This is a genomic window from Gardnerella sp. Marseille-Q9185, from assembly GCF_046508745.1.
In the GTDB taxonomy this organism is placed as follows: Bacteria; Actinomycetota; Actinomycetes; order Actinomycetales; family Bifidobacteriaceae; genus Bifidobacterium; species Bifidobacterium greenwoodii.
In genome coordinates, this window is sequence record NZ_JBKFWK010000002.1 from 228,892 (window position 1) to 270,299 (window position 41,408).

The following is a 41,408-nucleotide window of genomic DNA, read 5'->3' on the forward strand; positions in this document are numbered from 1 at the left end:
CGTAATCTGCCGAGAATTTGGTCCGGACGGCCTTTACGTGGCAGAAATGATTACGGCTAGAGCGTTAGTTGCACGAAATCCAAAAGCTCTTAGACTTTGCCGTTTTGCGCCTAGCGAAAAAGTGCGCTCGCTGCAACTTTATGGTGTTAATCCTTCTATTGTAGAACAAGCTGCTCGAATTGTTGTTGACGAAAACATGGCTGACCATGTTGACTTAAACTTCGGCTGCCCAGTTCCTAAAGTTACAAGACGCGGCGGCGGTTCTGCTCTTCCTTGGAAAACTGATTTGTTGCAAGAAATTTTGCATCGCGTCGTTTCTGTTTGCGAACCTGCAGGAATCCCTGTTACGGCAAAATTCCGCGTTGGTATTGACGAGAGTCATGAAACTTTTATTCAAGCGGGTCATATTGCGCAAGAAGAAGGATGCGCTGCTGTAACTTTGCATGCTCGCACAACTTCAGAATATTATGGCGGTCATTCAGACTGGCAGCGTATTGGGGAGCTTGTTGAGGCGCTTGATATTCCCGTTTTTGGCAACGGTGATATTTGGGGTGCGCAAGATGCGATTGCAATGTTTAAAGAAACTGGTTGCGCTGGCGTTGCTATCGGTCGCGGATGCCAGGGTAGGCCTTGGATTTTTGCAGATATTCGTAACGCTTGTGCGGGCAGTAGTGAACGCGTTAACCCAACTTTGGCGGAAGTTGGCTCAGTGATTTTGCGCCACTTAAATCTTTTGGTTGAGTTTTATGATGGCGACGAGCGTATGGCTGTTCACGACTTGCGTAAGCATATTGCTTGGTATTTAAAGGGTTTTCCGGTTGGGGGAGGAACTCGCAAAAACTTTATGGAATGCGAGTCTATTGAGGATGTTAAGCGCAATCTCAACATGCTCGATGGCTCTCTTCGTCTGCCGGAACAAGTGTTAGACACGCCGCGTGGGCGTGTGCGTTTTGCTAAAAAAGTTCATTTGCCATACGGCTGGTTGGATTCTCGTACTACAAGTCACGAGGAGCGCGAAGCCTTGTTTGGCGACGATCCAATGGATGCTAGTTACTAGAGTTTTCTAGGCTTTTGGCCATTTTTATATGCTGATTATTTTGCGATTATCTTGTGATTATTCAAAGAAAATTACCGGCTATGTATATTTGCATATAGCCCGGTGTATTATCAAATCAGTGACATTTTTTCAGTTTATTGTTAAAACGTCGTCAGTATCGAGCGTTTTGCGCTAAAATATTGTGTAAACGTGCGTGAGTGACAGGAGAAAACGGTGAGCGAGATTGCCCAGACTGACAATTTCAACGACAAAACCATCATCAAGGTAGTCGGCGTCGGTGGTGCCGGCGGTAACGCCGTCAATCGGATGATCAGCGAGGGTCTACAGAATGTAGAATTTGTAGCCATTAATACTGACGCTAAAGATTTACTGCGTTCTGATGCTGATGTAAAGATTTCATTATCGGACGCTTCAAGCCGAGGTCTTGGTGCTGGTGCTGATCCTGAGAAGGGTGCAAAAGCTGCACAGGATCATCAATCAGATATTGAAGAAGCACTTAAGGGCGCTGATATGGTGTTCGTTACCTGCGGCGAAGGCGGCGGTACAGGCACTGGTGCTAGCCCAATAGTTGCTCGTGCTGCGCATCAGCAGGGTGCTTTAACTATTGCAGTTGTTACGCGTCCATTCGGTTTTGAAGGCCCTCAGCGTGCTGCATCTGCAAAACTTGGTATCGAAAATCTTCGCAAAGAAGTTGATGCGTTAATCGTAATTCCAAACGATCGTCTTTTGGAAATTTCGGATCGCACAATCGGTATTATTGAAGCATTTAAGACGGCAGATACCGCATTGCTTGCTGGCGTTCAGGGTATTACGGATTTGATTACCACAAATTCGTACATTCATGTGGACTTTTCCGATGTTACCGCTATTTTGCGCGGCGCAGGTACAGCACTCTTTGGCATCGGTTCTGCAAAGGGCGAAGATCGCGCAACTCAGGCTGCCGAAATCGCTATCAGCTCGCCTCTTCTTGAGGAAAGCATTGAAGGTGCTCACGGTGCTTTGATTAACATCGCAGGCCCAAGCGATTTGAAGCTTCAAGAAGCGTCTGCTGCAACTGAGCTTGTTCGTAAGGCTATTCATCCAGAAGCACAAATTATTTGGGGTCTTTCCTTGGATGATTCCTACGGTGACGAAGTACGTGTGACTGTTATTGCTGCAGGTTTCGACGCTCACTCTAAGTCGGAAGAATCTTCAGCAACAGCCGGCCAGTTTGTTGATATGCAGGCAGATGTAAAGTCTGTTGCTCCAGCAAAGTCTACTTCTGCTATGAGGGAAGAATCTGCTGCTACACAAGCAGAGCAGCCTGCTTCTATGCCTTCTATGTTTGATACTGCAGCAAATCAGCAGTATGCATCTAATCCAGAACCTGCTCAGCCGCAGTCTTCTGAACCGGATGAACTAGATATTCCTGATTTTTTGCGTTAGGTGTAACGAGAGGAGGGTGGCTTCATGGCTAGCTTTATGAAGAACGTAATGTCGTACGTTGGTATGGCAGATGTTCAAGAAGATGATGATTATGTTGAAGCTGATGTTCCAGAAACTTCCTTTGACAACGATCGATCGGTAACACCTGTTGCGTCGCAGCACGGAGACGATTCTCGCTCTAGTGGCACTTCTGCTCGCGCAAGTCTTAATCGCATGAGCCGTATTACTACCATTCATCCAAAGTCTTATGACGATGCGCAAATGGTTGGTCGCGCTTTAAGAGATGGCGTTCCAGTAGTGCTTAATTTAACTGGCGTAACTGAGTCTGTGGCGTATCGAATTGTTGATTTCTCTGCTGGCGTAGTATTCGGTGTGCGTGGTTCTATTGAGCGTGTAACTCCTCGCGTGTTCTTGCTCAGTCCTGCACAAGTGAATATTAAAGTAGAGGATGCTCCAAACGGCAATACTGCTCGAGACTTGTTCTCTTAAAGCGTATTACGAAATAAAAATCTTAATTAAGCAGCGTTTGTTTAACACTTTCGCTGCTTTTTTATACTTTTTGATAGCATAAAACAAGAGTTCGAGCATGACTAAAGTCATGTGAATTTAACTAAAAGCGTATAGCCGAATAACGAAAGTAATCTAATGAGCAGTGAAAATGAAAGCGAAAACACTATGCAAGCCAAGCAACGCACTGTATTGTCGTTTGTGCGTCGTTCTGGACGCTTAGATGCGCGTTTACAGCACGCTCAGGAGCGTTATGCAAGTCAGTACTTATTAGATGTTACTGAAGCTCCTGGCTCTTTTAGATTGCGCGAAAATTTGCACATTACGCATGATTGGATTAAAGATAAGTGGGGCAATAATAATCCGCTTATTGTTGAAATCGGTTCCGGTCAGGGCGAAAACGTTGTTGCTGCAGCAGAACGTTTGCCGGAAACTAACTTTTTGGCGCTTGAAGTTTATGATCCAGGCGTTGCTCACACAATGCTTTTAGCTGGAAAACAAGGTTTAACTAATCTTCGTATTGCGCAAATTAACGCTCCTGATTTCTTCGCAGCTTGTGACCGCGGAGTTTTAGAAGAAGTTTGGACTTTCTTCCCGGATCCATGGCCTAAAATGCGCCACCATAAGCGTCGTATTGTGCAACCAGAGCTTGCCTCTACAATCCACCAGGCGTTGCGTAAAGAGGGCGTTTGGCGCATTGCTACAGATATTGAGGACTATGCTTTGCATGTGCATGAGATTATGGATTCTCGCGAAGATTTTGCAAATATTGGTGAATTAAGCGTAAGTCTTCCAATTGAGCATGTTGGAAAAGGTACTGCCGATACTGCAGCAGCTCTTCCACACGCAGATTTTAACGAATCTGAGCGCTTTGCTGGTCGAGTTCTTACTAATTTTGAGCGCAAAGGCTTGGATGCTGGTCGCACGATTCACGACTTCACCTACCGCGCATTAGTGCTTTGTGAACGATGCTTGTGAGGCTTTGCGCCAGTGCTCTGCTGACGCTGATCTCTGTTGATTAGCGAACACTAGTATTATCGCTGCTGCACACGCCACACCAAGCACTCCTATCTACGCACCCACCCGCAGCTTAATTGCGTTACTTTAGTTGCAGGAATATTCGTGTGGTGAGATTTGAGATTTTTCGCACTGAGCGAGGCGAACGTCAGAGCCGAAGGCTGCTGATTCGTCGAGCGAAGAAGAAAAATCGAAAAATCTCTGCGATGAGCACGGTTATTAACGAATTAGCACGCAGAGTTTGGGGGATTTCTTTACGAGCACTAAAAGAGGACTGAGAAGCTACATTCTTTAAGAAAGGCGAACACACTAAGCGCCTTTAACAGCCAGAGCGCCCGAAGGACGGGACGTGCGAGGAGAGAAATCCCCACAAACTCGCGCAACAGCAAACACGAGCGTAGCGCTGCGAGACAAGCAACACCCACCACTCACACCCACTACTCACAGCCACATCTCATAACCACCGTAAACACACACGCAATTAAGACGTACTTAATCTCAACACGCCGTAAGTTGCGTGACTCTTTTCTGAGTGTTAGTATCATATGGTTTGGTTCGAAGCCCCCTTCGTCTAACGGTTAGGACACCAGACTTTCAATCTGACAACAAGAGTTCGACTCTCTTAGGGGGTACAAATTAGAGCACCGCTGAAATCTCAGCGGTGTTTTTTGTTTTTGATTGCATCTTGCTAAAGTTTGGCCTATAACCCCTATAATCCTAGATTTCTGCGGTTTTATATTGCGTTATAACTTACTTTGATAACGCAAATTTGTTATAGCATGTGTTTCTTTTGTTTAAGGTGATAGACTTACTCGTTGGTGCTTCTGCCCGGGTTGCGTAGGTCAGGAAGTGCTCAGTTAAGTATTTACAATGCGCAGCATTTTAAGATAAAGGATTTCTTATGAGCAATATTTTTAACACGAATATTGATAATAGTATTGATAGTGATGAAGCGAAATCATCTACTTCTGTAGATTCTGCAACTTCTGCAACTACTGTAACGGATAGTGCGAATGCTAAAGCTAATCCGGAGCCTTCAATTGTTGCTAATTTGCGTTGGCGTGTGGCAGATATTGCTTTGGGAGCTGCTTTATCTGCTGTTTTTGGCGTTATTTTGTGCGGATACGGCTTGGTGTTTATTCCAATAATTCGTACTCTTAATGCAGCGGTTCTTCCTGGTTTCGCAAGTATTACGCACGGCGTGTGGTATTTGTCTGGCACTCTTGCGCTTCTTTTAATTCGTAAGCCTGGTTCTGCAGTGTATGTGAATGTTGTTGCAGCTTTTGTGCAGGTTTTGCTTGGTTCTCCTTTTAATATTAGGGATACTGTTATTTCTGCTTTGCTGCAGGGTGTTTTTGCGGAAATTCCATTCTTGATTGCTAAGTATCGAAAGTTTAATTTGACTTTGAGTGCTCTTTCTGGTTTGCTTGTGGCTTTTGAGTATGGTGTGTTCTTAAGCTTCACTAAGTATCAGGCTAAATCTCCTACTTATATTACGATTCATATGATTACAGAGCTTATAAGCGGATTGCTGCTTTCCGGCGTGCTTGTGTGGTTTGTTTACTTGGCTTTGCGCGCAACTGGTGCTCTTGATAACTTTGCTTCCGGACGAACTGAGCGCGTGTGATGCTTTTTATTTGAGTTCGACTCACTTAGGTTGGCGACGTTTATGGGTATGTGCTAATCTAGTCGTTGCTAACTTTGTTAGCGTGGGGCTTTAGCTCAGTCGGTTAGAGCAACGGACTCATAATCCGTCGGTCCAGGGTTCAAGCCCCTGAGGCCCCACGAACTAAATAACGCCACTTCATAGGTTATGAAGTGGCGTTATTGATTTTATGAGTTAAATTTTATTTTTTATTTTTATTTTCCGGCTTTTGCTAAATAATCCGGTATTTGTTTAGGATACTTTGGCCATGCGCCTTCCTGAGTGCATACGAATGCAGCGGTATTAACGGCTGCTCGATGCGCTTCTTCGAGACTTTCGCCTTTAAGAATATGTGCTGCGAATGTTCCTGAGAACGAGTCCCCAGCACCAACTGTGTCAAGAACATCAACGTGTGGCGTTGGAATAGTAGAGCTTTCTCCGGTGCTAGTAGTAATCGTACTAAAAGTAGAGCCGCCTGTAAGAATCACATAATCTAGTGCGTAACGAGCTTGGAACCACTTGCAAGCTTCCTCGTCTGAAGTGTCGCGAATATTGAACATGTCTCTAAGTAGGAACAGTTCAGAATCGTTAAGCTTAAAAACGGTGGCTTGCTGAAGAAGAGTATCAATAAGTTCCTTAGAATAGTGGTCGCTTCGAATATTTATGTCGAAGAACTTCATTGCTCCAGGCTTAGTATGCTTTAACAATTGTAAAATTGTGTCGTGAGTTTCTTGAGAACGTAAGCTTAGAGTGCCAAAGCATACCGCATCTGCTCGTTCTACTAAATCAATGAGCTCTCGAGTGTAAAGAATATGATCCCATGCTATATTTCGCAGAATAGTGTACTCTGGTATTCCCTTTTTTAGCGTTACTTCCACAGTGCTTGTTGGCCACGCGTTGCGTTGAATAATTGATGTGATTCCGGCTTTGTTCACTTTGTCAATCAGCTCGTCGCCGAGTTGGTCTTGACCAACAGCACTAATCATGCAACTTTGCGCTCCGTGGCACTGTGCATGATATGCAAAATTTGCTGGCGCTCCGCCAACACGTTTTCCGTGTGGAAGTAAATCCCATAAAAGTTCGCCGAGTGAAAGAACAATTGGCTTAGTCATAATATTCCTTTCGCGCGCGTCAGTGCAGCAAGTTTGTAGAGCTATACTTTTATAAATATCTTCTCGCTTCTTCAAAAGCATTTTGGTGCAAATTTTGCTTGTAAAAATGCTACATAAACAATTATGGTGTGCCCTTGCGATAAGTAACATGCGCAATGCATGTTACGTTTCTATAGAGCGCACCATAAGTGCCATATTGTGTACGTTTAACTTAACTTATGCTGGCGTACTATATTTATTATTATTTCGTTTTATTATATTTTTTATTATTTTAATTTATTGATTAATGCTGAAAAATATCACTTTTGTGAGCTTGCTCGGCCATCCATGCTTCTACGTCATCGATTTGCTTTGGAATGTCAATAGAAAGCCATTCTGGACCGTTTTCAGTCATCAGAACATCGTCTTCAATACGAATTCCAATTCCGCGCATTTCTTCCGGTAGCATCAAATCGTTAGACGCAAAGTATAATCCTGGCTCAATTGTAAAGATCATGCCTGGAGTAATTTTTGCGCCTTGATAAGACTCGTAGCGTGCTTGAGCACAGTCGTGCACGTCCAAACCAAGATGATGAGCAACGCCGCACGCATGCCAGCGTCGATGCTGTTGGCCTTCTGGAGACAGTGATTCTTCAACGCTTACCTTCAAAATTCCCCATTCGTGCAAGTGTTCTGCAAGCACGCGCATGCAGGCGTGGTGAATATCTGAGTAGGTTGCGCCCGGCTTAGCAGCCTCAAAACCAGCTTGCTGAGCGTCAAGAACGCACTGGTAAAGCTTCTTTTGCAAGTCGGTAAACTTGCCGTTTGTTGGGAAAGTGCGTGTAATGTCAGCAGTGTAGAGGCTGTTAACTTCAACGCCGGCATCAATAAGTAGCAATTCTCCGCTGGAAACAACGCCAGTATTGCGCATCCAGTGCAAAATTGGCGCGTGCTTGCCGGAAGCAACAATAGTGTCGTAGCCTACTTCGTTTCCTTCCTCGCGAGCAACGGAATTAAAAGCACCCTCAATCATGCGCTCGGAATGCTCATGACCTAAAGCATTAGGCAAACGCGTAAGCATGCGGTCAAAACCAAGTTTTGTGGCTGCAATAGCTTTGCGCATTTCTCGAATTTCGTAATCGTCTTTAAGCATGCGTGCCTCTGCAGCAAATTCGTGCAGTTTGTCGTCAGCGGAACTATTAGCGTCTTCGTCTGTAAATCCGCTTGCTTCGCGCATTGTTTCAACTTTTGCGGTAAGCTCCGGGTCGGTTTCTCGAATAATTCGAACGCGAACGCCTTCGCCATTTGCGTCGTCGCTTACGTTCTTGGAAATAGCGTCGTCAAGTTCAGCAATATCGCGCGTTTCAATACCGGTCATGGCTTTAAGTTCTTTTAAGCCTGCGCGTGGGCCAACCCAGTATTCTCCGTAGTGTGGATCCCTATAAAATGCTGAGGTGCTGTTATCTGCGCGTGGGGCTACAAAAAGCTCTGGAATATGATTTTTGCAGGCTTTAGCTTCCTTGCTGTCTTCGTCTACCGGTTCCATAACAAGTACGGCTCCAGCCTCGTAATCTTGACCCAAGCCAGTATAGTAGGCAAAAGTCGTGTCTGGGCGGAAAGCGTAATCGCAATCGTTATTGCGTACCTTTGGCTGTCCTGCAGGAATAATTAAGCGTTCTCCTGGGAAGCGCTTTGAAAGTGCGTCTAAACGTGCTGGAATATACTTGCTGGATTCAAGATGCTTAACTTCTGGCTCCTGATTATCCCAGCTGCTTGTCATAAAATCTTTAAAAGAATCGCTATTTGGTCGAAGAGAACGATTGTTAACGCGGTCTTCCGCCTTTTGTGTACCGTCAGATTTTAATTCTTCACCGTGCTCTGTTGGCGTATTTTCTGCCATTATGCGACTCCTTAACACTTCTTTTTGTGTGTAAATAAAAATAAACTAGGAATTAAACTAGACAATAACTAACATAGTCTTATTTACTGTTTTGCGCGAGTTTTTTGGATTAAAAAGATCAGATTTTATATGTAATTTACAAAGTGTGTTGATGAAAGTTTTGTTATGTGAATATTGTCACAATATTTCATTGGGTTTCTGTTGTTGGCATAAACTAATCTATATATTTGGAAAATGAGTAAGTGAGCACAAAATTAGGGGAGTGCAGTTATGTCTATGGAACATCCAAATTGCAATAATGAGCGAATTGTTGATATTGAGCGCAATATTATGAGCCGCGCTCCTGAGCATAATAAAACTAATCTTGATTTAGACAGAATGCGCTTAATTCTCGATATTCTTGGGCATCCAGAAAAGTCTATGCACGTTATTCATATTACTGGCACGAATGGCAAGGGTTCTACTGCTCGCATGGCTGAGTCGTTGTGCCGAGCATACGGTTTGCGCACTGGTCTTTACACTTCTCCACATCTAGAGCGCATAAACGAGCGCATTATGATTGATGGTCAAGAAATCAGCGACGACGATTTTATTGATGTTTGGGATCAAATGAAAGATATTATCGACATGGTTGATGCTCGTATGGAGGCTGACGGTAAGCCAAAAATGAGCTTTTTTGAAGTGCTTACAGCCATGGCAATTTGGGCTTTTGCGGATGCTCCTGTTGATGTTGCTGTAATGGAAGTTGGCATGGGTGGCGAATGGGATGCTACGAATGTTATGGACGCGGATGCTGCAATTATTGGCCCTGTGGATATGGATCACATGCAGTGGCTTGGAAACACTGTTGAAGAGATTGCGCGCACAAAAGCTGGCATTATTAAGCCAAATTGCACTGTAATTTTAGGTCCTCAGCCGCATGAGGATAAGGTTTTGCCAATTATTAAGGAAGTTGCTGAGAGTAATAATGCTAAATTATTGCGCGATTCTTCTTATGGTGACGGCGAGCTTGAAGTTGTTTCTCGTACTCCTGCAGTTGGCGGCCAGCTTGTTACCTTGCGCACGCCTCTTGGCACTTATGAGGATGTTCCAATAGATAAGTTTGGTAAGCATCAGGCGCATAATGCTTTGGCGGCGCTCGCTGCGGCTGAAGTTGTGCTACCGGTAAATGGAGCTTTAGATGGCGATTTGGTTGCTGAAGCTTTAAGCCAGGTTAAGGTTCCGGGTCGTATTGAGCAGGTTCGTACTTCGCCGACGATTATTGTTGACGGTGGTCATAATGTGAATGCTGCTGAGTCTCTTCGTGAAACTATTGAAGAAAACTATCATTTTGAGCAGCTTATTGGTGTTGTTGCAATGATGGCAGATAAGCAGGTTGAAGAATACTTGGGTGTTCTTGAGCCTATTTTGACGAAGATTATTGTGACTCGTAATTCTTGGCGCGACCGCGTAATGGATCCGGAAGAGCTCGAAAAGATTGCTGTAGGCGTGTTTGGCAGGGATCGCGTGATTCGTGTTGACGAGCTTCCGGATGCTATTCAAACGGCTGTGAATCTTGTTGATGAAGACGATGAGCTTGGCGTTGGCTACGGTCACGGCGTGCTTATTTGCGGAAGCTTTGTTACGGCAGGGGATGCTCGCACAATGCTTGTTGAGCATGTGAATCCGGACTTAAAAAAGCCAAAAGATCAGCGCGTTGCAATTCACCCGAATATTGACGAGTCTTGAGAATCAAGCTTCTTATTTAGCTGCTTAATTTGCTAATTTCGCAAAGCTTTAGCTTTTTCTACAGTATCTTTTACGAGTACTGCTTGAGCGTCAACTAAAGGAATTTGCGGAAGAGGGAAAGCTTCATTTAGCACGCTAAGCTCTGTGCATCCTAAAATAAGTGCGTCGCAACGGCATGCTCCAGAAGGGTCTAGCATATCGCTTAAAACGGATTCGTAACGGTGAAAATCAAGGTCTCCTGTGCCTTTTACGTCATCGTAAATAAGCGAAGTAATACGTTTCTGCAAGTCGTCGTCTGGAGCTACAAACGTGTATCCCGCTTCTTCAATAGCGCGCTGATACACTCCTGCTTTACGAGATCCTGCAGTGCCTAAAAATCCAATGCGCTTGCAACGAGCAGTAGGGTAGCGTCGAGCAATTTCGGCCACGGCGCCTCGAGGCATATGCATAATAGGCACTTTTGTAAGAGCTTGGAACTTATCGTAAAAATAATGTGCCGTATTGCATGTTAATACAATAAAAGAAGCTCCCATTTGCGTTGCTTTGTTAATGTCGTCCGCAAGAACAGGGAATGGGTTTTCTTCGGAATTGCCAACAATATAAGCCGTTCTATCTGGCACAGAAGCGTCGTTAAACACCACATAATCCAAAAACTCTTGATCATTATGAGCATGTGTTTCTTTATTCAGTAAACGAATATAGCTTTCTGTTGCAAGAGTACCCATTCCGCCAAGTACAGCAAAAAACGGCCGTTTCATCGTGTAATTTTCCTTTCGGAACCCATATTGTGCCGGAGTATTTCACGCCTTATTGCGGAAAAATTCAGCATAGCGCTTCTTGTAAATTGAAAACATATGACGAATCATAAGCCAGCGTAGTAGGTTCATATCCTTCTTATATTCTAGCGTAGTGCCCCAATCGCCGCGACTAATCATACTAGTACCACGCTTCTTTTCTTCGCCTTCTGCTACATAATTTAAGAAAATAGAGCGTGGAATTTCCATCCACAATTTTTCTCCACGGCCAAATACAGTATTTCCGTCAAAAGGCTTATGGTCAATTAAATCTTCAACAAAATATTTCGCAATATTAAAGCCGTTTAAAGTCACAAAGTAGCTTGAGCGGCCTTGACGTAAGTTTATTTCAAAAAGTTTATACTCTCCGTCGCGCTCATCGTATTTCATATCAAAATTAGCTACGCCAACGTATTTAATATCTTCTAGGAACGCTTTAATGTTGCGGAAAACTTCCTCATTGTAGTCAGGAATAATAGCAGCGTAATTGCCGACCGCTTCTGGAGTTGGGTCTTCAAGAAGCGGGTGTCCAAGGAACATCATTCGCACATTGTGCTCGCTGTCTACGTATGCGTTTAGAACGCGCATACGGCTATCGTCGCCCGGAATAAAGTCTTGCAAAATCATTTCGCCATCGTAACCGGCTTTATAAGAACGTTGAATAAGAGTATCAAGATCCTCAGGCGTGTTGATAATAAAAGCCTTCTTACGCCCATCAAAATCGACTTTAAGCCATTTGGCGCTATCTGCAGGCTTCATAGCAATCGGGAAATCGAATGGAAGATCTTTGTACGCGCAAGAAGCTACTTCCTCAGCGTTTACTACCTTAGTTTTTGGATGTGCAAGATTGTACTTTTCGCAAGTTTTATAGAACGAGCTTTTAAGGCTAAGCTGTCGGTTTAATTCATTTGGCAAAGTGTGGAAAGCAAAATAGTCGCGCAATTTTTCTCCACACTGGCTTAACAAATTTGCGTAAACATCTCCGCAAGGAATAAGTAGAAGCTTAGTATTTGGATTCTCTTTCTTCCATGATTCTCCAAACGAAAGCATTGTGCTTAAAAATGTTTTAAGCTCGCCAAAATTTGGGACGATTCTCACATCAATAATCTTGCTAAATTTTGTAGGAGAAAGTTGGAAATATGCAAAAGCTATAGAAGTAATACCGTATGCTTCATGGAATGCTCTAGCCATTCCGTAAGCGTTAATATCGCTGCCGAGCAGCACTGGTTGGAATTTTTGATTAGTCATTAATATCTTCTTTATGGTTTATTCGTTCGTTTATTTGTAGCATGTATTCGTAGCGTTTACTTCTACGTTTTTGCAATACTTAATGTTAAAGCGTAAAAAGACGTTTTATGATTTCTGAATCACCCTCGTAAGGCACATGCTTGTTTTCGTGTTTAATCCAACGCTCATCGCCTTTGCCAATCAAAAGAATAACGTTGAATTTTTCTTCGCGATTAAAGCTTTTTCGAGCGTCGTCAACACTGTATTCCACTGCATCTGGACGGTCTATAATAATATGCGACTTAACGTTTTCGTTAGTTATGTAGCCTCGCATATCTTTGCAAATATCCATTTCGTCTTCTGTATTTGTGTCTTCAGTTGTAAAAATAAACTGGTAAATACGATTTTGAGCAGCTTGAACGATTTCCTTACGACGATCGTAAGCTTTATTACCTGCAGATCCTGTTACTAGTGTAATTCTAGGGTTTTCCTTACCGTAACGTTCATCAACAAAATCAAGAAGTGCTTTAGTGGAAATATAATTATGCGCGTAATCAACAACAGCAATTGTGTTAGACTGTGCGTCTTTGAATACTTCCATGCGTCCAGGAATCTTAATATTTTCAATAGATTTCAGTGCTGCTAAATCAGTATCCTGATTAATTGAAAGTTCTCCAGCAATAGCAATTGCTGCTAAAGCGTTTTCGTAATTAAAATCTCCCGCAATTGCAAGCGAAAAGTCGTCAACAGTAGAGTAGTGTACGTCTTCATCGCCGTTATCTTCGTCCGTATCTCTAATAGAAATGCAATGCGACTCACTGTTTCCTGTAGGCATTGCAATGTAGTCAGGCGTAAGTAGCTCGGCATAGTCGTCGTCGTTAACAGATGCGCAATAATCTATGTGATTATCTTCTAAATCGTCACTATTCATAGCTTCGCAAGAACTATTGTCTATTTCATCTTTTTGGATTCTTGCAAAAGTTGTTACAGGCACATTGTTACGTTCTGCATCTTGCAACAAAAGATCTGCGTGATCAGCATCCGCATTTAATACCAATCGCTTAGTATTTGCAATAATTTGACGTTTGCAATACAAGTAATCTTCAAAAGTTGGGTGCTCAATAGGACTAATATGATCCGGACTAATATTTAAGAAAGCTGCAACGTCAAACTTAAGCCCGTACACGCGATTTACCTTATAAGCTTGGGAAGAAACTTCCATAACAAGGTATTTCATGCCGTTATCTACAGCTTCGCGCATCATTTTAAAAGCGTCGAAACTCTCGGGAGTTGTTAAATCTGACTCAACGTAATTAACACCGTCTAAGCAGTTATCTACGGAGGAGAACAACGCTGCTTTTGAGCCAGAATGTGCGTTTAGAATAGCGTGAGTAAAGTATGCGGTAGTTGTTTTACCTTTAGTTCCAGTAATTCCAACAACTGTGAGTTTTTCTTGAGGATTTCCAAAGAATGCTGCAGAAAGTATGCTCATTGCTTTGCGCACGTCTGTAACAATTAAGCCAACAGCATTTGTGTACTCGGCGTAACTCTGCTCAGCAACGTATGCGCTAAGACCTTTGCTGTCTGCGTCTAAAAGATATTCAGGTTTAAAATTGCCCTTAATAAAAAGCAAAGTTCCAGGCTTAATATCGCGAGTATCGTAAGTTGCGTGGGCAAAACACTCATCCGCATCAAAATTGGCAAAATAATACGGGTTTAAAGACCATATTTCATTACGGGAATGCGTAGAGTCTGTAGCTTTTTCGCTATTGGAAACTGAATCTTGTGACTCGTGATGCTGAATCATTTCGCGCAACAAGCCATATTGTTGCAAAAGCTTACTTGCGCTTGTTAGTGACAACGTGTTGTGCATAGTCATATTTTTCTTTTCGCTAAACATAAGTAAATATTTTTAAGCAATAATGCAATTGGATTATAAATTGTTTATTTTAAACAAGTTTAAAGCCAAGTCCCACGAATTGGCTCACGGCCATGAGATTCAAGCCACTTGTTAAAACTATCTCTCCAACGAATATATGCTTCTCTCTGCCAACTCATTAGCTTGCTTAATGTCATGCTTCCAATTTGCTCATACGCATTGCAAATAGGAGCAACTAAATCAAGAGCTGCCACAGTATCTGCAGTAGCATCGTGGAAGTCACCAATTGGTTCAACGCCATAGAATCGGGAAGTAAGAGTTAAAGTGCGTTTCCCAGGTCTTATAGAAACAGCGCGATCAATAACTAGCGGATCTACCGTAAGAACATCGTTTTCTGTAAGAGTGCTTATGCTGCAAGCTGGTCGTTGATTTAAAGATTTGAGTTGCCAACGGTTCAAATCATGACGAAGCATAGCAACATCAAACGGTGCGTTATAAGCCAGCAATGGAATATTTTTTGCTTGAGCCAAGCTAACTGCTTGTGCCAGGGTTTCAAGTTCTTCTACAGGTTCTCCGCCGTGTTCTTGAAGGTATTCGTCTGTGAAACCATTTACTTCGCTTGCTTTAGGATTCATAGGCTGATGAGGGTTAATTAGCCATGTAGAAACAGTATCGCCTTCGTGTCCTAAAGAAGGATTTCTTAAAACCAAGGTTGCGGAAGCTATTGCGTCTTTACCAATATTTGCTCCGGTCGTCTCAGTATCGAAACCAAGCAGCCACGATTTTGAAAGTGGAGTGTTTTCCTCTTGAAATGGAGCTGCATTTAAAGCATCTAACAATTCTTTAATATTTGTTGGCATAGTCACAATATTACCGCAATGGCGGGTTTTGGCGCGCGGGCAATCTACAAAGCGATTCGTCGAGATATTTGCAAATCTATGTGCAAAGTAAAAAGTATTATTAAGTTATGACTAAGTCTAATAAGTGCGCGCTTGTTAAGCGTAAATATGAGCAATTTGAGCAGCTTATTACTCCATGTGTTGATTCTTTATACACTCAAGCTATGCGATTAACCAATAATGCGCAGGATGCTCAAGATTTAGTACAAGATACTTTTGAGCGTGCGCTAAAATCTTTCTCAACTTTTCATCCTGGCACAAATTTTTCAGCTTGGATTAACAGGATTGAGCGCAATTTGTATTTTAATCAATACGCAAAAGAAAAGCGTGCGCCTAAGCGAGCAAACGATAAAACTGGCGATTATAACGATTGGGATATTTACGAAGCTTCTAATCATGCTCCAAGTGGACTGGTTTCTGCGGAACAAGAGTATTTTGAAGGATTCGCTCCTAAGGAGATTATTGCAGCTTTAGGAACTCTTCCTCCTGATCGCAGAAAAGTTTTTGTTGAGGCTGCTATCAATGGGAAATCTTATAAGCAGATTGCCAAAGAAGAAGGCATAAAAATTGGTACTGTTATGAGCAGGCTTAATCGTGCTAGAACTCAGTTAAAGCACGAGCTTGCAGATTTATGCAGATAATCAAAACAAAAAGCCCGCGTAGAAGCGGGCTTTATAGTATTTATAAGCAAAAATTACAGCTTAAGCATTTGGCCTTTTGCCGTGATTTGCTGCTTTTTTACGACGCGCCTTGCGCTTGCGGCCACGCATACCCATAATGGTACTCCTTAACGATTAATTAACAACCTTAGGGATTATCGCACGTTGCCAAGACGTTATACTAGCTCACGCCTAGCTTATGCTAAATCTCGTTGCAGAAAACTTATGCTGCAATATCTGCAACGGTTGCATTTAACAATGTTACGATGTCTTGAGGATTAAGCACCACGTCAAGTCCGCGCTTTCCTCCAGAAACAAGAATCTCATCAAACTGCATTACGCTAGTGTCAAGAACTGTTTCATGATGTGTTTTCTGACCAAACGGCGAAATTCCGCCAACCACGTATCCGCTTTCACGTTGCGCAACTTCTGGGCTTGTCATACTAGCTTTCTTTGCGCCAACAGCTGCAGCAATTGCTTTCATATTTAGTCGTCCATTTACTGGAACAATTCCAACTACTCGCTTTTCGCCAGTATCAACCATAAGTGTTTTACAAACTTGGGCGGCACTTACTCCAAGTTTTTCAGCAGCTTCAATCCCATAGCCGTCATCCATATGATCTGCATCATGCTCATATTGAGCAATTCTAAAATTGATTCCTGCTTTTTCTAATTGAGCAATAGCAGGAGTTGCTTTTCCTGTTTCTGCATGTTTTTTACTCATTGCGTTTCCCCTTATATTGCGTGGCTTAGTAGCAATTTTGTGTTACATGATATGCTATACCAACTTTTGACTTAATGTGAATCTAAAAAATAAACCCCTTGTGAGCTTAGAAAGCAGCACAAGGGGTTTTATAAACCTTACAAAATCAGATTATTCTGATTTTTACTTGAGCGAAATCACTCGGAGATTTCAGCGAAGTAAAGAAGGGTGCGAATCATGTTAGCGGTGAAGCCGCACTCGTTATCGTAGAAGGTAACGGTACGAGCCAAAGTTACGCCGTCAACGGTGTTCACATCGGTCTGAGTTGGGTCGAAAACGCCACCGTGGGTGTCGCCAATAATGTCGGAAGACACGATGCTGTCGGCATTGTAGCCGAAGTACTCGCAGTTCTCAAAAGCCTTCTTGAAGGCTTCGTTGATTTCTTCAGTGGTTGCTGGCTTCTCAAGAACGGTGGTCAACTCGGTAACGGAACCATCTGGAACCTGAATACGCTGTGCGTGACCCTGGAGCTTGCCGTTAACTTCTGGCACAACCTTGCCGATTGCCTTAGCAGCGCCGGTGGAGTGCTCAATGGTGTTGCAAGCTGCAGAACGGTTGTTACGTGGCTTGGAGCCGCGTGGGCCGTCAAGAATCATCTGAGTTCCGGTGTAAGCGTGGATTGTGGTCATGAAGCCGGACTTAATTCCCCAGTTATCTTGCAAGAGCTTAACCATGGCAGCCATGGAGTTGGTGGTGCAAGAACCAGCGGAAACAATGTTGTCGGAGGCCTTCAAAATCTGATGGTTTACGCCGAATACGACTGTTGGGGTGGTTTCATCCTTAGCAGGAGCGGAGATAAGAACCTTCTTAGCGCCAGCGTTCAAGTGAGCCTGGGACTTTTCTGCAGAAGTATAGAAACCGGTGCATTCAAGCACAAATTCAACGCCATCATTCTTAACCCATGGAATGTTATTGGCGTCCTTCTCGGCGTATACCTTATAAGTCTTACCGTCTACGACGATTGCGTCTTCGGTAGAAGTCACCTCAACTGGGGTGCCGTCATCGTGGCGGAATGTGCCGTGGGTGCTGTCGTACTTAAGCAAGTAGGCGAGCATAGAAGGAGTGGTCAGATCGTTGATGGCTGCGACTTCGATATCACCGGCTTGACCGCCGCGAGCTTGAAGCTCAAAAATACGACGGAATGCAAGACGACCGATGCGACCGAAACCGTTAATACCAATCTTGACTGTCATGTGGTTCTCCCTTGAGTGAGACCTCGTGCGCAACGTTTAAGTCGCGCTATTTTCGCGATGAAAACTCACGCATTGTGGTCATCGTTATTTGAATTAACGGTGTTTATTTTAGTGTGCGGTCTGTACGAAAAGTTGCAGAACAGTGCACGTAATGTGTAAAGAGTTAAAGGTCTATTCGTTGTAAGTCATAGACTCTGCAGCTGCAGTAGTTGAGTCAGTTGGAGTTGCTTCACTTTCCAGAGGAACAGCTAATGCTTCAGAAATAGAAGTGTCAATTTTACCTAAATCTCCAACAGGCCTCTTGAACCAGCTAACTTGCGGCAAAGGAGCGTTAATTGGGAATGTTACAATAAGCGTTCCTTCATGAACATCAATATGAGCCGGTGTGTTGTTTAATAATTCGTTGCTTAAACCTTGAACAGCGTCGCCGTGCATAACAGCATGCTCAAGCTGATATTTTAGACCAGTCTCGTTTACATCATTTGAAACAGGAGTGTGCGAAAACACTGAAACTATGCGAGATTCGCTTCCGTTTGATGCTGGAAAATCAAGTGAACCATCGTGAATAGCGGTAACGATTTGACCGTCGCCATATAAGAAGCCAATTCCGCCGCGACGAGCTAAGCGAACCATAAGTTGAATATTGGAAATTGTATGGTCAACGCGTCCACCTAAGCCGCCAAAAATATGGAATTCTCTAGCTCCTTTAGACCATCCAACTTTTAATGCGGAAAGTAAATCTGGATCGTCCTTTTCAGATGGCAAACGTGTAATAATGGCGTCGGTAGGAAGCTTAAGGCGAACAGAATCAAAATCTCCAATAAGAGCATCTACATGCAAACCTAATTCGCATGCATGATCCCATCCACCATCTGCAGCAATAGTTAGTGCGCGATCCGGCACATGCTCACGTGTATTGTCGTAATAATCTCCTGCTGCTAGTACTACGCAGCGTTGCAAAGGTTCCATATCATCATAATAACGCGCTATTAGTATCTATTTAATGCTTCCAAACAATAGTTTACAAACGCTGTATTGAGTAGTATTTTGTTATGTTTTTGCTTGATATTCTTCAATAACATAAAGCGCTTGATGTAACATTGCATATCAGACTAGATTTTCTAAGACATTATAGATTTTCTGCATAAGTAGCAGGAAAATAATTTGTTGGAAAATAATATGACTTGTGTTGTGCACCTTACGAGGAGAAATAAATGTGCGGAATTGCTGGGTTCATTAATGACACCCCAATTAACGTCAAAAAACAAATTGTTAAAGATATGACGGATGTAATTGCTCACCGTGGGCCTGACGAGTATGGCACAATGATTGATGATCATGCAGCATTGGGATTTCGTCGTTTAAGCATTATTGATCTTCACGGCGGTTCTCAGCCAATGTATAACGAAGACGGAAATCTTGCAGTTACATTCAACGGTGAAATTTATAACTACAAGCCACTTCGCGAAGAACTTATTAAAGCTGGTCACATTTTCCACACTGATTGCGATACAGAAGTATTAGTGCACGGTTATGAACAGTGGGGTAAGGATTTACTTAAACGTTTGCGCGGAATGTTTGCGTTTGTTATTTGGAATAAGCAAACTCAAGAATTGTTCGGCGCTCGCGACCATTTTGGTATTAAGCCTTTCTATTATGCGCAAATGAACGGTACTTTTATGTATGGTTCCGAAATTAAATCTCTTCTTCGTCACCCGGATTTTAAGAAGGAACTAAACGAGAACGCGCTTAAGCCTTTTATGACTTTCCAATATCCTGCAATTAGTGAGACTTTCTTTAAGGGCGTGTTTAAGCTTCCTGAAGGACATTGCTTCACTTATAAAAATGGTGAGATGAAAATCGAACAGTATTACGATCCTAATTTCCGTGAAAGCAAGCAGCATTTGAACGAGCTTGTGGATTTGATTGATAAAACTGTTTGCGATTCTGTTAAAGCTCATCAGATTGCAGATGTTGAAGTTGGTTCCTTCCTTTCTTCAGGCGTAGATTCTAGCTATGTTGCCGCTGTTGCTCGCCCAGAGCACACGTATTCAATTGGTTTTGCTGGTGGACGTTATAACGAGTCCAAGCAGGCTGGAGAATTGGCGAAAATTATCGGCTTGAATAATAAATCTGAAATTATTGATGCTGAAGACGCATTCCGTTATTTCCCGCAGATTCAATGGTATTTAGATGAGCCTGATTCTAACTTCTCTTGCGTCCCATTGTTCTTCCTAGCGAAGCTAGCTTCTCAGGATTTGCGCGTTGTGTTAAGCGGCGAAGGCGCAGATGAATTATTTGCAGGATACATTGATTATGGTGTTCACACGCGTTCCAAGCTTATTAAAGTTGTGACGCGTATGCTCGCAAAGTTGCCGAAAAAGTTGCGTTATGCAATTGGTAGAGCAGCAAAAGGAAAGCATTTCCATGGAGCATGGCATTTGTACGCTAATTTGGCTCCAGCTGAGGAGCATTTTATTGGCCAGTCAAAGGTTTTCAATGAGGAAGATGCTGTAAAACTTTTGAAGCCTGAATACCGTAAAGGTCCGCATGTTATGGATATTGTTGGTGCTATTTACAACAGAATTTTAGGTAAGGGTCTTTCGGAAGTTAAGAAGAAGCAGTATCTCGATATGCATCAGTGGATGCCGGGAGATATTTTGCTTAAGGCAGATAAAATGACAATGGCTCACTCTTTGGAGCTTCGTGTGCCTTTACTTGACCGTATGCTTATGGATGTTGCAGAGCAGGTGCCTACCAAGTATTTGATTACTGATGAAAATACGAAGTTTGCTTTCCGTCAAGCGGCTGCACGTCATTTGCCTAAAGCTTGGTATGACCGCGAAAAGCTTGGTTTCCCAGTGCCAGTTAAGGATTGGTTGCGCGAGGAACGCTTTTATAAGATTGTGCGCAAAACTTTTGAAAGTGACGATGCGGCAAAGTTTTTCGATCGTGACGCTTTACTTCAAATGATTGATAACAACTATGCTAAGCGTACTGACGATCGTCGCAAGATTTGGACAGTTTACACTTTCTTGACCTGGTATGACGTGTACTTTAATCACGATGGATTGAAGCCTGATCCTGTGCAGGTTGCGTAAGCAAGTTTATTAGCAATTTGCGCAATGGTTATTTGTCAAGGCATGTAGTATACTAAACATTTGGCTTGAGTAATCAAGAAAGTGGGATGTCCCCACCTGGAAGCCTACTGTGGTTTCGGGTTCATTACTTCGCTCATGCGAGTTGGCTTTGTTTAAGCTGCTTGCCGCGTGTAGTTTTACGCGTTTTATTGATATGAAGTGTTGAATCCTTAAACTCTTGGACTTCTTGGTGTATTGCATTCTACCAGTATTTAGAAGGATTGGAGTCATCATTAGCGACGAACCACGCATTAACGAGGAGATTCGAGTCCCTCAGGTGCGCCTTATTGGTCCAAAAGGCGAGCAGGTGGGAGTTATCGCAACCTCTGTCGCGTTAAACCTTGCAAGGGAAGCTAACCTCGATCTCGTCGAGGTAGCGCCTACTGCTAAGCCTCCAGTAGCCAAGCTTATTGACTACGGTAAGTACAAGTACAACGAAAAGATGAAGGCTCGTGAAGCACGCCGTAATCAGACCACTGCTGAGGTTAAGGAAATTCGTTTCCGCCTCAAGATTGATGATCATGATTTTGACGTTAAAAAGGGTCATGTACTTCGTTTCTTGAACGGTGGAGATAAGGTAAAGGTCACTATTATGTTGCGTGGCCGCGAACAGTCTCGTCCAATTGGCGGCGTTGAACTGTTACGCCGACTTGCGGATGAGGTCTCTGAAAGTGGCACCGTTGAGTTTGCGCCGAAGCAAGAGGGTCGCAATATTATTATGACTCTCGCTCCAAAGGGCAAGAAGATTCATACACAGTCTGAGCAGCGTCGTAGAGGCGCTGAATCTCGTGCAGAGCGTCAAGCTCGCCAGGCTGCACGTCTTGCGGCAAAGCAGGAAGTGCAGGCACAGGCTGCAGATGCAGTAAATGCTATGCAATCCGATCAACATCACAAGGAGGGCAGCAATGCCGAAGATGAAAACTAATTCCGCAGCGTCCAAGCGCGTTCGTCTTACCGGTACCGGTAAGGTGATGCACGATGGTAGCGCCATGCGCCACAACTTGGAGCACAAGTCGGCTCGTAAACGTCGTGCTCTTTCCGAAGATAAAGTATTGGCTACTGCGCAGAGCAAGAAGCTTAAGGGCTTGCTCGTTAAGTAAGTAACAAGTAAGAATTGCTTGTAAACGAATACGCAATCATAAATTTTTAAGAAAGCTGAGGAATACTTATGGCACGAGTAAAGCGCGCAGTAAACGCTCACAAGAAGCGTCGCGTTGTTCTTGAGAGGGCTTCTGGCTACCGCGGTCAGCGCTCCCGTCTTTACCGCAAGGCAAAGGAACAGCTGCTCCACTCATTTACTTATAACTTCCGCGATCGCAAGGCTCGCAAGGGTGATTTCCGCAAGTTGTGGATTCAGCGCATCAACGCTGCAGTTCGCGCTGAAGGCATTACCTACAATCGCTTCATTCAGGGCTTGCATTTGGCAGGCATCGAATTGGATCGTCGCGCTCTTGCTGAGCTCGCTGTTTCCGATATTGAAGCATTCAAGGCTGTTGTCGAAGCTGCTAAGGCTGCATTGCCAGCTGACGTAAACGCTCCAGTTGAAGCCTGATTTCGCTTTAATAGAGTTTGATTTTAAGCCCACCCATTTAGGTGGGCTTTTTCTTTTAAAACAACAAATTTACTTATTAGCTATAATTGTTTTTATGCGCTCAAATCTTGATTCTGACAATAGAAAAAACAATATTCCTGAAGAATTTGCATCTTATATTCAACGTTTTATTACGCATATTGATATTGAGCGTGGTCTTTCTAAAAAAACTGTATCAGCATACGCTTCAGATTTGCAAGATTACGCATCTTGGCTTTATGGTGAACGAAAAATTAAAGATGTTACCGCTATTTCGCAGTTAGATATTGAATCATATATTAGAACTTTGCATAAATTAGGTTTGGGATCTCGCACTGTTGCTAGAAGACTTGCAAGTATTCACGAATGGCATCGTTTTATGCTTGCTCATGGAGATATTAGCGCTGACGCTTCAGCGTTTGTAAAAGCGCCAAAACAGGCGGATTACTTGCCGGATGTACTAAGCATTGATGAAGTAAATCGTGTTATTGAAGCTGCTGGAAATTTTGGTAGCGAGGACGCTATTTCGATTAGAGATGCAGCTTTGCTAGAATTTTTGTACGCTACAGGAGCGCGAATTTCGGAAGCAGTTGGCGTAAAATTCGAAGATATTGATTTAGACGACTCCGTTGTAAAACTTACTGGCAAAGGCGCAAAGCAGCGTCTAGTTCCAATTGGTGGTTGCGCGATTAGGGCTATTCGTAAGTATATTGAAAAATCTCGCCCAATATTATCTTCGAAAGGCAAGAAAGAATTGCACACTATTTTCTTAAATAAACGTGGCAATGCTTTATCTCGCCAGTCAGCATGGTTTGTAGTTGTTGATGCAGGTAGCCGAGCAAAACTTGGACGCCCCTTGCATCCGCATACGCTACGGCATTCTCTTGCCACGCATCTTATTGCAGGAGGTGCAGATGTTCGCACAGTTCAAGAGCTTCTTGGTCACGCTTCTGTAACAACTACGCAAATTTACACGCACATTAGCCCAGATGCTTTATTTGAAGCGTATGTAATGAGTCATCCTCGTGCTAGATAATTTCATTCTCAGAGTTTCGTGAGTATACCTGTTGATAAAGTGGGGAACATGCCTACTGATTTACTTGGACGCGAATACGAGACTTTTCATGCGCCGGAGCCGCTTACTTCTCACGGTCCTGCGCGAATTATTGCTATGTGCAATCAAAAAGGTGGAGTCGGTAAAACAACCAGCTCTATTAACATTGCTGGAGCTTTAAGCCAGTATGGTCGTCGCGTTTTAATTGTTGATTTCGATCCGCAAGGTGCTGCAACTGTTGGTCTTGGCATTAACGCAAATGCGCTTGACAACACGGTTTATACAGCATTATTCGATTCGTCAGTAGATGTTCACGACGTAATTCGTCATACTGAAACCGAAAATATTGATATTATGCCAGCGAATATTGATTTATCTGCTGCAGAAGTTCAGTTGGTTACAGAAGTTGGCCGTGAACAGATTCTCGCAGGCGTATTGCGTAAAGTTAGAGACGAGTATGACGTTATTATCGTAGACTGCCAGCCTTCTCTCGGTTTGCTTACTGTAAACGCGCTAACAGCAGCAGATGGCGTAATTATTCCGCTTGCTGCAGAGTTTTTTGCACTTCGAGGTGTTGCTCTTCTTATGCAATCTATTGAAAAAGTGCAGTCTCGAATTAATCCAAATCTTAAAGTATTTGGCGTTCTGGTTACTATGTATACACGTACTTTGCATAGCGAAGAAGTCTTACAGCGCATTTACGAAGCTTTCCAAGACCGAGTTTTGCATTCCGTGATTTCCCGCTCTATTAAATTGCCGGATTCTACTGTTGCTGCAGTTCCTATTACTATTTTTGCTCCTGAGCACAAGACTGCAAAAGAGTATCGTGAGGTTGCGCGCGAGCTTATTGCTAAAGGTGTTGTTGCTTAAGTTTTTTACGGTTTGATTTGCGCGAGTTGTTTTTACTTCTTGCGCTTTTTTGTAAGGCTGTCTTAGCTCGCGAGTAAAATCGGCGAGGTTTGGCAGTTTGCCGATTTTGGTTTTGCCAATAACGTATTGCGGCTATTTGATTGGCTTCAGCTTTAAAATAGTTGCTTGTAAATAATTACTTAAACGCGAAGAATGGAAGAGGTTTGTGATGACTGTTCGCGGTGATATTCGAAATGTGGCAATTGTGGCGCACGTCGACCACGGTAAGACCACTCTGGTAAACGCCATGCTTCAACAGTCGCACGTATTCTCTGAGCGTGAAGAAGTTCCAGATCGCGTTATGGATTCCAATGATTTGGAACGCGAAAAGGGCATTACTATTCTTGCTAAGAACACGGCTGTGCAGTACACCGGTCCGTTGGCTGAAAAATATGGTCACCCAGAAGGCATTACTATTAACGTGATCGATACCCCTGGCCACGCTGACTTTGGTGGCGAGGTTGAGCGCGGTATTTCCATGGTTGACGGCGTTGTTTTGTTGGTTGACGCTTCTGAAGGTCCTCTTCCGCAGACTCGCTTTGTGCTTCGTAAAGCTTTGGAAGCTAAGCTTCCTGTTATTTTGTGCGTAAATAAGGTAGATCGTCCAGATGCTCGTATTGAAGAAGTTGTTGGCGAATCTACAGATTTGCTTCTTGGCTTGGCTCAGGATGTTGTTGAGGAAGGTATTGATCTTGATCTCGATGCTTTGCTTGATTTGCCAGTAATTTATTGCGCTGCTAAAGCCGGTTATGCTTCTCAAAATCAGCCAGAAAATGGCGGTTTGCCAGATAACGACAATTTGGAACCACTGTTTGATTCTATTATTTCAAATATTCCAGCTCCGCAATACGAGGAAGGCGCTCCTCTTCAAGCTCATGTTGCAAACATTGATTCCTCCGACTTCCTTGGACGCTTGGGCTTAGTTCGTATTTATAACGGCATTTTGGAAAAGGGTAAAACTTACGGTCTTTCCCGCGTCGACGGCTCTATTGAAAACTTCCGTGTTTCTGAGCTTCTTCGCACTCAAGGCTTGGAGCGTACTCCTGTAGCTTCTGCAGGTCCTGGCGATATTGTGGCTGTTGCTGGCGTCAACGATATTATGATTGGCGAAACGATTGTTGATCAGAACGATCCAAAGCCTCTTCCGTTAATTCATGTTGACGATCCTGCAATTTCTATGACTTTCGGCGTAAACGATTCTCCTCTTGCTGGAACTGAAGGCAAAGATCATAAGCTTACTGCTCGTATGATTAAGGATCGTTTGGACCGCGAGCTTATTGGTAACGTTTCTATTAAGGTTATTCCAACTGAGCGTCCAGATGCTTGGGAAGTTCAGGGTCGTGGCGAGCTTGCGTTGGCTGTGTTGGCTGAGCAGATGCGTCGCGAAGGCTACGAGCTTACGGTTGGACGTCCTCAGGTTGTTACTAAGACTATTGATGGTCAAATTAACGAGCCTATGGAAAGTACAACTATTGACGTTCCAGAAGAGTACATGGGTACTGTTACCCAGCTTATGGCTGATCGTAAAGGCCGCATGGATTCTATGAGCAACCACGGTTCTGGTTGGGTTCGTTTGCAGTTTACTGTTCCTTCTCGTGGTCTTATTGGTTTCCGCACGGCTCTTCTTTCTGCTACTCGCGGAACTGGTATTGCAAGCTCTATTTCTGCAGGCTACGCTCCTTGGGCTGGTCAGATTGTTACTCGCCAGAACGGTTCCATGGTTTGCGATCGCAAGGGTGTTGCAACTCCTTACGCTATGCAGCGTTTGCAGGCTCGTGGTATCTTCTTTGTGGATCCGCAAAGCCCAGTTTACGAAGGCCAAATCGTTGGTATTAACAACAAGCCAGACGAGTTGGATGTAAACATTACGCTTGCTAAGCACATGACTAACATGCGTTCTTCGACTGCTGATGTGCTTGAGACTTTGACTCCGCCAATTAAGATGAGTTTGGAAGAGTCTCTTGATTTTGCTAACGAAGACGAGTGTGTGGAAGTTACACCTGAAGCAATTCGTGTTCGCAAGATTATTTTGAGCCGTGACGAATGGTATAAGTGGCGTGCTAAGCAGCGTCGTCAAAACAATAATGCTGCGTGATGTATTCTCGAAAATACTATTTGTAAATTGAGGCGCTGATTTACTATGACAGCAAAACCGTGGTCGCATCGCTTACCTTTATGGGGTAGGTATGCGACCACGTGTGTTTCTTCTGCAATATGCGCACTAATTGGAACTTTTGTGCATCGCGCTGGAGCAATGAATAATTTGCCATATGGTTTTGTTATTGCCGTAATATTGCTCGCACTTTCTGCTTGGTGTTCCAGAGCTCGTAGTGGATGGTGGGGATTATTTATTCACGCAGTAGTTTTTTCTGCTGTTGTATGGATTCTAGCGCTTGGTTTTATTGGTAACGCAATTCTTATTCCTGTAGGCTTTACTATTCCTATGCCTTGGTGTGTGAAATACGTTGGGTATTTTTGGCTTTATGGCATTCTTATTGCTCACGCAATTTTGCTTTGTATGCCTCAGCGTTGGTTTGTTGTTGAATAGTGTTAAATAAGTAAAGAATTTACAGTAGTCTTTACAATAGTTTTGACAGTATTTTTTACAGTGGTCTTTAAGGGAATAGCCATGGATAGTAATAAGAACAGTAATAGTGCTCGTAAATTATGTTATTTAGGGCCGGAAGGTTCTTTTACTCATCAAGCTGCTTTAAAAGTTCAACAGCAGTTACAATCATTTGATAATTTGCCACTTATTACAGCTGCTTGCGAGAATGTTCTTAGCATTGCTAGTGAAATTGAGAAGCATAACAATTGGGGTGTTATTGCGTGGGAAAACAATATTGAAGGCGTTGTAATACCTAATTTAGATTTACTAATCGATGCAAAAAATATGGTTGGCATTGCTCGCGTAGGCGTCGATATTAGTTTTGATGCTGTTATTTGCAAGTCAGATTCAATTGATAACTGTTCTGCTATTGTTGCTCATCCGCACGCGTTGGCACAATGCCGTAAGTTTGCTCAAAAGCGCGGTTTGAAAGAAAAAACTGCGTCTTCAAACGCTGCTGCTTGTAGGGATTTAGTTCCTGGCGAAGTTGCTTTATGCCCTAGAATTTGTGCCGATTTATACAATAGGCAGATTGTGAGCGAAGGTGTTGAAGATTTTTCTGGCGCTCGCACTGAGTTTTTAGTATTAGCTCCTCGAGATGAGGTTTTAGATTTTGTTAATATTCAGCGCGAAAACTTTTCATCATTTTCATCAATTATTGCTTTTATTCCGCGTTGCACGGGCGCTGGCGTGCTAGCAAATTTGCTTGACGTTGTGCGCGATCATGGTCTTAATATGACTTCTTTTATGTCTAGGCCAATTAAAGGGCAGGATGGTTTATACAGTTTTATTGCAACTGTTGATTCTGCTCCTTGGGATTCTATGTGTAAAGATATGATTCAAGAGGTTGTTGAGCATGGAGATTGGGTTCGAGTTTTAGCAGTGTATCCTTCCGAAAAGCGCAATAATCCTGTGATGAACGATTGGATGCTGCCTAATGGCGGAGTGTGTGTTGAACCTTCGGTTGATTCTTTGCGCAATTTGAACGTAATGCAGGCAGAAAGAGAATTATTATGGTAGAAAACGCTGAATTTTCGCAAAATTTTTCTGTTGGTATTGTAGGTCTTGGTCTTATTGGTGGATCTCTTGCAAAAAGACTTGCAAAATTGCCTGAATGTAGCGTTTATGCGTGGAATCGTCATCATAATCCATACGAAGAAGCTGAAAATTTAGGAATTACTTGCGTGGACAATGTGCAAGATTTAGCTAAGCTTCGCCCAAACGTTCTGATTTTGTGCAATTCTCTAGCTTCTATGCCAAGTATTTTGCAGGAAATCGCACCTTATGTTGACAAATCTCGCACAACTATTAGCGATGTTGGTAGTGTAAAAACTTTAGTTCGCCAGCAAGTTGCTGCAGCAGGTTTGCAGGATTGCTACGTTGGTTCGCATCCTATGGCGGGTAGTGAATTTACTGGTTGGAAAGCTTCTAGTGCTGAGCTTTTAAATGGTGCTTTGTGGGCTTTAACCGTTGATAGCAACACGGAATTTTGGCGAGTTAGCAATGTTTTACGAATGATTGTTTCGCTATGCAAGAATCGCGCAATAGTTTTAGACGACGAAACGCACGATAATTCTGCGGCACTTATTTCTCACATGCCTCACGTTGTTGCGACTTCTCTTGCAAATGTATTATGCGATCAGCCTAATCGTGCTATTGCTTTGCAATTATCTGCAGGCTCTTGGCGAGATATGACGCGCGTTGCTCTTACAGATCCTCAACGCACGCGCGCAATGGTAAGCGAAAATCGGCATAATACTGCGAAATTATTGCGTTCTGTAATTTCTGAACTAACTTTTGCTGCGGATATGCTGGATCAAGATGTAGAAGTTGCTGACGATAATGAGCAAGAGTTTTTTGCTAAAGCTCAATCGTGGAGAGAATATAAATACCAGCAGCGCAACTCGTGTAAAACGAATACGCAACAAAGTGATGCTGCAAATCAAAGCGATGCTGCTAATAGCAGATTGTGGAAGTATGATTCCAGAATCAATTGGCAGCAGGAATTACTAGAATCCGCGCGCTTAGGTGAATCTATTGTTGAAATCTGCGGATTTAATACCAACGAATCTTCGCAACTGCTATTGTGCGCAGATAATTCTCTAAGCAACGTCTAATGCGAGTTTGTGCTTAGTGTGGCGCGAGTTTTAATGTCTATATTTTAAGCGGCTTTTGGAATTTGCGTTCCGGCATTGGCCTTAAGCGTGCAATTGTGCTGGCATCAATGAACATTTCTTCGGCAGCTCTAGTGCCGTTTGCTGCAGGATCTCGAAGTAAGTGAAGCGTTTCTCCATCCCACTCAAGTACGTGCCCAATCGCATCATGATACTCGATTTTTTGCTTTCCATCGTTATTTTCTTCTATAATTTTGTATGTTCTTACTACTATGCGCGTGCCTGCAGGTATTCGCTGTGGTAGTGTAGTCAAGTTTTTTATACGTGTTTCCATAACATGCTCCTTGTTGTATTATGCATGTGACTGGCGCGTATGGCAAACGTTTATAAAGTTACGCAAGGGTGATTAAGCATGGAAAATAAGCGAGTGGCTTCCAATAGTTTCGTAAATTTTCCTGCCCAATATGCGAGTTTAGTAGATGATTACATTACGTATGTAAGCGCGAATAAGGGCTTGGGGGAGCGCACGAATCGAGCTTACACAAGTGATATTAAACAGTGTTTAGCATGGTGTAATCGTCACGGTTTTAAAAATATTTCAGATCTTACTACGGATGATTTGCGTTCTTGGATGGCAGACGCTTCTAGAAATCATGCTCGTTCAAGCTTGGCAAGAAAAGTTGTTGCTGTGCGCGGATTTTTCGCATGGTGCCAGCATGTTGGGTTTATAAATGGTGACCCTGCAGAAATTTTGATGACTCCAAAAATTAAGAATGTTCTTCCATCTGTTTTAGATGAGTCTCAGGCAGAAGCGCTAATGAATAATATTGATTCTAAAGCTAATGATTCATCTTCGTGTAATAAAAATCAGAAAGCTGTTGAACTTCGCAATGCTGCAATTATTGAGCTTTTATATGCAACTGGCATTCGCGTTGGTGAGCTTACTGGATTAAATATTCAAGATATTAATTTTTCATCGCATACTATAAAAGTTACAGGTAAGGGAAATAAGCAGCGCGTTGTTCCTTTTGGGATTCCGGCCGCAAAAGCTTTGTCTGAATGGCTTTCAGATAGCGGGCGAAAAATTTTATTGAAAGATTCTGCACAAACTGCAATATTTCTTGGCGCTCGCGGAAAGCGCATTGATCAGCGATTAGTAAGACAAGTAGTTCATGATGCGGCTAAAAGTGCGCATGTTCCGGATATTTCTCCGCACTCTTTGCGTCACAGTGCGGCTACGCATATGCTTAACGGTGGGGCAGATTTGAGAGAAGTGCAAGAATTGTTGGGTCATTCTTCGCTTAATACTACTCAACGCTATACGCATGTATCTATAGAAGCGTTGAAACAGCGGTATTTACAAGCTTTTCCGCGTGCTTAATTATCTGCATATTAGATGCATAATTTCTCTGTAATTAACAAAGCCTTTACATAAAAGATTACATAATTTACATATATGTAATATATTTAAATCAGTAAAAAACAGTAAAAATTATTGGTAAAATAGTAAGTTTTTTAGTTTTTATGCGAAAAGATGGTGTTTTAATCAGTAATTTTTAGATATAAACAGTAAATTTTACAATTTACTTATACTCTTGCAATGTTTGCAAAAATACGTATCATTGAATTTTAATCAACGAAGAGGCCTTGTCATTGGCTAAAAGAATCCATCTGGCAATAAAAACTAGATGGATTTTATTTTATTCATGACTTGGCTTTTTGTATTGATATAGCATCCTGCCTACCAGACGTTAGGAGAATAAATATGAAGAATAAGGCTTTAGCTTTTGCCGCTGCGGCCTGCTCGTTGGCCATGTTGCTTGGTGGCTGCGGCTCATCTGCTTCGAAGACTGCGCAGACAAACGGTGGAAAAGTTATTATTACCGTAAATAACACTGAGCCACAGAACGAATTGGTGCCTGGCAACATTAACGAAAACGCTGGTGCACGTCCTGCTATGTTGGTCAACTCAACGTTGGTCACTTTTGACGAAAAGGGCAACCCAGTAAATGAGGATGCTGAAAGCGTTACTCCAAACGCAGACGCAACTCAGTACACTGTTAAGCTTAAAGAAGGCAAGAAGTTCAGCGATGGTACTCCTGTTACCGCTGAAAGCTTCACCAAGGCTTGGAGCTTTGTTGCCAACGCTAAGAATGCACAGAAGTGCGCTTCCTTCTTCCAGACCATTAAGGGTTATGACGAATTGCAGAAGGATGGTTTGAAGGGCGACGAACAGCTTTCCGGTTTGAAGGTTGTAGATAAGAACACCTTCACCGTTGATTTGAAGCAGCCAGATTCCGTGTTCCCAATTAAGGTTGGCTACTTGGCATTCGCTCCACTTCCAGAATCCTTCTACAAGGATCCAAAGGCTTATGGTGAAAAGCCTGTTTCCTCCGGTCCATACTTGTTCAAGTCTTGGGATCACAACAGGCAGATTGAAGTTGTGAAGAACCCGGCTTACGAAGGCCCTCGCAAGGCTCAGAATGATGGCGTTACCTTTAAGATTTACACCGATGGTAATGCTGCTTACCGTGACGTACAGTCCGGCAACCTTGATATGACCGATAACATTCCAGATACTGAAACCAGCAACTTCCAGAGCGATAGCACAATCACTGCTTACAACAAGCCTGGTTCTGTAATTCTTCAGTTCAGCATTGCTTCCAGCTTGCCACACTTCGATGTTAAGACTGAAGAAGGCCGCTTGCGTCGTCAGGCAGTTTCTATGTCTATCGACCGTAAGGCAATTGCTGAAAAGGTGTTGAACAAGACTGCTGCTCCTGCTAACGACTTCACTTCTCCAAAGACCCCAGGCTACGATCCTAATTTGAAGGGTAGCGAGCATTTGAAGTTCGATGCAAAGAAGGCTAAGGAATTGTGGGCTAAGGCAGAAGCAATTTCCAAGTATGATGGTCCTCTTACCTTCACCTACAATGCTGATAACGCTGTTGCTAAGTCTGTGTTCGATGCAGTTGTGAACTATGTGAAGAACAATTTGGGTGTTAAGGCAGAAACAACGCCAATCCCAACCTTCCAGGAGTTCCGCGATGCATGCACCAAGCGTAAGGTTAAGGGCGCATGGCGTGCAGGCTGGATGCCAGATTATCCAAGCCCAGAAAACTACTTGACTCAGCAGTTCGCTTCTGTTGCAGCTGATGGCAATGGTTCTAATGATGGCGATTACAAGAATCCAAAGTTTGATGAATTGCTTACCAAGGCTACTGCATCTTCCGATGCAAGCGAAGCAACTAAGCTTTATCATGAAGCTGGCGAAACTCTTCTTGAGGATCTTCCATCTGTACCACTGCTTTACATGAATGCTAAGGCTGTTATGAATCACAATTTGAAGGGATTCGTAATGGATTGGCAGAACATGCCACTGTACTACCAGCTTCATAAGTAAGATTTAAATCTTCATATGGAGTTTATATAAATTAATTTCATGATATTCAGAAAAATACTTAATTCTGATATCACCTCTCAATAATTTAATATCGCGTATAGCGAAATTGCTACTCCAGTTGAAGGAACGAAGGAAATAATCCAAAAAATTTCTTTAACTGGAGTGGCACTTTGTTGTTTTTGCGAGTAATTGTTAACAATTCAAGGAGAAGCCGATGGGTAAGTACATTCTGCGTCGAATTTTGCAGATGATTCCTGTTGTTCTCGGCACAACATTATTGGTTTATGCTTTAGTATTTGCTTTGCCGGGTGATCCGGTAAATGCAATGTTTGGCGATAAACCAGTTAATCCTGCTGTCGCAGCACAAATTCGAGCTAATTATAATTTAGATAAACCATTTATTATTCAATATTTACTGTTCTTAAAGAATGCGCTTACTCTTGACTTTGGCCAAACCTTTGCAGGTCAGCCTGTTATTGATGAAATTGGTCGTGCATTCCCGGTAACCATTCAGCTTGCTGTTATGGCGTTTGCATTTGAAGCGCTGTTCGGTGTAACTTTCGGTATTATTTCTGGTCTTAAAAAAGGCAAATGGTACGATAGCGTAATTCTTATTGTTTCTCTGCTTCTTATTTCCGTACCAACCTTTGTAACTGGTTATGCTATGCAGTATTTGCTTGGTATTAAGTGGCATATTCTCCCTCCTAATGTAAGTAATGATCCTGGATTCTTAGATATGCTCACTCCTGCAATGGTTCTTGGATCTGTATCTATGGCATATGTAATTCGACTTACAAGGTCTGAAGTTTCGTCAAATATTGCTCTCGACTATGTTCGCACGGCTCGCGCTAAAGGCTTAAAAGAAGGCGCTGTTATTATTCGGCACATTCTTCGAAACTCTTTAATCCCAGTTGTAACGTTCCTAGGCCAGGATCTGGGCGCTCTTATGGGCGGCGCAATGATTACAGAAACAATATTTAATATTCACGGTATTGGCTTCCTTACTTATCAAGGTATTTTGAAGGGTGAAAGCAACCTGGTAGTTTCTGTAGTTACCTTGCTTATGCTGATTTTCGTAGTCAGTAATTTACTTGTTGATATCTTGTACGCGGCTCTTGATCCGCGAATTCGTTACGCGTAAGGAGAAGCATAATTATGCAAGAAAAAGTTGAGGAAAATTTGACTGCTGCAGATATTGCTCTTCCAGGACAGGAACGTTATGTTGCTTCCTTGGATGAAACTCCGTTACAAGAAGTTGATTCCGTTGACGAGTCTGCTCCTGCTACGAGCATGTGGGCTGATGCCTGGCGTACTTTGAGACGAAATCCTTTGTTTATTATTTCCGCAATATTGATTATTGCAATTTTATTTATTGCATTATTCCCAGGATTGCTCGTTAAGCAAGATCCAATGTATTGCGTACTTAATAACTCTTTGATGCCAAGTTCTTCTGGTCATCCTCTTGGATTCGATAAGCAGGGATGCGATATTTACGCCCGTGTAGTATACGGAACTCGCACTTCTGTAACAATCGGCATAATTGCTACAGCTTTGGTTGTTTTAGTTGGTTCTTTAATTGGCGCTATTGCTGGCTTCTTTGGAGGTTGGGTTGATGCTGTTCTTAGCCGCATTACCGACATCTTCTTGGCTTTGCCTATGCTTCTTGGCGCTATAGTTGTTCTTCAAATGTTTAGAACCACAAAATCAATGTGGAAAATAATTCTAGTTATGGTTCTATTTGGCTGGGTAAGTGTTGCTCGAATAGCTAGAAGTGCTGTTATGGAATCAAAGAATCTAGAATTTAACACAGCTTCTACAGCTTTAGGATCTAGGCCTATACGCAATCTCTTTAGGCATATTATCCCAAACTCTTTGGCTCCAATCATTGTTGTTGGCACAACTTCTCTCGGCTCCTACATCGTGTTGGAAGCAACACTTAGCTTCCTCGGTATTGGTCTGCCAACTACTACCGTGAGCTGGGGTGGAGATATTGCTACTTACAGCAGGTACTTCAATAATAGTCCAGAAGTATTGTTCTATCCGTCATTTGCGCTTGCTATTACAGTTCTTGCCTTCATTATGATGGGTGACGCTGTAAAGGATGCGTTGGATCCAAAGAGCCGTAAGGCGTGAAGTTAGCGTGGAGGAATAAAACTTATGAGCATTTCAACGCATAAAAATGTAGACGCTCTCGCTATGCAGCGTGAGCAAGGTCCATTGCTTGAAGTGAAAAATCTTCAGGTTGATTTCACTACTGATTCTAAGAAAGCCGTTCACGCTGTTCGAGATGCAAGCTTTAGCGTATATCCCGGCCAGTGGGTTGCAATCGTAGGTGAGTCTGGTTCTGGAAAGTCCACTTCTGCAATGGCAGTTTTGGGTTTGCTTCCAGGAACAGGTCATGTTACGGGCGGTTCTATTAAGCTTAATGGCCAAGAAATTAGCAAATTAAAACCAAAAGAGTTTGCTTCTTTGCGCGGCACTGCAATGGGCTTGGTACCTCAGGATCCTATGAGTAACTTGAACCCTGTTTGGCGTATTGGTGCACAGGTTAAGGAAGCTCTTCTTGCAAATGGTGTTGACGTAAGCCATGAGAAGCGTTCTGCTCTTGCGGAAGCTCTTGCAGGTGATGCTGTAGAAGTTAAAAGCAATGAGGACGAAACATTCCTTGGTTCTAAAGAATTACCAGAATTGATGGAAGTTGCACGCAAGTCTTTGGCAGAAATCGGACTTGATGAATTCAAGATGAATGAAGCCATGGGCTACTACAAAAAAGAGTGGGTTCCAGGTTCTGAAACTCGTTGGCGCGTTGCAGACGATTTAATCAAGTACGGTGTGAACGACGACAAAGCTTGGGAAATTGCCAAAAAGTATGTTGTTGGCGCTAATGTTGACGACCGTATTGCAGGTTTACTTGATGAGGCTGGTTTGCCAGATGCTGCAACTCGTGCACGTCAGTTCCCGCACGAGTTTTCTGGTGGCATGCGTCAGCGTGCGTTAATTGCCATTGGCTTGGCTTGCCGTCCAGATTTGCTGATTGCAGATGAGCCAACTTCCGCACTCGACGTTACCGTGCAAAAGCGCATTCTTGACCATTTGCATACGCTTACTGATTCGCTCGGAACTTCCGTTCTGTTCATTACTCACGATTTAGGTTTGGCCGCAGCTCGCGCACAGCACGTTGTTGTTATGTATAAGGGTCGTGTTGTTGAATCTGGTCCATCTTTGGACGTTTTGCAGCATCCACAGCATCCTTATACTAAGCGACTTGTTGCTGCCGCTCCAAGTCTTGCTTCTCAACGAATCATTTCCGTTAAGGAGCATGGTGGTAACGCGGATAATTTGCTTGAGCATCACGTAGTAGGTGAGCAAACTCTTGAAAAGAGTGAGCATATTATTACAGTCGATCACTTAACCCGAGAGTTTAAGCTTCCTCGCAAGAAGGAGCTTTTCAAGGCCGTTGACGACGTTTCGTTCTCTATTAAGCGCGGAACAACGTTGGCAATTGTGGGTGAATCCGGTTCTGGTAAGTCTACTGTTGCAAACATGGTTTTGCGACTTCTTAAGCCTACAAGCGGAACTGTTACTTACGAAGGCAAGAATATTGCTGACTTAAAGGGCGCGGATTTGCTTGATTTCCGTCGTCATGTTCAGCCAGTGTTCCAAAATCCTTACGGTTCGCTCGATCCAATGTATTCGATTTATCGTTCTATTGAAGAGCCTTTGCGAATTCATAAGATTGGCGATAAAAAGAGTAGACATAATCGCGTGCGTGAGCTTTTGGACATGGTTCGTATGCCTGCTTCTGTTATGACTCGATTCCCGAACGAGCTTTCTGGTGGTCAGCGTCAGCGCATTGCGATTGCGCGTGCTATGGCTTTGGACCCGGATGTTATCGTTTGTGACGAAGCTGTTTCTGCTTTGGATGTGCTTGTGCAAGATCAGGTTTTGCACTTGCTTAACGATTTGCAGGCAGAGCGTGGATTAAGCTACTTGTTCATCACTCACGATTTGGCTGTTGTTCGACAGATTGCAGACGAGGTTGTTGTTATGCAACACGGAAAGCTTGTTGAGCACGCCACAACCGATGAGGTGTTTGATCATCCGCAAAAGGAGTACACTCGCGATCTTCTCGACGCAATTCCTGGTGGAAACTTGGAACTTGGTTTGGATTAATTTAATCTAAATATTTAATCTAATAAAATAAAAATAAAGGTGCAGGGTTTATAACTTGGTTAATAACTGGGTTTATAAATTTCTGCACCTTAATTTTTGCTTTGTGCAGCGTGCATATTTGTGTAATGCGCATATTAGAGTTAGATTTATGATTACAATTACTACTTCAAACTTAAATGGTATTCGTGCGGCCGAGCGTAAGGGGATGCTTGACTGGTCTGATGCTCACACTCCTGACGTATGGTGCATGCAAGAAGTGCGTGCTCCGCAGGATGCAATCGACCCAATTATGACGAAAATTGAAATGGGGTATCGCGCATCTGAAAATATCGCAAATCCTGTAGAAAACGATAATTTTACTTATGCAAACGAAGTTTGCCGCGTAAAGGGTAGAGCTGGGGTAGCTCTAGTTACATCACTTCCTGTAGTAGCAAAGCGCTACGGTTTGCCAGGTTTAAGCGAAGACGTTGATTCTGGGCGATGGGTTGAAACCGATGTGCGTACGCCTCAAGGTTATGAAATTACTGTTGCTTCAGTGTATGTTCACGCTGGAAACGTGGACGATCCGCAAAAAATGCAGCAAAAATTCCGCTTTTTAGACACAATGCTTACTCGCTTGGGTGAGCTTCGAGATGCAGCGGCAAGTGGTGGAAATCAGGCGATTTTATGCGGTGATTTTAATATTGCACATACGCCGTTAGATATTAAAAACGCTAAAGCGAATGAAAAAAGTGCAGGATTCTTGCCGGAGGAACGCGCGTATATTGACCGTTGGATTAACGAGTATGAATTTGTGGATGTTATGCGCATGCTTGCAGGAGATATTCAAGGGCCATACACTTGGTGGAGTCAGCGCGGCAAAGCTTTCGACAATAATGTTGGTTGGAGATTAGACTACCAGTTTGCAACGCCAGAAATTGCAGAAAGCGCTTGTGGTTTTGTGATTGATCGCGCTGAAAGTTATGAGGCAAGATGGTCGGATCACGCGCCTTTAACCATAAAATATGGTGTGTGATTATTAACCTACATTAAATGAAACTTAAGTAATAGTATTTGTTTATATGCATATTTTCAGTGCTTTGCTTGTGGTAATCTAATGAAGTTGAGCAATTTACGATGATTGGCATTATGCTTATTGTTGTGCTTGTTGTTTTAAGAAACGAGGAATAATGGGCTGGTTATTTGGCCGAAATAAAGAAGTAAAATCTTCAAAAGATGTAGATGAAGTTGTAAAGTTAAAAACTGGTCCATGGGATTTCAACGATGAAGATGCTCCTGATTTCAGTGATTATCTTGATTTTGGCTCAATTTATATTCCATATTTCCAAGGTATAGAATTACGCGTAAAAAAGCAGCGCGAAAATGGTCAAGTAATTGGAGCAACAGTAACTTACGGATCGTCAAGTGTTGAAGTTGAAGCTTTTGCTGCTCCGAAATCTACTGGTATTTGGAATGAAGTATGCAAAGACTTACTTGACGGAAATAGCCAAGCTTGCACCGCACAAGGCGAATTTGGAACTGAACTTTTGCTTCCTGTAAAAGTTGGAGAAAAGAGTATTACAACTCGTATCGTTGGAGTTGATGGTCCTCGCTGGATGCTTCGTGGAGTATTTTCCGGGCCTGCAGCAACAGAGTTGGCAGAAAACAATAATGAAACTAAGCAATTAGACGAATGGTTTAAGGGGATTGTTGTAAATCGCGGTGAAGAACCATTAGCTCCTCGCGATCTTATTCCTATGCACGAGCCATTAACTCGTGAAGAAAAAGAATCAGCACAGAGATTAGAAGAAAATAATGATGAAAGCAATAGTTCATCTGAAGAAAATGCTGATGAAGCTTTAAAAAAAGAAGATAAGCCTTTAGGATACGATCAGCAAGTTGATGTAAAAACTACGCTTTCTCGCGGACCAATGTTTTCTGAGGTTAGATAGAAGTAAGTTAAGTAGCATAAGGATATCGTCTTGAAAAATAACACTTGTGGTAAAAAAAGTTCTGGGCTTGCTTCCCTTGCCTCTATAGGTTCTGATGGAAGAAACTTTTCTGTAATTGATTCCATAGGTGGCGTTCGAGGCGTAATCGAATCCATGCTGCCGGGCTTGCTGTTTGTTATTTGCTTTGTTGTAACACGAAATGTGCAAACAACAGTTATTGTGGCAGCTGTGATTGCTGTTTTGCAAGTTGTGGTCCGTCTTATTCAGAGGCAATCTCTTATGGGAGCAATTAGTGGACTTGTTTCCATTGCAATTTGCCTTATTTGGGTGTGGACGAGTCATCAAGCGCGCGACTACTATATGATGGGTTTTATTACAAACGCTGTGTACGGTGTACTTCTTGCGATTTCGCTGATCGTTCGCGTGCCTGCTTTAGGTCTTGTGATTGAGTCAATTCGCAAAATGCCTACGGAAAACTTTGGCGCGTGGCTGCACGAATGGCTTGATTATAAGCCACTTAAGCGTGCGTATATGTATGTTACTGGATTGTGGATTGGCGTTTTTGCGCTGAGACTCGTTTTGCAAGTGCCATTATATTTGACGAATCACGTTGTGTGGCTTGGCACGGTGCGTTTGATTATGGGATTGCCGTTTTGGGCGCTCGCAATTTGGGTTTCTTACTTGATTATTGCAACGCCGTTTATGAGATTGCATCATAAAAATCGCGAAGAAAAACAGAGCGAAGAAAAGCAGGTTGACGAAGATCAGAACGATGTAAATTCAAGTGAAGTAAAATCAGCTTAACAAAATCAGCGTTAGAAAATCAGCTTAACAAAATGCAAAACTAGGGGGTAGTTTATGCAAGTGACGATGCGAATCGAGCGATATGCGGATCAAGGAAGATGCGTAGGTCATCTTGACGGACGCGTTGTATTCGTGCGATTTGCGCTGCCTGGAGAGCTGGTCGTCGTGCGCATGGATGAGCCGATGCGTGCAAAAGCGCACTTTTTTACTGGCGAAGTTGTGGAAGTTTTGGAGCCTAGCGCGTATCGTGTGGAGCCGCAATGGAAGCTCGCGGGTCCTTTAGCACAGGGCGGCGGAGTTGGAGGAGCGGATTTAATTCACGTTTCTTTGCCTGGTCAGATTCGTTGGAAGGCAGCCGTGATTGCTAATCAATTCCAGCGTTTAGCGCACATGGATGTTTCGGAAAGCGATGTTAGCGTTGAGCGCATTCCGGGGGATGAGGAGCTTAACGGATTTAATTGGCGTACGCGCATGGAGTTGGTTGCGGATGATGAAGGGCGATTGTCTATGCGAAAGCGCGAGTCGCATGATCGCATTGCGATTGATACTATGCCACTTGCGTCGCGCGCGGTTTTAGCAGTTGCAGATTCTTTAGATTTGTGGAATCGAGAATTTGAGCCAAATTCGCAAATTCGTCTTGCTGTTCCAGAGCCTAGGGTTGAGGGTTTAGACTTTAATGATAAGTCTGCGCTCCTTAGTGCGATTGGCGAAAATTATGCGCTTATAGTAAATGATGAGTTGGTTGCAGGCTCGGCTTTGCTGCGAGAGCGCGTGCGAGTTGTGGTTGATGGTGATTCATCGCGTATGCGTACTTTTGATTACGATGTTGACGCGCGTGGTTTTTGGCAGATTCATCGCGCAGCTCCAGAGCATTTGGTGAACTATGTTTTGGGATTAGTTCGTTCTGCGCTTGGTGGGCGCACTAAGAATACGGTTTTGTGGGATTTGTATTCTGGTTCGGGTTTGTTTACGATTCCGCTTGCGACTTTGGCTAATGTTGGCGGAGATTCTTCTGGCGCTGCAGATTCCATTGGTTCTGCAGCACCAGCTCGCGTGCTTAGCATTGAGGGTGCGCCGATTGCTGTAAAGAATGCAAGGCGAAATATTGGGCGCGCGGGTCTTAGCAGGGATGTTGTTGAAGCTTTGCAAGGCGATGTTGCGCAAACGCTTGAATCGCAGGTGTTTAAGGCGAGTAAGTCGTCTAAGATTGTGCGTAGATTTGCGCATCCTGATGTTGTTGTGCTAGATCCTCCGCGTGCTGGTGCTAAAGCTCAAGTTTGTAAGCAGATTGCGAAGTCTGGAGCAAGAAGCGTTGTGTATGTTGCTTGCGATCCAACCAGTCTTGCTCGCGATGTTGGCACGTTTAGGGAGCTTGGCTACAGCGTTCAGTCTTTGCGTGCGTTCGATATATATCCCAACACCCATCATGTGGAGAGTGTCGTATTGATGTCAAGGGCTTAATAGGTGGGTGCATTTTTGCTCTTGTGTAGCAAGGCTTAGCGAGGGCTATCGTTAAAAGGTTTAGCGTGCGGCGGCTTTAAGCTGGGTTCTCGCGGTTTTTGAGCGTGTTTTGGCTGTTTGAGGGAACATGTCAACGGTGTAAGGTCGAGTGTACAAGATGGATAACGTTAAAAAGTGCACCCACTTTGCACCCAGCTGGTAAATGATAATTTAGGGAGGCGTTTTATGTCAGTAATTAAAATTGAAAACCTCACTTTCTCATATTATGGATATGTAAAACCGATATTTAAAAATGTATCGTTTTCCTTTGATACAAACTGGAAAACGGGTTTGATAGGAAGAAATGGAATCGGTAAATCAACTCTATTTAAGTTACTTTTAAATCAAGAAACTTATCAAGGTAAAATAAGCAAGGATGTTGAATTTATTAAATTTCCACCAAATATAAGCGATACTT

Annotated in this window: 38 protein-coding genes and 2 tRNA genes (1 of these 40 running past the window's edge); 29 read left to right on the plus strand and 11 right to left on the minus strand. The window is 43.1% G+C overall.

The features are described 5' to 3' along the window. The 7 genes from dusB to ACLD5M_RS03600 all read left to right on the plus strand — a co-directional run. Window positions 1-1,057, plus strand: partial view of a tRNA dihydrouridine synthase DusB gene (gene dusB, locus ACLD5M_RS03570; RefSeq protein ID WP_410314627.1) — the 3' portion only. The gene continues 98 nt to the left of window position 1, outside the view; only the last 1,057 of its 1,155 coding nucleotides appear in the window; the start codon falls outside the window, past its left edge; it ends in the stop codon at window positions 1,055-1,057. Between the two features lie 213 nt (window positions 1,058-1,270). Next, window positions 1,271-2,482, plus strand: coding sequence for a cell division protein FtsZ (gene ftsZ / locus ACLD5M_RS03575; RefSeq protein WP_119520510.1), 1,212 nt, complete (start codon window positions 1,271-1,273; stop codon window positions 2,480-2,482). Window positions 2,483-2,506: 24 nt separating this feature from the next. Then, window positions 2,507-2,971: a cell division protein SepF gene (locus ACLD5M_RS03580; protein WP_004134563.1), complete on the plus strand. Its 465-nt coding sequence runs from the start codon at window positions 2,507-2,509 to the stop codon at window positions 2,969-2,971. Between the two features lie 156 nt (window positions 2,972-3,127). Then, a complete protein-coding gene (gene trmB, locus ACLD5M_RS03585; RefSeq protein WP_410314628.1) occupies window positions 3,128-3,967 on the plus strand; it encodes a tRNA (guanosine(46)-N7)-methyltransferase TrmB in 840 nt (279 codons plus the stop codon). 599 nt (window positions 3,968-4,566) lie between these two features. Continuing rightward, window positions 4,567-4,638, plus strand: a tRNA-Glu gene (locus tag ACLD5M_RS03590). Window positions 4,639-4,907: 269 nt separating this feature from the next. Beyond that, window positions 4,908-5,633: an ECF transporter S component gene (locus tag ACLD5M_RS03595; RefSeq protein ID WP_410314629.1), complete on the plus strand. Its 726-nt coding sequence runs from the start codon at window positions 4,908-4,910 to the stop codon at window positions 5,631-5,633. A gap of 84 nt (window positions 5,634-5,717) precedes the next feature. Then, window positions 5,718-5,791: transfer RNA gene (locus ACLD5M_RS03600), tRNA-Ile, on the plus strand. A gap of 75 nt (window positions 5,792-5,866) precedes the next feature. Here the strand turns inward: ACLD5M_RS03600 and ACLD5M_RS03605 are convergent. Both ACLD5M_RS03605 and ACLD5M_RS03610 read right to left on the minus strand, forming a co-directional pair. Then, window positions 5,867-6,763: a carbohydrate kinase family protein gene (locus ACLD5M_RS03605; protein ID WP_004136280.1), complete on the minus strand. Its 897-nt coding sequence runs from the start codon at window positions 6,761-6,763 to the stop codon at window positions 5,867-5,869. A 283-nt stretch (window positions 6,764-7,046) separates the two neighbouring features. Beyond that, entirely contained in the window at window positions 7,047-8,642 is a 1,596-nt protein-coding gene (locus tag ACLD5M_RS03610) for an aminopeptidase P family protein (protein WP_410314630.1), read from the minus strand. Window positions 8,643-8,912: 270 nt separating this feature from the next. Between ACLD5M_RS03610 and ACLD5M_RS03615 the strand changes: the two genes are divergently transcribed. Continuing rightward, a complete protein-coding gene (locus ACLD5M_RS03615; RefSeq protein WP_004128692.1) occupies window positions 8,913-10,370 on the plus strand; it encodes a bifunctional folylpolyglutamate synthase/dihydrofolate synthase in 1,458 nt (485 codons plus the stop codon). A gap of 32 nt (window positions 10,371-10,402) precedes the next feature. On the opposite strand, the gene ACLD5M_RS03620 is transcribed toward ACLD5M_RS03615, so the two are convergent. From ACLD5M_RS03620 to ACLD5M_RS03635, 4 genes are all read right to left on the minus strand, one after another. Next, window positions 10,403-11,128: an aspartate/glutamate racemase family protein gene (locus tag ACLD5M_RS03620; protein WP_004136284.1), complete on the minus strand. Its 726-nt coding sequence runs from the start codon at window positions 11,126-11,128 to the stop codon at window positions 10,403-10,405. A gap of 42 nt (window positions 11,129-11,170) precedes the next feature. After that, window positions 11,171-12,412 carry a carboxylate--amine ligase gene (locus ACLD5M_RS03625; RefSeq protein ID WP_119520502.1) on the minus strand — a complete coding sequence of 414 codons (1,242 nt, stop codon included), beginning with the start codon at window positions 12,410-12,412 and terminating at the stop codon, window positions 11,171-11,173. An 85-nt stretch (window positions 12,413-12,497) separates the two neighbouring features. Beyond that, entirely contained in the window at window positions 12,498-14,270 is a 1,773-nt protein-coding gene (locus ACLD5M_RS03630) for a UDP-N-acetylmuramoyl-L-alanyl-D-glutamate--2,6-diaminopimelate ligase (RefSeq protein ID WP_375169000.1), read from the minus strand. An 80-nt stretch (window positions 14,271-14,350) separates the two neighbouring features. Further along, window positions 14,351-15,130, minus strand: coding sequence for an exonuclease domain-containing protein (locus tag ACLD5M_RS03635; RefSeq protein WP_375169572.1), 780 nt, complete (start codon window positions 15,128-15,130; stop codon window positions 14,351-14,353). A 107-nt stretch (window positions 15,131-15,237) separates the two neighbouring features. On the opposite strand from ACLD5M_RS03635, the gene ACLD5M_RS03640 reads away from it, so the two are divergent. Beyond that, the gene (locus ACLD5M_RS03640) at window positions 15,238-15,810 is read left to right on the plus strand and encodes a sigma-70 family RNA polymerase sigma factor (protein ID WP_375168999.1); all 573 of its coding nucleotides are present in this window, start codon (window positions 15,238-15,240) and stop codon (window positions 15,808-15,810) included. A 60-nt stretch (window positions 15,811-15,870) separates the two neighbouring features. On the opposite strand, the gene ACLD5M_RS03645 is transcribed toward ACLD5M_RS03640, so the two are convergent. The 4 genes from ACLD5M_RS03645 to ACLD5M_RS03660 all read right to left on the minus strand — a co-directional run bounded on the left by ACLD5M_RS03645 (window position 15,871) and on the right by ACLD5M_RS03660 (window position 18,753). Further along, window positions 15,871-15,945 (minus strand): 50S ribosomal protein bL37, encoded by a 75-nt coding sequence (locus ACLD5M_RS03645; RefSeq protein WP_369803150.1) that lies wholly within the window; start codon window positions 15,943-15,945, stop codon window positions 15,871-15,873. Window positions 15,946-16,051: 106 nt separating this feature from the next. After that, window positions 16,052-16,552, minus strand: a complete 501-nt coding sequence (gene ybaK, locus ACLD5M_RS03650; protein ID WP_116793876.1) for a Cys-tRNA(Pro) deacylase — start codon at window positions 16,550-16,552, stop codon at window positions 16,052-16,054. Between the two features lie 176 nt (window positions 16,553-16,728). Further along, window positions 16,729-17,784 carry a type I glyceraldehyde-3-phosphate dehydrogenase gene (gene gap, locus ACLD5M_RS03655; protein WP_004134581.1) on the minus strand — a complete coding sequence of 352 codons (1,056 nt, stop codon included), beginning with the start codon at window positions 17,782-17,784 and terminating at the stop codon, window positions 16,729-16,731. Between the two features lie 171 nt (window positions 17,785-17,955). Further along, window positions 17,956-18,753, minus strand: a complete 798-nt coding sequence (locus tag ACLD5M_RS03660) for a thiamine diphosphokinase (RefSeq protein WP_116793877.1) — start codon at window positions 18,751-18,753, stop codon at window positions 17,956-17,958. Between the two features lie 245 nt (window positions 18,754-18,998). Here ACLD5M_RS03660 and asnB point away from each other — a divergent pair, with 245 nt between their 5' ends. The 10 genes from asnB to ACLD5M_RS03710 all read left to right on the plus strand — a co-directional run bounded on the left by asnB (window position 18,999) and on the right by ACLD5M_RS03710 (window position 29,182). Beyond that, window positions 18,999-20,885, plus strand: coding sequence for an asparagine synthase (glutamine-hydrolyzing) (asnB, locus tag ACLD5M_RS03665; RefSeq protein ID WP_116793878.1), 1,887 nt, complete (start codon window positions 18,999-19,001; stop codon window positions 20,883-20,885). Between the two features lie 226 nt (window positions 20,886-21,111). Further along, window positions 21,112-21,849, plus strand: a complete 738-nt coding sequence (infC, locus tag ACLD5M_RS03670) for a translation initiation factor IF-3 (RefSeq protein WP_205727541.1) — start codon at window positions 21,112-21,114, stop codon at window positions 21,847-21,849. Further along, the gene (rpmI, locus tag ACLD5M_RS03675; RefSeq protein ID WP_004128670.1) at window positions 21,830-22,024 is read left to right on the plus strand and encodes a 50S ribosomal protein L35; all 195 of its coding nucleotides are present in this window, start codon (window positions 21,830-21,832) and stop codon (window positions 22,022-22,024) included. The genes infC and rpmI overlap by 20 nt, the downstream gene beginning before the upstream one ends. 68 nt (window positions 22,025-22,092) lie before the next feature. Then, window positions 22,093-22,476: a 50S ribosomal protein L20 gene (gene rplT, locus ACLD5M_RS03680; protein ID WP_004105106.1), complete on the plus strand. Its 384-nt coding sequence runs from the start codon at window positions 22,093-22,095 to the stop codon at window positions 22,474-22,476. 94 nt (window positions 22,477-22,570) lie between these two features. Beyond that, the gene (locus ACLD5M_RS03685; protein WP_308582845.1) at window positions 22,571-23,530 is read left to right on the plus strand and encodes a site-specific tyrosine recombinase; all 960 of its coding nucleotides are present in this window, start codon (window positions 22,571-22,573) and stop codon (window positions 23,528-23,530) included. 48 nt (window positions 23,531-23,578) lie between these two features. After that, a complete protein-coding gene (locus tag ACLD5M_RS03690; RefSeq protein WP_004134586.1) occupies window positions 23,579-24,418 on the plus strand; it encodes a ParA family protein in 840 nt (279 codons plus the stop codon). A 208-nt stretch (window positions 24,419-24,626) separates the two neighbouring features. Then, window positions 24,627-26,552, plus strand: a complete 1,926-nt coding sequence (gene typA / locus ACLD5M_RS03695) for a translational GTPase TypA (RefSeq protein WP_375168997.1) — start codon at window positions 24,627-24,629, stop codon at window positions 26,550-26,552. Window positions 26,553-26,597: 45 nt separating this feature from the next. Continuing rightward, entirely contained in the window at window positions 26,598-27,005 is a 408-nt protein-coding gene (locus tag ACLD5M_RS03700) for an alcohol dehydrogenase (RefSeq protein ID WP_116793882.1), read from the plus strand. 81 nt (window positions 27,006-27,086) lie between these two features. Continuing rightward, on the plus strand, window positions 27,087-28,085 hold the full coding sequence (locus ACLD5M_RS03705; RefSeq protein WP_410314631.1) for a prephenate dehydratase: 999 nt from the start codon (window positions 27,087-27,089) through the stop codon (window positions 28,083-28,085). Then, window positions 28,079-29,182 (plus strand): prephenate dehydrogenase, encoded by a 1,104-nt coding sequence (locus ACLD5M_RS03710; RefSeq protein WP_375168995.1) that lies wholly within the window; start codon window positions 28,079-28,081, stop codon window positions 29,180-29,182. The genes ACLD5M_RS03705 and ACLD5M_RS03710 overlap by 7 nt, the downstream gene beginning before the upstream one ends. 37 nt (window positions 29,183-29,219) lie before the next feature. Here ACLD5M_RS03710 and ACLD5M_RS03715 read toward each other — a convergent pair whose 3' ends face one another. Continuing rightward, on the minus strand, window positions 29,220-29,513 hold the full coding sequence (locus ACLD5M_RS03715) for a DUF6725 family protein (RefSeq protein ID WP_375168994.1): 294 nt from the start codon (window positions 29,511-29,513) through the stop codon (window positions 29,220-29,222). A 78-nt stretch (window positions 29,514-29,591) separates the two neighbouring features. On the opposite strand from ACLD5M_RS03715, the gene ACLD5M_RS03720 reads away from it, so the two are divergent. From ACLD5M_RS03720 to ACLD5M_RS03765, 10 genes are all read left to right on the plus strand, one after another. Then, window positions 29,592-30,560: a tyrosine recombinase XerC gene (locus ACLD5M_RS03720; RefSeq protein ID WP_116793886.1), complete on the plus strand. Its 969-nt coding sequence runs from the start codon at window positions 29,592-29,594 to the stop codon at window positions 30,558-30,560. Window positions 30,561-30,944: 384 nt separating this feature from the next. Continuing rightward, window positions 30,945-32,582, plus strand: a complete 1,638-nt coding sequence (locus ACLD5M_RS03725; RefSeq protein WP_375168993.1) for an ABC transporter substrate-binding protein — start codon at window positions 30,945-30,947, stop codon at window positions 32,580-32,582. A 214-nt stretch (window positions 32,583-32,796) separates the two neighbouring features. Continuing rightward, window positions 32,797-33,723, plus strand: coding sequence for an ABC transporter permease (locus ACLD5M_RS03730; protein WP_004128653.1), 927 nt, complete (start codon window positions 32,797-32,799; stop codon window positions 33,721-33,723). Window positions 33,724-33,737: 14 nt separating this feature from the next. Further along, window positions 33,738-34,715 carry an ABC transporter permease gene (locus ACLD5M_RS03735; protein WP_019260850.1) on the plus strand — a complete coding sequence of 326 codons (978 nt, stop codon included), beginning with the start codon at window positions 33,738-33,740 and terminating at the stop codon, window positions 34,713-34,715. Between the two features lie 24 nt (window positions 34,716-34,739). Then, on the plus strand, window positions 34,740-36,755 hold the full coding sequence (locus ACLD5M_RS03740; RefSeq protein ID WP_375168992.1) for a dipeptide ABC transporter ATP-binding protein: 2,016 nt from the start codon (window positions 34,740-34,742) through the stop codon (window positions 36,753-36,755). 148 nt (window positions 36,756-36,903) lie between these two features. Beyond that, a complete protein-coding gene (locus ACLD5M_RS03745; RefSeq protein ID WP_019260851.1) occupies window positions 36,904-37,770 on the plus strand; it encodes an exodeoxyribonuclease III in 867 nt (288 codons plus the stop codon). A 154-nt stretch (window positions 37,771-37,924) separates the two neighbouring features. After that, window positions 37,925-38,686: a DUF3710 domain-containing protein gene (locus ACLD5M_RS03750; protein WP_410314632.1), complete on the plus strand. Its 762-nt coding sequence runs from the start codon at window positions 37,925-37,927 to the stop codon at window positions 38,684-38,686. Window positions 38,687-38,716: 30 nt separating this feature from the next. Further along, on the plus strand, window positions 38,717-39,490 hold the full coding sequence (locus ACLD5M_RS03755; RefSeq protein WP_410313624.1) for a DUF3159 domain-containing protein: 774 nt from the start codon (window positions 38,717-38,719) through the stop codon (window positions 39,488-39,490). Between the two features lie 54 nt (window positions 39,491-39,544). Continuing rightward, a complete protein-coding gene (locus ACLD5M_RS03760) occupies window positions 39,545-40,951 on the plus strand; it encodes a class I SAM-dependent RNA methyltransferase (protein WP_410314633.1) in 1,407 nt (468 codons plus the stop codon). A 225-nt stretch (window positions 40,952-41,176) separates the two neighbouring features. Beyond that, window positions 41,177-41,408: ATP-binding cassette domain-containing protein (locus tag ACLD5M_RS03765; RefSeq protein ID WP_410314634.1), on the plus strand; the 232-nt coding region annotated here is incomplete at its 3' end.

What these genes read in the sequence shown, in the direction of transcription:
- ACLD5M_RS03580 (WP_004134563.1), top strand. Translation starts at nt 2,507, where the DNA reads ATGGCTAGCTTTATGAAGAACGTAATGTCGTACGTTGGTATGGCAGAT.
- trmB (WP_410314628.1), top strand. Translation starts at nt 3,128, where the DNA reads ATGAGCAGTGAAAATGAAAGCGAAAACACTATGCAAGCCAAGCAACGC.
- ACLD5M_RS03595 (WP_410314629.1), top strand. Translation starts at nt 4,908, where the DNA reads ATGAGCAATATTTTTAACACGAATATTGATAATAGTATTGATAGTGAT.
- ACLD5M_RS03605 (WP_004136280.1), bottom strand. Translation starts at nt 6,763, where the DNA reads ATGACTAAGCCAATTGTTCTTTCACTCGGCGAACTTTTATGGGATTTA.
- ACLD5M_RS03610 (WP_410314630.1), bottom strand. Translation starts at nt 8,642, where the DNA reads ATGGCAGAAAATACGCCAACAGAGCACGGTGAAGAATTAAAATCTGAC.
- ACLD5M_RS03615 (WP_004128692.1), top strand. Translation starts at nt 8,913, where the DNA reads ATGTCTATGGAACATCCAAATTGCAATAATGAGCGAATTGTTGATATT.
- ACLD5M_RS03620 (WP_004136284.1), bottom strand. Translation starts at nt 11,128, where the DNA reads ATGAAACGGCCGTTTTTTGCTGTACTTGGCGGAATGGGTACTCTTGCA.
- ACLD5M_RS03625 (WP_119520502.1), bottom strand. Translation starts at nt 12,412, where the DNA reads ATGACTAATCAAAAATTCCAACCAGTGCTGCTCGGCAGCGATATTAAC.
- ACLD5M_RS03630 (WP_375169000.1), bottom strand. Translation starts at nt 14,270, where the DNA reads ATGACTATGCACAACACGTTGTCACTAACAAGCGCAAGTAAGCTTTTG.
- ACLD5M_RS03635 (WP_375169572.1), bottom strand. Translation starts at nt 15,130, where the DNA reads ATGCCAACAAATATTAAAGAATTGTTAGATGCTTTAAATGCAGCTCCA.
- ACLD5M_RS03640 (WP_375168999.1), top strand. Translation starts at nt 15,238, where the DNA reads ATGACTAAGTCTAATAAGTGCGCGCTTGTTAAGCGTAAATATGAGCAA.
- ybaK (WP_116793876.1), bottom strand. Translation starts at nt 16,552, where the DNA reads ATGAGTAAAAAACATGCAGAAACAGGAAAAGCAACTCCTGCTATTGCT.
- gap (WP_004134581.1), bottom strand. Translation starts at nt 17,784, where the DNA reads ATGACAGTCAAGATTGGTATTAACGGTTTCGGTCGCATCGGTCGTCTT.
- ACLD5M_RS03660 (WP_116793877.1), bottom strand. Translation starts at nt 18,753, where the DNA reads ATGGAACCTTTGCAACGCTGCGTAGTACTAGCAGCAGGAGATTATTAC.
- asnB (WP_116793878.1), top strand. Translation starts at nt 18,999, where the DNA reads ATGTGCGGAATTGCTGGGTTCATTAATGACACCCCAATTAACGTCAAA.
- rpmI (WP_004128670.1), top strand. Translation starts at nt 21,830, where the DNA reads ATGCCGAAGATGAAAACTAATTCCGCAGCGTCCAAGCGCGTTCGTCTT.
- rplT (WP_004105106.1), top strand. Translation starts at nt 22,093, where the DNA reads ATGGCACGAGTAAAGCGCGCAGTAAACGCTCACAAGAAGCGTCGCGTT.
- ACLD5M_RS03685 (WP_308582845.1), top strand. Translation starts at nt 22,571, where the DNA reads ATGCGCTCAAATCTTGATTCTGACAATAGAAAAAACAATATTCCTGAA.
- ACLD5M_RS03690 (WP_004134586.1), top strand. Translation starts at nt 23,579, where the DNA reads ATGCCTACTGATTTACTTGGACGCGAATACGAGACTTTTCATGCGCCG.
- typA (WP_375168997.1), top strand. Translation starts at nt 24,627, where the DNA reads ATGACTGTTCGCGGTGATATTCGAAATGTGGCAATTGTGGCGCACGTC.
- ACLD5M_RS03700 (WP_116793882.1), top strand. Translation starts at nt 26,598, where the DNA reads ATGACAGCAAAACCGTGGTCGCATCGCTTACCTTTATGGGGTAGGTAT.
- ACLD5M_RS03705 (WP_410314631.1), top strand. Translation starts at nt 27,087, where the DNA reads ATGGATAGTAATAAGAACAGTAATAGTGCTCGTAAATTATGTTATTTA.
- ACLD5M_RS03710 (WP_375168995.1), top strand. Translation starts at nt 28,079, where the DNA reads ATGGTAGAAAACGCTGAATTTTCGCAAAATTTTTCTGTTGGTATTGTA.
- ACLD5M_RS03715 (WP_375168994.1), bottom strand. Translation starts at nt 29,513, where the DNA reads ATGGAAACACGTATAAAAAACTTGACTACACTACCACAGCGAATACCT.
- ACLD5M_RS03720 (WP_116793886.1), top strand. Translation starts at nt 29,592, where the DNA reads ATGGAAAATAAGCGAGTGGCTTCCAATAGTTTCGTAAATTTTCCTGCC.
- ACLD5M_RS03725 (WP_375168993.1), top strand. Translation starts at nt 30,945, where the DNA reads ATGAAGAATAAGGCTTTAGCTTTTGCCGCTGCGGCCTGCTCGTTGGCC.
- ACLD5M_RS03730 (WP_004128653.1), top strand. Translation starts at nt 32,797, where the DNA reads ATGGGTAAGTACATTCTGCGTCGAATTTTGCAGATGATTCCTGTTGTT.
- ACLD5M_RS03735 (WP_019260850.1), top strand. Translation starts at nt 33,738, where the DNA reads ATGCAAGAAAAAGTTGAGGAAAATTTGACTGCTGCAGATATTGCTCTT.
- ACLD5M_RS03740 (WP_375168992.1), top strand. Translation starts at nt 34,740, where the DNA reads ATGAGCATTTCAACGCATAAAAATGTAGACGCTCTCGCTATGCAGCGT.
- ACLD5M_RS03745 (WP_019260851.1), top strand. Translation starts at nt 36,904, where the DNA reads ATGATTACAATTACTACTTCAAACTTAAATGGTATTCGTGCGGCCGAG.
- ACLD5M_RS03750 (WP_410314632.1), top strand. Translation starts at nt 37,925, where the DNA reads ATGGGCTGGTTATTTGGCCGAAATAAAGAAGTAAAATCTTCAAAAGAT.
- ACLD5M_RS03760 (WP_410314633.1), top strand. Translation starts at nt 39,545, where the DNA reads ATGCAAGTGACGATGCGAATCGAGCGATATGCGGATCAAGGAAGATGC.